Consider the following 57,671-nt stretch of genomic DNA (forward strand, 5'->3'; position numbering starts at 1 on the left):
AGTGTCATTTATTTGTTTACGATAGTCCTGAGCAAGTTCAGGCGAAGGTTTTTTTGCAGGTTCCTCCACTATTGCTTTAAGTTTTTCACGACGTTTTGCAGCATCCTCATGAAGTATTCTCAGCTCATTAGGGGTGAAGAGCGTTGCGGGATCAATCTCTTTACCTGCTCCATCTTTTAGAACAATGCCTTTAAGTGGTTTTTCTTTTCCTTCTTGTCCTGCAAGTGGGGCTGGATCAAAACCACATTCAAGAGCTGCTTCATAGGCTTGTCTGGCTCTTTGTTTTTGAGTTGCAGGATCATCAAAATTAATGGTCATTGTGATTGAGTCAAATCCTGATGCTCTCACTGCCTGAGCCATCGTTAGCATCTCTGTCTTGGGATTTTGCTTATTACTAAAATAGTAAAATGGAGAAAGTATTCGCGCACTCAGTTGAACAGTCCAAACACCTGGTTCGCCATCTTTACCCTTACTGTGCTGTATCTTGGCTCCAGTCGCAGAAACGATAAAATTCAAGTCTTCTGGATTTACAGCAGATATCTGATTTTCGCCAACATTTATCTCCGCACCTGTAAGCTGGTCACCCGGAGCCAGGCCTCTTTTTTTACGATTTTCTTCTCTTGCCCGCTCCAGTTCATCGATCATTTCTTGTTTTTGTCTCGAACTGAGTTGCCCTGCCCAGCCTTCTAGTTGGGCTGTGAAGATGAGGCGTTTTCGTTCAAGTGCGGAAGCCTTATCGAGTATCGTTACGTTTTCTTGAGCAGATTTATTAAATTCTGCAAGTTGGTCTTTATGGTTTTTTTCTAAATCGGCGATTAAATTATTTTTTATTGCAGCGAGATCAGTATTACCTGAAAGAGTTCCAATTTTCTGTGCTAAATCATCAGCCTTAGCTTTTAATGCTTCTAGTTCCGTTTTTTGTTGTGCTAGTAAGGCATCTCTAGCTCTCTTATTAATTACCTCATGCATTCCTCGCAGTGACTCTATGGAGACGTCAGGAACTTCCTTAATTCGTTGTTGGAAGGCTTCTATTGATTCTTTATAAGTTTTTTGAGCAGCAGTATAAAATGCTTGGGGAGTTAATATTCCTTTAAGCTCATCTTTGATTGCTTTTTTATTCGGATCGGGAGTATCCTCTTTGAGTAACTTCTCTAGAGTGTCCTCTTTATTTGAGCCAATTGGCGTTTTAAAACCCGCATGATCTTTAATGCGCTTCTCGGCATGGGTATCAAACGCTTGAGCTCCAAACTTAAGGTCTTGAGTTAACCCAACGGAGTCACGATATTGTTGATACATCGCTTCTTGTTTTTCAGGCTTAAATTGGCCTGTTAATTTTTGAGAAGTGAGTAAATTAAAAAACGCTTGTCTAAATGAAGGCATAGATAAGTACCTCAGGAGCCATCTTTTCTAAAAGTATAACACTTTTTCATTAAGATAGAATTAAAAGCCCTAAATAGCCAGGAATTGTCAATCATTTTATTCCATTATGAGCTTTGCGACCCGGATTAGAATTGTAGCCTGGGTGAAGGTGTAAGCCGTAACCCGGGATCCGCTGCGCTTCACCCAGGCTACAAAACACACACTCTTAAAAGTTTACCAGGCGGGGATAGCTGAATCGCCAAATAAAGTTTTAGCTTTTTCTTTAACTTCTTCAGAGTTTAATGCTTTCACAAATAGTTCTAATTGTGCTTTTTTGGGGGAGTCGCTACGAATCACTATAATGTTAGCATAGGGTGAGGTCTTATCTTCAGTAAATATAGCATCATGTGCAGGACTTAAACCTGCTGGCAAAGCAAAAGTTGTATTGATTATTGCGGCATCCACGTCAGGCAAAACTCTTGGTAGTTGTGCTGCATCCATTTCTTTGAATTGTAGATCATGTGGATTGGTCGCAATATCTTTTAAGCCAGTCGTATCCTGGTCCGTTTTTAATGTAATAAGTTGTGCTTTTTCTAATAATTGCAGGGCACGCATTTCATTGCTTGGATCATTCGGTAGGGCAATGACTGCTTTTTCAGGTAATTGCTTTAATGAGGTATGTTTTTTGGAGTAAATTCCCATAGGATAAACAAATGTTCTGCCTATAGGCTCTAGAGTGTAGCCATGTGCCTTAACTGCTGCGTTAAGATAGGGTAAATGTTGGTAGACATTCGCATCTAAACTCCCATCCTGTAATGCTTCATTAGGTAAGTTATAGTCATTAAACGTTACAATTTTTATGTCTAAATCGTATTTGTCCTTGGCTATTTTTTTTGCTGTCTCAACCAATTCAGTTTCTGGCCCAGCAATGGTTCCTATGACTAAAGTATTGGGTGAGGGTTTGTTGCATGCAACAAGACTCAATAATAAAACACAATAAGCTAAAATCCGCATGAAAACTCCAAATCAGTTATGTAAAAAACGTTTTGCTAAATGATCGCCGAGCATTTGGGTCAGTTGAACCATCACAATCAAAATGATTACCGTTGAAATCATAATTCCAGCATCAAAACGTTGATAACCATAGTTAATTGCTAAAGTACCCAAACCACCAGCACCAACGGTTCCTGCCATAGCAGAATAATTGACTAAAGTAATGGCTGTAACCGTAATAGCATGGATTAAAGCAGGTTTTGCTTCGGGTAATAAAATATGCAAAATAATTTGTCTCGTGTTAGCCCCCATCGCATAACCAGTTTCGATGAGGCCTGACGGTAAACTACGATAGACATTATCTACCAATCGCGCAAAAAAGGGTGTAGCACCTAGAGTAAGCGGTACTATAGCGGCATTCATTCCTATGGAAGTGCCTACTATAAGGCGGGTAAACGGAATAATTGCTACCAATAAAATAATGAATGGTATGGAGCGTGCCATATTAATAAAAGCGGATAATGTTTTGTACACTTTAGGCTTAGGTTTAATTTGGCTTGAAGAATAAAGCCAAGTTCCTAAAGGTAAACCGAGTATCACTGCAAATACAGTACTCGTGACGACCATATACAATGTTTCGCTTGTCGCGAGTAATAAATCATATGCCATCGGGAAGGACATAACCTAAAACCTCCACAGTTAATTTGGCTTGTTCACAACGCTCAATGAATGCCTCGAGCAAAAATTGATGTGCGGTTAATTCAACCACTAATACACCGCAGGTTACTGTATCATAACGGTCTATATTAGCGAGTAAGATGTTAATATCCAGATTTAATTCACGGCTTGTTTGACTGATAAAAGGTACGGTTGCCTCTTCGCCCTGGAAAAACAGGCGGAGTAACGGCTTATCCGTCACGTAGTTTGCAAGCCTGTTAGTAAGGCATTCAGGTAATTGGGGACTCAGTTGAGCATAGAGCATGCTGCGAGCCAAGCTGTCTTTTTTATTAAATACATTAGCTAAGGCAGCTGTTTCAGCCAATTCGCCATCAACCATTACTGCCAATCGGTTACAAATACGCTTTACTACATCCATTTCATGAGTAATAAGGACTATGGTGATTCCATAAAGCGCATTAATTTTTTTGAGTAATGCCAAAATAGAATCTGTTGTTCCTGGATCCAATGCAGAAGTTGCCTCATCGCAAAGCAGAATTTTAGGTGAGCAGCTTAAGGCACGAGCTATCGCTACTCTTTGTTTCTGGCCACCACTGAGTTGTGCGGGATAGGCTAGTTTTTTATCAGTCAGTTCGACTATTGGCAGTAGCTCTTCAATTTTATTACGAATAGATTGCTCATCTATTCCTTGAATTCGCATCGGAAGTGCAATGTTGTCGTATACATTTTTTGAGTTGAGCAAGTTGAATTGTTGAAAAATCATTGCCATTTTATGACGAGCTAAAGCCAAATCTTTTCTTGAAAGAGTTGTTAAATCTTGTCCATCAACCAAAACATCACCTTTATCAGGTCGTTCTAGAAGATTTATGCATCTTAATAGGGTGGACTTTCCTGCGCCACTTTTACCAATAATTCCAAAAATTTCACCTTCTTGGATAAATAAATTAATATCACGCAGGACGGGTTTGCCCGAAAAGGATTTAGATAATCCAGTTAATTCAATCATTATTTATAAGCCTGAGATTATGCGTGCGGGCAGAAGACTTAGAGGAAATGCAATTCATATCCGCTTTAGCCGTATTTTCAAAAAAGAAAGCTTTTTTGAGCGTCCGCAAGCTGAATTTCAAATCGACGCCATTGCAATATTATACACAAATTGTTTACTTAAACAAAGCATAACCATGCTAATTTTGATGGTATTTTGTGAGGAAACATGCAATTTTCTATCAATGGTGGGGCCAAATGATTTTTGTTTTTCCTGAAAGTCACATTGAAATGTTGTTTATGAATTTATTGCATTGTAATATGTTTGTCTTTAATAAACATTTACTTACTGCACCATTATGAGCATTGAGTCATTCGCCATATTTTAGTTAGATTTTTTAGTGGATGCACAATACGATGAAGCAGTGATAGAGAAATACAAGGATGTCTGATGCTTTTTGATAAATCCGGATATAGAGGATTAGCCCTCATACTTTTTTCCTCCATGAGCGCCACTGCTTCTTTTGCAGATGGTCAGCCAGCAAATAATTTCTTTTTTGATTACACTAAAGGCCATTTGCTTCTTGAGTTTGGCGGTTTTTATGCGACTCAAGGAAAAGCTCAAGATATTCAAATAGAATCCTTAATTGGAAATCGATATACGGTTAAAAGTCGTAGCCAAGGGAATGGTCTTGTCGGAGTGGGGTACTTTTTGGATGGACCAGAACGAGATCGGTTTAAATTTTCTTATGGCGCAAATGTGTTTTTCTTTGGTAGAACCTCTGTTAAGGGCTACATTATTGAAGAACACTTAGATACGAATCTTTCTTATACCTATAAAACACGAAATATTCCGCTCATGTTTATGGCAAAAAGTATTGTGCAAACTCCGAGTGATAAAATAAATCTAGCCATTGATGTTGGTATTGGTCCAAATTTTATTGAAGCCAGCCATTATAATGAAATACCACTTACGACATTTACCGTTCCTGATCATGGCTTTTCTGATCATAATACTACGGCATTCGCAGCTACAGTTGGCGCAGGTCTTCGATTTAATAATGTAGCGAATAAAATTCCTCTTGAATGCGGTTATCGCTTTTTTTATTTGGGACAAGGGCAATTTGCAAAAAATAATGATCTCATTATTAATACCCTTAAAACTGGTAATAACTATGCTAACGCCATTCTTTGTGCCGTTACACTTTAATTAAGGAATTTCGGTATGATAAAACAGATGCTCCTTATTGGGATAACGCTATTGTTCTCCTCAGTGCAAGTAGCTTTTACCAAAAGCAATGACTTTCTTCCTGGAGCAGGGCCGCATTTTATTGCTACAATTCCGCTTGCTTCATCAACGCTATCAGTTACAACGACAACCCCAAAAAAAACTTATCCTACGGCTGGAGTAAAAATTCTTACCCCAGGGTATAGTATTGTGGGTAAATCACCAGCTCTTAATGGATTTGTCCTATTTTCCGTGAGTAATACCACGCCTGTACACCTCACTGTAGATGGCCCAAGAGGCTCAATAAATATCAGGCTATGCCTGAATGCTACCGGTAATACGTATTCTTGTGAGGAATATACTGTATCTGTATTAGGTTCTGTTTTCTAACCAACTGCGTCTTGGTAGATATGGTTGGTGAAATCTCTTTAGCTTTCGGAATTGCTCCTGAGGGAATTTTTAGTGCTATCTGAGTAGCATTTTACCAAAATTCCCTCGTTCCCCTAGATAACAGCAACTGCTTCGCTAATCGGTGCTAACAAAATACCAGAGCTATTTTATTTCTGTAACTCGTCACGGTTTTTAAAATGATCCAATGCTTCAGGGTTAGCCAGGGACTGTAAATTATTTACTGGTAAACCATGAACAACTTGCCGAACAGCAATTTCGACTATTTTGCCACTGATCGTGCGCGGAATATCTGCAACTTGTAAAATTTTTGCTGGAATGTGTCTTGGTGAGGCATTCTCACGAATCGTCAGACGTATTTTGTTGATTAATTCTTCTGTGAGTTCCATGTTATTACGTAATTTAACAAACAAAACAATACGCACGTCGTCTTGCCAGTCTTGGCCAATGACAATACTATCAACTACTTCATCAATTTTTTCTACTTGCCGGTATATCTCTGCAGTACCGATACGTACTCCTCCAGGATTTAAAACAGCGTCTGATCGCCCATAAATGATTAATCCATGATGTGCTGTAATTTCTGCAAAATCACCATGCGCCCATACTCCGCTGAAACGCTCGAAATAAGCACGTTGATACGCTATTCGTTCAGGGTCATTCCAAAAACCAACAGGCATAGACGGGAAGGGAGCAGTACAAACTAACTCCCCACGTTCTTTATGCACAGAATGCCCTTGCTCATCAAATACATCAACAGCCATACCAAGACCGAGGCATTGCAATTCGCCTCTATAGATAGGAAGTATTGGATTCCCTAAGGCAAAACAAGAAATAATATCTGTTCCTCCAGAGATAGAGCTAAGCTGCACATCTGCTTTAATTTGCTCATAAACGTAATCATAATTTTTAGGTAAAAGCGGTGAGCCGGTGGAAAGTATGCAGCGTAAATGTGATAAGTCAAACTCATCTTTGGGTTTAACACCCGCTTTTTCTATGGAAGAGATGAACTTAGCACTGGTTCCAAAAACAGTAACGTGTTCTTCTTCAATTATTTTGAATAAACGATTGCTCTCAGGATAGGTAGGAGAGCCTTCATATAAAGTGAGCGTAACGCCTAAAGCTAATGCAGAAACCGTCCAATTCCACATCATCCAACCGCAGGTGGTATAGAAACATAAGTTGTCCTTATCGCATAGATCGGTATGTAATCCTAATTCTTTAAGATGTTGCAGTAGCGTTCCACCGGCCCCATGAACAATACATTTGGGTTTGCCTGTTGTTCCTGACGAGAACATAATGTAAACGGGGTGTTCAAAAGACAATGAAACAAAGTCACAATGTGTTGCTGGTTGAAGAAAATCACTCCAATATTGTGCTTTAGGTAGCGCAGAAATATCTACAAGCTCATTGAGATTAGGGCAAATGACGATTTTTTGGAGTGAGCTAATGGCGTCATTAAGTTGTTTGATTTTTTCGGCACCACTGTGTTTCTTACCTTGATACTGGTGCCCATCACAAATAAATAAGACTTTAGGATCAATTTGCCCCAGTCTATCGATTGCGGCTTGTGCGCCAAAATCAGGAGAGCAAGAAGACCAGATTGCCCCTAAAGAGGTCGTAGCAAGCATGGCAATAATTGTAGTTGCGGTATTTGGCATTAGAGCAGCTACTCTGTCTCCTGTAGTTACGCCAATTGATTTTAGACCTGCGGCGCATTGTGCAACTAATGCATATAATTGTTCATAGCTAATTACTTCTTTGGTATTGTCTTCATTAAGACTAATTAAAGCTGGATGCTTATCTTTACGTGATAAAAGTTTTTCAGCAAAGTTAAATTGAGCTCCAGCGAACCAGCGTGCATTTATCATTTCATTATTATGGCTTAGAATTTGATAAGGCTCGGTATCAAATTGTATATGAAAGAAATCACAAAGTGTGGGCCAAAATGAGTCAGGATGTTTGATGGACCAGGTATGTAAGTCTTGGTAGCTTGCAAAAATTTGGCTGTTCTTTTTTGCAGCGAATTCCATAAATTGCCACATTCTGCTTTCTTTAGGATGTTTGGGCTTCCATACTTTTTCACTCATGTTTCATTCTCTCTTATATATTGAAACGACTGCATACTAGATTTTTGCATTTCCTTTTAGCCAGATTCTATGAAAATGGATGAATCTGAGAAAAATAGGGTACCTTTAGGTAATATATGTTCTAAGCACAGGGGTTTGCTAACATAGCATTTGCAACTTTGGATTGATTTTTACGCCCTAAAATCTTACAGATGATGTCGCCCGCAGTTACAATTTTAAATATATCCACACCGGTGTTTATTCCTAAGCCATGCATTAAATATAGAACGTCTTCAGTGGCTACATTGCCACTTGCTCCACGCGCATAAGGACAGCCTCCTAGCCCAGCAACTGAACTGTCAAAACGATGTACTCCATGTTGTAGTGAAGTATAAATATTCGCTATGGCTTGACCATAAGTATCATGAAAATGCATTGCTAATTGATTTAGTGGTAATAACTTAAGTATTTGTTCGAGTAATAAGTGAGTTTGATGTGGAGTGCCAACGCCTATTGTATCCCCTAATGAGATTTCATCTACATTCAAGTCCAAAAGTTTTTGAGTCACTTCTACAACCTTCTCTGGTGCTACACGTCCCTCATAAGGACAACCAAGGACGCAGGAAATATATCCTCGTACCTTAATGTTTCTTTCTTTTGCTAAAGCAAGGACTGGCTTAAAACGTGAGATACTTTCATCAATTGAACAATTAATATTCCGTTGATTAAATTGTTCACTGGCAGCGGTAAATACTGCAATTTCTTTCACACCGGCTTCTAATGCTTTGAGCATGCCTTGCTCATTAGGAACTAGGGCGGAATAGTGTACGGATGAGGCTTTATCTATAGCACGAAATACTTCATGATGATCTGCCAGTTGTGGAATTGCTTTTGCAGAGACGAAACTAGTTACTTCAATATGTTGTAGACCAGATTCACTTAGCAAATTGATTAGTTCAATCTTGTGCTTGCTGGACACAAAAGAAGACTCATTTTGTAAGCCATCACGTGGGCCTACCTCTATAATGGTTACGTTTTGTGGATAGTCCATAGTTATCTCTTTTAATATTCCCAAGGTAGGTCATACTGATTGGGGAACGACAATAAACTAACCTCAGTTATAGGCCGTTTCCCTACAGATCTAAAAATGACCGGTACCTCTATTTAAGAATCTTCTTCACTTAATGACAGCAATTCCTCTCCTTCATTCACCTGGGCACCTACCTTATAGAATATATCTTGTAAAATGCCATCAGCAGGGGCATGAATGGTATGTTCCATTTTCATTGCTTCGAGTACGATTAAACGTTCACCCGCTTTAACTCGTTCTCCAATATTTTTTAAAATGGCCACCACAGTAGCTGGCATTGGCGCTGTAAGCTGTCCTTTATGTGCTGCGGTTTGTGTACCCAGTGTTCCCCAGTTGAACCGTTCAATAGTAATTTGCCATTGACTTGTATACAAGGCTAGAGATTGATTTTTATTTTCAATGGTTACGTGATAATTTTGTCCATTGATTTCGATGCGAAGTTGATTGTTGGTTAAATGACCATGAATCAAATAGTCTTGGGTTTTTAATCGTACTTTAAATTGATTTTTATTAATTGGCGTTATAAATACCTCGACCATGTCGTCTTGATCTTTATAGCGCCATATCCAATGACTTAAGATTTGAGATTGCCAAGCGAATGCTTCTTGCAATAATGGGTCCTGGATTGTATTGGTATTGTTTAAATAATCAAAACTCGCGGCCATGAGTAAAGCCATTTCTTTATCAGCTGTAGGTAGTTTAATTTCTTCCTGACTTAAAAAATCAGTACTCAAATCAGCTTTTCTGAATTTAGAATGGCGACAAATTGTTTGTAAAAAGGGGATGTTAGTTTTTACTCCACCAATATAATAATGGGATAACGCTTGTTCTAATCGATGTAGTGCTTCATCACGAGTGGCTCCCCATACAATCAGCTTGGCGATCATCGGATCATAGTACATGGTAATTTGTGAGGATACTTGGACCCCGGTATCAATACGTACGCCATCACCGCAAGGTTCTTGCAAAAAATGGATTTGCCCTATTGATGGAATAAAATCATGATGTGGGTCTTCAGCATAGATACGACATTCTATGGCATGACCATGTGCTTTAATCTTCTCTTGCGGCAAGGGGAGGGGTTCATTGGCGGCAATTTTCAATTGCCAAGCGACTAAATCAAGCCCGGTAACCATTTCAGTTACTGGATGTTCTACCTGTAACCGTGTATTCATTTCCATAAAATAGAACTGTTCAGAATTATCAACTAAAAATTCAACAGTGCCTGCACCGCTGTATTTTATAGAGCGCGCTACTTCGCATGCTGCCTCAGCAAGTTTTTGCCGTAGTGATGTTGATAAATTAGGTGCCGGTGCCTCTTCAATAATTTTCTGGTGTCTGCGTTGAATGGAACAATCTCGTTCAAATATATGAACTACATTCCCATGATTGTCTGCCATAATTTGTAATTCAACGTGACGTGGATGCAGAACTAGTTTTTCAATAATTACTGTATCATCAGCAAAGCTTGCCATCGATTCGCGTTTTGCTCCAGCTAAGGCGGCGTTAAATTCTTCTTCATGATGAACTGCGCGCATTCCTTTACCGCCACCACCATTGGCTGCCTTAATTAAGACAGGAAATCCTATTTTTTTAGCTTCGGCGAGTAATACATCTTCTGCCTGCTCTCTGCCATGATAGCCTGGTGTTAAAGGAACCTTCGTTTTTTCAAGCAATTGTTTGGCCAATTGCTTGGAAGCCATTGCTTCCATAGCCTCTACGGAAGGGCCAATAAAAACGATACCTGCTTCTTTACATGCTTGCGCAAACTCAGGATTTTCAGACAAGAAACCATAACCTGGATGAATCGCTTGTGCTCCACTTGCCTTAGCTATATGGATAATACTAGCTATGTTCAGATAGCTTTCTTTAGCAGGCGCATCACCAACTAAATATGCACTGTCCGCGCTGCGTACATGCAGACTGTTTTTATCAACCGAGGAATAAATCGCTACGGTGTGTATTCCCATGGAACGAGCCGTTTTGATGATTCTGCATGCAATTTCACCACGGTTGGCAATAAGAATTTTATTAAACATTAGTGCCTCATTAATTTTTACTTTTATAATTACTTACACATTATTCACTGCGGTTTAAGTTCCTTGCAATTTAGTAGTCTGGGTACAGTGTAACGGAACCTGGGAATGTAGCATTACTATTCTCCAGTTTCGCTATGCTGCACCCCAGACTACTAATCAAAGTCTCTAGTTCCAGTTTGGTGTTTCTTTTTTTAAAAATGCATTTAGTCCTTGTTGCCCTTCTGCTGACACTCTTTTTTGAGCAATCAATGAAGCCGTGTAATAAACGAGTTCTTCATTTATTTTTTTATCTGCTACATAGCGTGCTAACCACTTTGATGCTCGGACTGCTTCAGGTGCATTGTTACTGATTTGCGTCGCATAATTGAGCGTGAAATCCCATAAATTTTCTTCAGGAACGCAGTGTTGCACTAAATTTAATGACAATGCTTTAACTGCATCAAAAACTTCTGCACTTATAAATAAAGCCTTCGCATTGCGTTCACCTATGGCTTGAACAATATAAGGGCTAATGACTGCAGGTATCAGACCCAATTTAACTTCCGAAAAACAAAAGCGTGCTGATTGTGACGCTATAGTAATATCACATGCTGCGGCAAGACCAGCTCCCCCACCAAAAGCGGAGCCATGTACCATCGCAACCGTAGGTTTAGAGCTCATATTTAAAGTGTACATTAGATTACCAAGTACCATGGCATCTTTTTGATTTTCTTCTTCATTATAATGAGCCATGTTTTGCATCCAGGCTAAATCAGCACCTGCAGAAAAATGTTTACCGTTTGCTTTTAGCACTATAACGCGGACATCAGAGTCAGCAATCGCCACATCAAGCTGATGTTGCATTTCACTTAAAAGCAGATTATCAAAAGCATTATGTTTATTCACGCGATTGAGTGTGAGTAAAGCCAAATGTTCATGAATTTCGTACAACAAATCGCTCACGAGGTGCTCCTTACATGCGAAATACGCCAAAACGTGTTGGCCCAATAGGGGCATTTAATGCGGCTGATAGGCCCAGGCCTAATACTTTACGTGTATCCTGTGGGGCGATAACGCCATCATCCCATAAGCGAGCACTGGCATAATAAGGGTGTCCTTGAGTCTCATATTGAGAACGTAATTGGTCTTTAAAACGTTCTTCTTCTTCCATAGGCCAATTGCTTCCTTGCTTTGCTAATTTGTCTCGGTTTACTTGTGCCAAAACATTAGCAGCCTGTTCGCCGCCCATTACGGAAATACGTGAGTTGGGCCAGGTCCATAAAAAATTAGGGCTATAGGCACGTCCACACATGGCATAGTTTCCTGCGCCAAAACTACCGCCAACAATGACGGTAAATTTAGGAACATTGGCATTGGCGACCGCAGTTACCATTTTAGCGCCATGTTTGGCAATGCCGGAGGCTTCGTATTTTGAGCCAACCATAAAGCCAGTGATATTTTGTAGAAATATTAATGGGATTTTACGCTGGCAGCAAAGTTCTATAAAGTGGGTTCCTTTAAGGGCACTTTCACCAAAAAGAATACCGTTATTCGCGATAATTCCTACAGGATAACCGTATAAGTGGGCAAAGCCACAAACTAATGTGGTACCAAATAGCGTTTTAAATTCATCAAATTCTGAGCCATCAACAATACGCGCAATGATTTCGCGAATATCAAAGGGCTTTCTGGGATCAGTCGGTACGATACCATTAAGTTCTTTACTGTCATAAAGGGGTTCAACTGTTTCTATCCGCTTTAATTGCTGCGGTTTTTTGCGGTTTAGATTGCTAATGGTAGTTCGTGCCAGATGAAGTGCATGGGCATCGTGTTCCGCATAATGATCGGCCACACCTGATTGCCTACAATGAACTTCTGCACCACCCAACTCTTCGGCACTAATAACTTCACCTGTTGCTGCTTTGACAAGAGGTGGTCCGCCAAGAAAAATTGTGGCTTGGTTTTTGACCATAATTGATTCATCAGCCATGGCTGGTACATAAGCACCACCAGCAGTACAAGAACCCATCACGACTGCAATTTGTGGGATGTTTTGTGCAGACATTTGCACTTGATTAAAAAAAACCCGTCCGAAATGATCGCGATCAGGAAAAACTTCATCTTGAAGCGGTAAAAAAGCGCCTCCTGAATCGACTAAATAAATGCAGGGTAAATGATTTGTCAGTGCGATTTCTTGTGCTCTTAAATGTTTTTTGACGGTTATTGGATAGTAAGTTCCGCCTTTTACTGTAGCGTCATTGACTACAATCATGCATTCAGTACCTGCGACCCATCCAATTCCTGTGATAATTCCAGCAGCAGGAACAACATCATCATAAACTTGGTAGGCAGCAAGTTGGGAAAGTTCAAGAAAGGGACTCCCAGGATCAAGTAATTGCTGTAATCGTTCCCTTGGTAGTAATTTACCATGTTTTAAATGTCGGGCTCGAGCTTTCTCATCGCCACCTAAAGCAATATGCTGAATTCGATTTTGTAATTCATCTACCAACGTCTGCATGGCAGTTTGATTTGCTTTGAATTCTTGACTGCTTGTATTGATTTGACTGACTAATTTTGTCATGCAGGATTCCTTATCGTACTAAAATGTCACTTAAAACGATGATTGTCCAAATAATCCAGGTAGCCGCAATAAAGTGTGGCATCTCACCACCTTTTATGAGTCTATAAATAAGTGCTGGAATGGCAGTAATAACTACTGGTAATACGACAAGGACAAGAATTTTGCGAACCACAAGTCCCCAACCAGTTTGACTGAATATGGGCGTTAATTTCAAATTAACGTAAGTAAAAAACATATCAACATAGACAATAAGGAGATGAGCGTATTTCGCAAAGAGCACTACTAAAATACTGAGTAACAGGTAGATAAGACTGTGTCGTAGCATGAACATCCTTTTTATATATAAAATCCCCGGTCTTTTTGTGGAGCGGGGATACATTTGTTTTTAAATTAACTCAATTGCCATAGCTGTTGCTTCGCCACCACCAATACATAATGCAGCGATACCACGTTTTTTTCCTTGATGTTTCAAGGCATGTATTAGAGTAACTAAAATACGAGCACCAGATGCACCGATAGGGTGACCTAAGGCACAAGCTCCGCCGTGAATATTAACTTGTTCTGGATTTAATTCAAGCTGTGTCATTGCTGCCATTGTAACTACAGCAAATGCTTCATTAATTTCATAGAGGTCAACATCATTTTGTTTCCAGGACGCTTTATTCATCACTTTGCGAATGGCATCTACCGGTGCTGTAGTAAACCACTCAGGTGCTTGAGAATGGCTAGCATGAGCTACAATACGAGCAATAGGTCTAATGCCACGTTTTTCTGCTTGGCCTGCACTCATTAAAATGAGACTTGCTGCACCATCAGAAATGGAACTTGAATTGGCTGCCGTAACGGTTCCATCTGCTTTAAAAGCAGGTTTTAGCTGAGCAATTTTTGCCAGTTTTGCAGCATCAGGACCTTCATCTACAGATACGGTCATGTCACCTTTGCGTGTGTTGATCGTTACTGGTGCAATTTCTTCTTTAAACGCACCACTCTCTATTGCTTGCAATGCCTTGGTCATGGAGCGAATCGCGAACTCATCTTGCTGATCTCTGCTAAAATTAAAATGACTTGCAGTAGCTTCTGCAAAAACGCCCATTAATTTCCCTTTGTCGTAAGCATCTTCTAATCCGTCAAGGAACATGTGATCTTTTAATTCACCATGCCCAAGTCGATATCCTGAACGTGCTTTACTCAATAAATAAGGCGCATTACTCATGCTTTCTATACCGCCAGCAAGGATAATATTTGCAGTGCCTGCTCGAATTAAGTCGTGAGCCAGCATCACCGCCTTCATTCCTGAACCGCACATTTTATTTACTGTGGTCGCTCCTGAAGAATTAGGTAATCCTGCTTTAATTGCTGCCTGGCGCGCAGGGGCTTGACCAATGCCAGCTGATAAAACGCAACCTGTAATTACTTCATCGATTTCTGCTGGACTAATGCCTGATTGAGATAATGCAGCTATGTGTGCAATTGCTCCTAGCTCTGGGGCTGTAAGAGAAGATAAATTTCCTAACATGCCCCCCATAGGAGTTCTTCTTGCTGCAACGATTACTATATCATTCTGTTCCATTTTCATTTTTCCTTATGCTGTTTCTTTAAAAAGTTCTCGTCCAATAAGCATTCTTCTAATTTCAGAAGTACCGGCCCCTATTTCATAGAGTTTTGCATCACGTAGTAAACGTCCTGTAGGATATTCATTGATATATCCATTACCGCCAAGGATTTGAATGGCTTGTAATGCCATTTGTGTTGCTCGTTCAGCTGTATACAAAATAACACTTGCAGCATCTTTACGACTGACTATACCTTGATCACAAGCTCGGGCAATAGCATATAAGTAGGCTCTTGAAGCACCTAGATCCGTATACATATCTGCTAATTTGCCTTGGATGAATTGAAATTCGCCAATGGCTTGTTCAAATTGCTTGCGCTCATGCACATAAGGTAAAACAACATCCATACAGGCTTGCATAATTCCTACAGGACCTGCAGCCAAAATGGTCCGTTCATAATCAAGACCACTCATTAATACTTTAACACCTCGATTTACTTCACCCAAAACTTGCTCTGCAGAGACTTCACATTGTTCAAACACCAATTCACAGGTATTTGAGCCACGCATCCCTAGTTTGTCGAGTTTTTGAGCTGTTTTGAAGCCAGGCATTCCTTTTTCAATTAGGAACGCAGTGATTCCTTTACTCGCAGCCTGTTTGTCCGTTTTTGCATAAACTACTAACACATCGGCATCAGGTCCATTGGTGATCCACATTTTTGTACCGTTGAGAATATATTTGTTGCCTTCTGGACGAGCATGTAATTGCATACTGACTACATCGGAGCCCGAGTTGGATTCACTCATAGCCAGAGCACCAACATATTCTCCACTAATAAGTTTAGGCAGATATTTTTGTTTTTGCGAATGATTACCATTTAAGTGGATCTGGTTAACGCATAAATTGGAATGAGCGCCGTAGCTTAGGCCGATTGAGGCAGATGCTCGCGAGATTTCCTCCATTGCAATGGCATGAGCAAGATATCCCATATTGGCACCGCCATATTCTTCACTGACAGTAATTCCTAATAATCCCATGTCGCCTAATTTTCGCCATAAATGATTGGGGAAGGTATTGCTTTCGTCAATTTGGGCAGCGAGTGGGGCAATTTCAGCACGAGCAAATTGATGAACACTGTCGCGCAACATGTCGTAAGTTTCACCGAGTCGATAGTTCGGTCCTGTGTACATAGCTGACTTCCTGTTGTTATAACCATTCATCTGATGCACGAGTTTTTTGTGAACGCTCCAATTCAGCGTCTCTTGATAAATGAATAGTCAGTTGATTTTTATAAATGTGTTAAACTATACCCAATCAAGTTGAAGATGCAAATAGAATTTCTCAGATCTTTTTTCTTATTAAACAAGTTGAGGAAATGATTCGGTATTTGCCAGAATTGTTTTTGATTTTATAGACTTTTTAGGGAATGGGATTGCTTAGCTTGAGTAAAAAGAGAGAAATGAAGTAAATGGTTGCTTGTTTCTTTATTGGGTTTGTTAAGGAAGTAGTGTTTTAAAATGTTCCTTTACCTGATTTAAAAAATCGCCTAATCTTAAGCCAAAGGAAACTGCCAGTCCTTGGTTAAGGAATTTAAGCACCTTGTTGACCTCTCTGCACTTGGCTGCAGGCGGTAGGCTAAGGTTAAAAGCAATTCGCTTTGTAGAATTACCTTGGGAAGGTAGTTGCCAAAGTTTCAGCGTTCAGATTTATCTACTTAGGAGAGTCATTCATGCGTAAATTAGTCCTCTGGGGACATAGTGTTGATGAGTATCGTGAAATGTTTGATTTGTCTCAAGAGGACATGGATTCCAGGATTTTAGAATATGGATGTGGCCCGAGTGCAGTAAACGCACAACAATTTCAAGAGGCGCATCAAGCGGTGAGTTGCGATCCCTTGTTTGTTTTGGATAAAGATACTTTGTCTTCTAAGGCGATTATGATTTTTGCACAAATGGCAGACGAAGTGCACAAAGAGCAAGAGCAGTTCGACTTCGGTCGCAGTGGGGGGTTGGAGCAATTGCTTGAGCATCGTCGCAATGGAATGAAAAAGTTTTTTGCTGATTACGAACAAGGTAAGGCTGAAGGGCGATATTATGGAGCAGCGGATTATCATTTACCTTATCCTGACTTCTCTTTTGATATTGCACTAAGTGCAAATTATTTATTTGCTGATTTGGAAGATCAAACGGTTGAGTTTCATTTAAATGTAATTCGTGAACTAGCTAGAGTAGCTAAAGAAGTGCGAATTTTCCCGTTAAATGATATGGACGGAAAAACTTCTGAATTTTTAGGTCCCGTATTGCTGGAACTGCAAAAAGAGGGCTATGGTGTAGAAATTAGACAAGTGGATTATCATTTGCATAAGTCTGAAAACGCAATGTTGCGGGTTTGGGCGCAGAAGTGTGATATTTAATTAAAGTGGCCTGGGTGAAGCGAGGCATAACCCAGGAATTCTTGAGTTAGCACTCCCGGGTTATGCTTCGCTTCACCCAGGCTACAAGGTTCTTGTATGTATTCAATGTTACGTCCTTTGCTTTTTAGCATGGCTCCTGAAAGTGCCCATGCTTTTAGTTTATCTGCATTACATTACGCGCCTGGTTTTTGTTTTAAAAAGACAAAATCAAAACCCATAGAAGCTTTTGGGCTTCAATTTCCCCATGCTGTTGGTTTGGCAGCAGGCTTGGATAAAAATGGCGAGCATCTCGATGCATTAGCCAAGCTGGGATTTTCCTTTATTGAACTAGGGACAGTCACTGCTCGGCCACAAATTGGTAATCCTCAGCCGCGATTATTTCGTTTGCCAGATGCGCATGCAATTATCAATCGCATGGGATTTAATAATCAGGGTGTTGATGCTTTGGTGAGCCACGTGAAAAAAGCACGTTATAAAGGAATCCTAGGAATCAATATTGGTAAAAATAAAGATACTCCACTAGAACATGCTGCCGAGGATTACATTCAATGTTTGGCTAAAGTGTATGAGCATGCGTCATATGTCACCATCAATATATCCTCTCCCAATACTCCAGATTTACGCCAATTACAGCAAAAAGAATATTTTGCCAATTTGTTATCACAAATACACACGGAGCAAATTAAATTATCCGATAAATTTCACCGTCATGTGCCTTTAGTGGTTAAAGTATCACCCGATGAAGATATAGAAACATTAAAACAAATGACCGAAGTGATTTTGAATTACGGTATTGAGGGAATTATTGCGACGAACACAACATGTTCTCGTACGGGAGTGGCTCATTTACCTTATGCTGAGGAAACTGGGGGCTTAAGTGGTAGACCTGTATTTGATTTGTCGACCCAATGCTTACGTTTGCTGAAACAATATGTAGGCGATGCTATAACTTTGATTGGAGTAGGTGGCATTGACAGTTGCGAAACAGCTCGGGCTAAGTTGGATGCAGGTGCTTCATTAATCCAAGTGTACACGGGTCTGATTTATCGTGGTCCTGGCTTAGTCTATGAGCTTGCAAACGGATTACAATAAAGGACCGCGAATTTTAATCGTTCTGTTTGTTTCGATAGGAATAATATTAGATGAAATGTATCACTAAAGATCTAGCAGCACAGATGGAGTCTTGCATCAAACAAACCCATATAGAGGTAACCAAACAGTATCCACAAGGACGGATTTTGGAAATCAATGGGGGGGCTGCTTGTTTTTCAGGATTTGATTCGTATTTATCGCAGGTGGTTGGCTGGGGCTTTGCTACAAAATTGGCACATTTTCAGTCTGAAATTGAACGGATAGAACATTTTTACAGAACCTTGAATCATGAGCGCATCGATATTGAGTTGTGTCCCTTTGTGGGGAGTGAGCTCTCTATATTTTTAAGCCAACGTGGCTACCACATCAGTGAATTAAATAATGTGTCGCTATTGGATTTAAAATCATATCAGCCAGTTGATTATACTGCAGAGTCATTGCACATCAGAGAAATAAAGTCTCATGAAAAGAAGGAGTGGGCCAAAAAAACAGCTTTAGGCTTTGATGCGCCTGAAGCGGAAGATCAGTTTTTTCGTTACGCCCAATCTCAGGGAGTCAGAGCCTATGCTGTGTATGATAATGATGTGATTGTAGCTGGCGCTACAATTGCTATGCATGGAGATTTTTGTGACTTGGGTGTTACCAGTACTTTGCCAGCCTATAGAGGAAAAGGGCTGCAAAAGAAACTATTAAAGGCTCGATTAAATAGTGCAAAGCAACTGGGATTGTCTTGGGCAACGGTTACGACAGAACCCGGAAGCGTTTCAGATTGTAACGTGCAAAAAATAGGATTTCATTGTGCTTATACACGCATCAAAATGACTTTAGAATGACCATGGGGGACGGTCCGGGACGGCCCCCTGCAAAATAATTTAAACAATCTGCATGCCTCCTGATGGGGTCCGTCCCGGACCGTCCCCCTACATAATATTAGCACTTCCATGTAATAACAGTTACAATGGCCCATTTTTCGATTGAACTATTTGAGTCATGAAAAAGAAACTCTCAGTTAAGACCAGCATTTTATACAAACGTTTGTTAACTTATGTGAAACCATTTTGGCCTATCCTGGTATTAGGTATTTTTGCCAACATTTTATATTCCCTGATTGATGCGGGCTTCACATATATGATGCGGCCTTTTTTTGATAAAAGTTTTATTAATGTGGACATGGATTTTATCAAGAAAATTCCTTATATGGTTTTAATAGGGATTACTTTGAGGGGACTTGTCAGTTCACTGGGTAGTTATTGCATGACCTGGGTTGCTCGCTCTGTAGTTAAGGTCTTAAGAGAAAAAGTTTTTAAGCATATTCTTCATTTACCAGCTGATTTTTATGATGAAGCAACTTCAGGACAAATGCTTTCTAAAATTCTTTATGATGTGGAGCAAGTAGCGCAGGTTAGTGCGGATGCATTAACAGATATAGTCCAAAATACCTGTTTAATTATCGGTTTTCTCACTGTAATGATGGTGATCTGTTGGCAGTTGTCACTGATGTTCCTGTTAACTATTCCCTTTGTTGGTTTGATTGTGAACTACACAAACAAACGTGTCAGACGAATCAGCCATAAAGTACAAAAAACTATGGGGGAAGTAACCGAAATTGCGAGTGAAGCAATTGAGGGGTATAAAGTAGTTCGTATTTTCGGGGGCATTACTTATGAGTCTGGAAAGTTTAGTAATGCTGTAGAACTCTCTCGTCAAAATGATATGAAAGTTGCTGCGAGCAAGGCTCTGAACGTCTCTGGAGTGCAAATTGTCATAGCAATAGGCATTGCAGCAATTATTGCGGCAGCAATTCAATTATCTACAGTGGTCATTATTTCTGCTGGTTCTTTTCTAGCAATTATTGCTGCGATGATACAGCTAATCAAACCCATGAAAACCCTCACTACGTTGAATGCGGTAATACAAAAGGGTTTGGCTGGTGCAGAAAGCGTATTTAATCTGTTAGATCTGCCTATAGAGCAAGGACAAGGGACCATTTTATCGCAAAGAGCGCGCGGTGATCTTGAGTTTAAACAGGTATCTTATGCTTACAGAAAAGGAGAGAAGGTATTACATGATGTGAGTTTTACCATCGAAGCCGGTAAAACGGTTGCATTGGTAGGACACTCAGGAAGTGGTAAGACCACTATAGCCAGCTTATTACCTCGTTTTTATGAAGTAAATCAAGGCACTATTACTCTAGATAATACCCCGATTAATCAAATAAGTTTAACCAGCTTGCGTGAGCAAATGGCTTTGGTGAGCCAAAACGTAACGCTTTTTAATGATTCTTTGGCTAATAATATTGCCTATGGTCGTTCAGATGTTAGTCGCCAGCAAATTATACATGCTGCTAAAATGGCTTTTGCTGATGAATTTATCAGTCGTTTCCCAGAAGGTTATGACACGCATGTAGGCGAAAATGGCGTATTACTCTCTGGTGGTCAGCGACAAAGAATTGCGATCGCACGTGCTATATTGAAAGATGCACCTATTTTAATTCTTGATGAAGCAACATCTGCTTTAGATAGTGAGTCTGAGCGATATATACAAATTGCCTTAGAAGCGGTGATGAAAAACCGCACTACTTTAGTCATTGCACATCGCTTATCAACTATTAAACATGCGGATAAAATTATCGTGATGCAACATGGACGCATTGTAGAACAAGGTAGTCATCAGGAATTACTTGATTTACAAGGATACTACGCACAGCTTCAGGGAATACAACACTCAGATACATTTTATAAGGATGCAATAGCCTGATGTCTTTTTCCCTCGAGAACATATGGTATGGTAATCACCCAATACAATGGGTATTGCGGCCGTTGTCTTGGGGATATTCACTTATTGTGTCAGTAAGACGCTATTTTTTGCAACGTTTTCATCAATTTGATTGCCCAGTCCCTCTAATTGTTGTTGGTAATATAACTGTTGGAGGAGTAGGTAAGACCCCATTGGTGATCGAGCTGGCTAAGAGGGTACAACAAAAAGGATTAAGAGTTGGTATAGTCAGTCGGGGGTATGGTGCAAAACTCAAATCATTTCCCTATGAAGTGCATGTTAATGATTCTGCACTAAAAGTCGGTGATGAGCCTTTATTGTTAGCACAAAAAACCGAATGTCCTGTAGTGATTGCGCCCAACCGTACGGAGGCTGTGCGCTATCTTTTAGAAAAACATCAAAGTCAAATTATTATTAGCGACGATGGATTACAACATTACCGTATGGGGCGAGCCATTGAAATCGCTGTGGTTGATGGAACCCGCGGATTAGGTAATGGCCTTTGTTTGCCAGCTGGTCCGTTAAGAGAGCCCTCTAAACGCTTGGGGCAAGTTGATTTTATTGTGGTGAATGAAGGGAAGTGGGATAATGCATATTCTATGGTATTAAAACCTGGGAAAATTAAGAAGTTAAGTACGGATGAAGAAATTGATCCGCATACATTAAATGGAACATGGGAAGCGATTGCTGCAATTGGTAACCCCCAACGTTTTTATTCCACTTTGCTGCAATTAGGGATAGAATTCGACACCTGCTCTTATCCTGATCATTATCAGTTTAAGCCAGATGATTTGAATTATTGCAAATCGCTTATTATTATGACGGAAAAAGATGCCGTGAAATGTCGATCCTTTAGTTCGGACGCAATGCATTATTTGCCCGTGGACGCTGTATTGGATGATGCTTTTTGGGACGCATTGTGGTTACATCAACAGTTAAAAGGTTATTGCTGATTATGTTTGCTTGGATTCGCTGTTTTTTATTTTTAATCATATCCCACATAAGTACTGGAGTACTTGCAACTGAAATAAAACCAGCGGCATTGCAACCGGTACAATCTATCGATCCAACTGTAGGAAGTTGGACTTTTTCTGGTATGGTAGAGAATGAAAGTGGTGATAAGTACGGATATTTTTTTGAAATGCAGCGCCAAGGAGCAGATTTTCATACTAAAGCTGCTTTAATTGATGGTGAAACAAATAAGCTGGTTTTTTTCTACGAAGATAAAGAAAAAATAGGGCAAACAACACCACTTGATTGGCATGTTGGTTATTCGTTTATTCGTTACAATCCCATCAATGACAGTTGGATCTTCGGTGTAAAAGCAGCGGATAAAAAAGGTTTTAACTTTAAAGTAGATATGCTGAAACAAGCAAATAACAATGAAACCTTAGTTTTGCGACCCGGAGTAAAATTCCAAGTGTTACAGACAAGTCAGCTCAATGGACATTTACGCATTGATGATAAAGAGCAGTTTGTTACTGGCAATAAAGCATGGTTTGGCAAATTGGCATTGAATGATGAGCAAAAAGATGACCATGAAATCAACACTACATTTTGTCGTTTAAACGATGATAATGGGTTTTATTCTGCAAATCTTAAAGAAAAAGATGCAACCAGCGCAGCAGTTGCGGGTTGGCTTGATCCTTCAGGCAACAAAGTAAAAATGTCTCAATTTATTTCATTAAAACCTTTAGAGAATGATCAGTGTATGCTGAGGATTGGCTTACCTAAGCTGAATTTAAAATTGATTAACTCTCTGAAAGCGAACGACTCACTATCCCACACAGTTGCAGGGTTCTCTAAAGACAGTCGAGGTGGCTTTTGTTTTGTTACTCAACAATCATTTTTAAAGAATACAACAACCGAATTGGCTATACAGGACGTTAAGAAGTTAAATACTTGAAGAGAGCTTTTAACCTTGAATTGATAGTGTAGCCTGGATTAGCAGAGCGCAATCTGGGGTTATATATAAATTGAAAGTATCCAACGAAGAAAAAATTATTTAACACCCACTCCCGTAAGCGGGAGTGGGGATTTTTGTTGATTGTGTTTTTTTATTCTCCCGAGCCCCATTTTTTATCCTCTCGCCTCTTTGGGGAGATAGTTAGGGTGAGGGGCATATGTGGAAGTCAGCGGATTACACTGTGCGAATCTGGACTAAAAAACGCTCAGGGTCAAAGGCTCTGTTACAGGCTCTTGTTTTTTTAATACAGTGGTTTCTGGCTCCGTAATTCCAGGTTTTTTCTCCAGCTTTTTTAATCGCTCCACTACTACAGGATCCAAAGCTAAATCCGCAGTGATTCTTTTGAACTGCGGTTTCTTACCTACCGGTTCTCCACTTAATGCACCAAGCATCATTTTATGTGAGCTGGTTTCAGCTAAATGTGGATCTAATTCCGCATCTAACTTTTGTGCATCAATTGGATTCAAAATCCACATAGCATCTGCTAAGGCGGGGATGCACATGTTGGGTTTGTCATTTACCCACCACCCTAAGTCGGTCATCGCGTCACGTAAACAATCACCGTCATTACTTTCTTCATTAAGTGCGTAACGTAAGATAGAGATAAGTGCTTTTTCTGGCTCTTTGTAATTAATCCGAAGTTCGCTACAAAAACTCAAGGGACCAAATGTAAGCTCATCTATTTTTTCATGGTACTTTCGATTAAAGATTTTACATAAATATTCTGGACTCTGTTCCGCTGGTGCTGAAATTTTATATTGACTCAGATTGTTTTTGTAATACTCCGACATCAATAAAGCATGCATGGTTTCAGTTGGATGAACATCATCCCAAAACATGTGCTTTTTACCTGGAGCGACGCCGCCAGGGGTTGTTGGGATATTATGTGCTTTTGCGTACTCTAGGTAAGGTTCTTTTAGTGCTTTTGGGTCAAAGTATTGAGCATATTTGGAGTGTTCGCCGTTATCACGTACATCATCATAAATTTTAGTGAAAACAGTTTCGATATCAAAAAGTTCAATTGAGCACTCAGGATTGGCGTCTTTTAAGATTTTCAGTTTTTCTGCTAGTTTTTTATTAAATTCCTTTGATATCTTTTGCGCATTCTTTCGCTCTTCATCTGATTTATGTTGGTAGCGTGGTGTTAATGATAAATCAGGCAAGTTGCATAGAACAAAATTACTGTAGCCTTGTTTAATTAATGATTCGATATTATCTATGTTACTTTGGGCAGCAAGTTCCGCAGCTTCTTCGGTGGGTTCTGAATTAACGGTAATTAAATCATTAGCACCAGAAAATACCGTAATAAGGGTCTTCTTTTTTTGCTCTGTAGAAATTTCTTCTTTCTCATTGTCTTCCAAAAATTGCACTACCTGTTTCGACAAGTTGGATACCATTAAACGAGTAAAGAACAGCTTGATTGACGTAAAAGGGGAAAGGAGCGAAAGAAAAATACTGTTCCAGCTGTAATCATAAGAGGTTGAACCGCCTTGGCTGTAGTTTCTATAGAAATTCCGGCCATTATATTGAGCTATACGACCATCATCGAGTGAATAATATTCTCGAACGTATTTGCTATAGCGAGGATCTGTTATTAGTTGGTCCGCAATATCATCAGAAGATTCGCGTAAAGTGGCTTTTGGGAGCCCCGCTTTTTTAATTGCAGTCACACGGTGCGTTTTTTGGGGCTGGTGACGGGGGAGCGGATCGGTTTTTGGGGTATTTTCTAGTCCAGAAGTGAACAAATGACCTTCTTCTCTAGCCGCTACTCTTTTTTTGCGTCTCACCCTTCTTATTTCTGCTCGTATTTCGTCTTCAGTGTATTGTTTTTCGGATGATCGAGAAAGAATATCATCACCGATATCGGCATTATTTAAATTATGGTTTCGACGCGCAGAATCTTCCTTTATTTTATCTTCATTAAGGAATTTACTGATAAGGGTTGATTTAAGCGAGTCCGCCCAAGTATAACCATTGGTAAATCGTTCTTTAGGTGATTTATCGAGCCCAGTTATTGCTAGCCACAACTTTCTTGCTAACGGTCCGAGAAAGGATGCTTTTTCACCCATGTTTTTGCCATCAGAAAGACTATCGCCAAATACGACAAAGTAGCTTATTTCTTTTTGAGGCTGAGAGGGGGAAATGGGTTTTCGTTCCTTTTTAGAAGTTGTCATATAAAATAACTACACACTGGCTAAATATTGTTATTTTATAGATGTATTATTAAGGTTTTATTAATTTTTTCCTTAGAGAGCACTAAATCTCTTTCTCTGGAAGAAATTGTGATAAAACACTGGCTATAACTAAAGCCGCAGGAATGATTAAAAGGGTTCGTTGATAATCAGCCACAACATGGAGGTGGGTATCGCCTTTGGAATAATCCAACAAATAACCGATTAATGGTTGTAGAAGGGGAGCTGTAGCCATTGCTAAGGTGTTGGTGAAACCTGTACAGGCGGAGAGTGATTCTTCTGGCGCCAATTCATTCGCAATAGTAAATGCGAGCATATAAGCCCCACAACACAGTCCAATTGCGAACAACAAGATGCCTGTTAGGAGCAGATTATGTATAGGTAAGTACAGAACAAGAATGAACAAAATTGCAGTAGAGAAGCATGAAATATGGATTAGTGGTTTGCGTTTAGGCAAATGGATGGACAACCAGCCATATATGGGGCAACTTAATCCAGCGCCCAATAAAATCATGGAGGTGAGAATACTGGCTGTTTCTATAGAACATTCCAATTTTAGCTGGAGAAAAGGAACTGCCCACATTGCAGCAAAAACGGTAATCACCGAAAATTCCAAGCCTACAAACCATCCATTAATCCATACTAATTTATTTTTCAGCATCAGCAACAAATGTTTTTTGTATTGATGATGATTATCAATAATCGGCTTGTTGCTGGGAATGAAATTCGCACATAAAAACGCAATTAAAATACCGATGACACCAGCGCCAGCAAGGAAATAATGCCAGCTAATGTGGCTTATTTGTGAGCCCATGCCAATCATGCTCGCCACTGTCACCGTAAAACCTAGGGTTTCTGTGAGGCCAATCATAAATGCATATTGTTTTAGGGGATAATGTTGGCGCAATACACGAGTCATGCCAACAAAAGCAAATGCGGAGCCACCGCCAATAATTAGGCGGCCAAGAAATAATACAAATAAGTTATATCCAGTAGAAAACAAAAAGCAGCCTAATGCACATATCAGCGCGTTTAAGGACAATAAAGTTCGGGTATTGTATCGATCAAAAAGAAGGCCAACGGGAATTTGCATTGTGGTATAAACATAATAAAAGGCGCTACTTAATAAACCTGCAGTAAATGCAGTTAATTGTTTCTCATGCATGATTGCGCCAATAATAATTCCCGAAGAGAGTTGCAAGAAAAATTGAAATAATAGAAAAAATACACTGACCAACCAGATGATGGTTCTTTTGGGGCTAGATGAAGGTGTCGAGTCTGATAAATTCATTAATTTTGTTTTGAGAAAAAGGCGGAATATATAGCATCATGGCGAAAGTGTAAATTTATTTTAAAAAATGTCTCCCTGAATGCAGTCTGGATTACAGCCTCACTTTTACCCAGGCTATGCATTATAAATACAACCAAGCATTAATCGTATCTAACGGAAAAGAGTGATAGGAGCACCAACGTTGAATCATACTATTATCTAATTCTGATGATATTCCATGGACTTGATAAGATAGCTTTTCTTTTAGAAAAGTTAATGCGACAAGATTATGGATGTAAAATTCTGGATCAATATACTTCATAGGCGTAGGGTCATTAAGTACAAAATTAACCGGCATTTTATGATTTAAGACTTCATCATCACTAAATTGAGGGCCAAATTCATCATAAACCCCTAAATTTGCAAGTATCTTGCCACTAAACCAGGAGTGAGGATAAGCATCCATAATCGCTTTTCCTCCGGTTGCGGTAATAACAACATTGGCTTCGATTAATGCACATTCAAGCTTACTGAAATCTTGCGGCGCAATTGCGGTAATACCTAACTTCTGAGCCAGATTTCGCTGCTTTTCACTTGGATCTACAATTACGACAGGAACTTTATTTTGCGCACAAAAATAGGCGAGTCCACGGCCAATTTTACCAAAACCAAAAATAACCCATGATGTTTCGGTCGGATTAACTCCTGTTAATTGAGTGAGAGCCATTTGGCTGCTTTCAGCACATCCAAAAACTGTTTCCAGTTGTTTGGTCAACGTACGGTCAATACTAATTACTGGAAAATCAAGAACTTGTTGTCGATATAGTTGATCGCCTGATCCGGTTAATTCGATTGCACCAATTTTGGGCTTTCCCAAAAATTGGTAAAGCTGTGCACCACAATCAAAATACAGATCAAAAGTTTCCCCAATAAGGGAGCGCGGATTTTCCACATAACGAATTTTTGCTTCGTTTAAACACGAAATCGCCTGTGGATGAGCATGACAAAAGTCTGACGGATTGGTGACGGTAACATCAGCTCCTGCCTCAAGTAAGCAGGTTATTTTTAATAAAGTATTCGTTACTAAAGGAACATGATGAACAACTCGTAATCCAGATAAAGGGCGTGTGTCACTCCATTGGGCAAGTTGTTCGTGCATAAAAGGAGCTTCAGATTTGGGATATTTTTGAAAGAATTTTTTAAAGGCGTCCTGCATCATGTATGACATATAGTAGAAAATGTTTCATCCTAGCATAATTTATTCATGCAGAATATTATTTATAGCTAGAGGCTTTTGTAATTTGGGCCAGCGAAGTGTAGCCTGGGTTTTGCTGCGCTGCCCCCAGGCTACAATAACTTTATAAAGCCAATTTGTTTTCTTCTGCAGAGGAATTGTCATAGCCAAGCCAGCTTGCAATCCATCGTAAAAATTGGTCAATTGGATCGTGTTGTTTCGGTTGGAAAAAAGAAAGAGGGCTCAACGTGCTTTGATGGTTACGGATTTGTCTGAAATAGCCTAACTCTTCCTTAAATAAGCTTCTTGTAGCGACTTGTTCGTCGGCATTAATTTTTTGATTAATTGAATCAATCAGGTTGTCTAATTGTGTTAAATCGTGTTTCGTAAAGGAATAGGATTTTTGAATTGTTGTTTTGAGGTGTTCTCGAGCAGCATATTCATCTTTGAATTTCAGTTGTGATGCCAGGTCATTCTTTAATTGTGTTCCGTCATCATTTGCCAAAATAGCATATTCTAAAAGATACAATTCTTGTTCAGTTTGAGCCGATTGGATTAAGTTTTTATAATGTTGGGCGCGTATTTTTCCTCGTGAATAATCAAAAAAATAAGAAAAAACACTTAAGTTGTCATCACGATGTTCCAAGTAATAACTTAAGGCGTTAGTACATTGTATTTTCAAGTCTTTTAAATGAGATTGTTTCACAACCGACATAGAAAGTGCCGGTTCTCCGTTCTTTGGTTGTGGACTTGCTATCACCGCCTGTTGCTGAACTTCGCTATTTTGAGATTGTTCCACCTCAGGTTTAGTGGGCTCTTTTCTCCCCTCTAGCAGTTGTGGCAAATCAGACTGGATAGTATGTTCCTGAATGTCACTACCCAAAACCTCTGCTGATTGAGACGGGGCGAAATACTTTAGAATTCCTGGTAAAACAAAATTAGGAGGCAAGTTTGTTTGCGCTAAAGCTTCCTGGAGTGACTGCACTGCCGTATTGAATTCTTTTTGAATCTCAGCACTTTGTTCTAAAAGCGGTTTTTTAAACTGTCTAAGTAAACAATAGAGCTTAAACTCCAATTGGCAAACCTCTTTAAATCGAGGGTTTTCTATTAATTTCTCCAAGAGATCGTAATGATTTTCCTCCAGGTAATGAGGAGCAATATCTTGTCCTGCCATGATGAGTTTTATTCGTGCCAGATGATTCACTAGTTCAGGATTTTCAATGATTTGATCCAGATCAATCTTTCCCTCGTGAATAACTGTCTGACATTCTTCGAAGATTTTGCTAAGCTCCGCAAGCGCTCTCTTAAATGGCAAACTATTAAAGGTATAACGATAAATTTGATTATTTAAATCAAGTTGATTTTGCAGCATATTCAGTTCAATGCCTGCGAGTACTTTTTGAATTTCCTCTCGATACGGAATTGCCAATTGAGCAAGAGCATGTGGATTTGTACTTTCTAGGAGTTTAAATAGCTGGGGGCGAACGTCAGTTTTATCATAATGTGCTTTGAGATTCTCTACATAAGCATTAACGATGACTAGAGCATGCTCTTGTACAGACTTTTGAAACTCTGCGTCCAAATCTTCCAATTTTTTCTTTTCAATAAGATTAGCTAAGGTTGCCCATTCTTTTTGTTTTAGCGCCTCATCCAGTAATTTTTTTAGGCCGTATTTTTTCTCAAATAAGGGGAATATATCTGCAAAAAGGACAGGATCTTTTAAAAAATCTAAAACACTTTTACTAGGCTCTCCTGGAAGATCGCTTTGAGTAAACAATGCATTAAATACAGTTTCGTTTTTTTCTTTTACGGCTCGTTTTAAAGGACTTAAAAACAACGAGCTTGAATACAGTTCTGTATTTTGGAATAAAGGGTCATTCTCTGGAGCTTTAATAGAGCTCATTAAAGGTGTTCTTGGATTTTGTACGTTGGCTCTTACTAACAATTGATAAAGTCTACCGTACCCTTGAGCATAGACTTTTTCAAACTGAGCAGAGGCGGGTTGCTCAGCAAATAATTGTTGGATTGCGTATTGTCGCTCCGTAGCGTTAAGTGTAAATTCTCGGGCAAGTAGTTGGTTGGCAATTTTTTCTTGTTTGTGGGCGCAGCTAAAAAGAAATAGTTCTTTAAAATCCAGCCCGAAATTAAGATCGGGTTCAATGAATGGTTCTAAAACAGAACCATTTCCTTTTTCTATGGCCTCTTGCAGTAATTCTAAAAGAGGTCTTTTTAATGGAGTTTTGGGAGTTATTCTTCCTTGGCTCAAAAATCGTGCAACTAAATTTTTATGGTTATTGGCTAGGGCAGAAGTGAAAATTTGCTCCGTTAACTCTGGATCAAGAACGGTTTCTTTATCCAGTAAAAAATCCAGGGCGATTAATAGGCTATTTTGTGCCAGCAGAGGAATAAGTTTTGGATTTTGCTTTAATGCGGGGTAGAGTTGCAGCAGTAATTTGATCCCGTTTTCATTTTTATCCAGAATTAACTCATTAATGAACTCTTCAAGCTCGGCTTCTTCCCAAGCTACTTTTTTACATAATGTCCTGGCAAGATATGCAAGCTTATTTTTGAAAAAGCCTTTGATTTGTTTTTTTTGTTCCTGTGATGTCAGTGTTTCTAATGTCAGTGTATCGGCTGGAATTTTGGCGCCAACTCGATTCAGTTTAGCCAGTTTGCCAGGGCTTGTGGTTGATGCATTGAGGTAGTCATTAAAGAGTCGGGGGGCTTGTTGAGCACATGCTGTTATGACTGGCACGATATTCCAATTTAAACTGCTTTCTAGTACGAGTTGTTTTATCCTAGGGCTTGCTGTTGTAAAAGATTTTTCGATGATTGAAAAGTCATCGTAATCAGAACACAACTCGAACAATGCGCGTATATCCTGAGTATTATGTACCACATGGTAATTTAACTGATCCAATGTGGATAAAATGGATAAGTCCTCTTCTACCAATCCTCTTTGATAGAGAAACTCCATGGTTTCTGGGTCAAGATGGCTTTTCTTTGCTTTCAGTTTTTCTTGTAAAAACTGGCTCATTTCTTTATTGCCATTCAAGATGGCCAGGGTAAGCGCACTTTTAATTGTTTCCTCAGAAATATTATCTTTCCATGAGTTTTTTACATGCTCATTTTTTCTTAAGAAAATCAGTACATTGAGTAGCGTTGTTGCGCCTAGCGGAGTGTTTAAATCAATTAAACGATATTCATGATCATCAATGTTTTTCCAAAGTGTTGGATTTGTTTGTTCTGCCCATGCACGTGCATACGTTTCAAAAATGGTTATATTATTGCGTTCCATGCACAAGGTGAGTAAATCTGGCTCATCAATGTTTACTGCAAAACCATTTATAAGGAGTTTTTCCAAAGTAATCGCATCAATATTTTGGATGACTTCTTTGGTGAAAATGCAAGGAAATGATTTGGGAGCAATTTTCGCCGTTGTTAAATGAGGAATTAACAGATTTAAAACATGATGTTGGTTGGTAATCGCAGCATATTGAATTTGTTTGATGATTTGTTCTGGGGTTAACTCATTTAAAAACTGATTTATTTGCGCGGATTTTGCTTCCTCTTTAATAAAAGTTAGGAGTTGCAGATGATTATAGGTAGTTTGATTTCTAGGTTCTTGAGAAAGATTTAATTGATCGAATACCTTCATTAAATTACTGTTATCTGCTTCTTTTTTCATTAACAACAGGTGTTCTGCTGCTGGTTGGTCAAGAAACATTTGCAGTTGGTTTTTTAATGCACTTTGTTCTTCAGCTGTAGTATATGTCTTGAGATAATGGTCAAGGAGCTTTTCCGCTTCTTTGTGCTTGCCTGCATATAGGGTGGCATTAATTCCTTTCAAAATAGCATTTTTTAAAATAGGTGATTTAGGCTGTTGCAGTAAAAGATCATTAAACTCGGGACGAAGATATTCTTTTGACAAGTTGTCGTAGTTGATTTTATTGTGTTTAAATAAGTACTTAAGTGTATTCATGTCTCCTGCCAGAGCAGCAAAGAAACTTGAACGTGTATCGGTTTGACTTGCGAAGGCAATTTGATGTAATTCATCGTGAGAAGGGTAGGACACAGGTGTTGCCTTGGGCGGGGCAAATGTACGAATATTGAGTCCAAAAGAGTCTTCTTTATAATCAAAGCACTCCTTAATTTCTTTGACTAACTCATCAACCGTTCCCAACTCCTTTATTCTTTTATTGTAGTTTGAATCATAAACAACATATTTTCCGTTTTCAAAAGATAAATTAATGGCATGGTTATAACTGCAAATTAGATAGGAACGGTTCTCACGGCTAATTTTTTTGAATATTTCTTCCCAGTGCGCTTCATCTGTTGTTAGCCCTAAATTAAATTCATTTTTTAGTGGCTTATTGCCAATTTCCAAGATTTTTTCGATATCAGATTGCAGGATTTCATAATAACTGTATGCCTCAACGCGAAATGTTTTCTCGATTTTGATAATGAAACCATCAATAGCAGGGTTATCACCAATACGATAAGTGCTAGGTAGGGTTGCTAACTGTTCGAGTAAATCAAAAAAAAGCGGTCTTTTATTTTCTAATGTGTATTTAATGCATAAAGCAGAAAGTGCGGCGCAAATCCCTTTTTTATTTAGTACCAAATCGATATTTTTTTTTTGCTTCAGACACGCGTTGACTGCAGTAATAATTTTGCCTTGATTTGGCATGGGTAAGACTCTCGCTATTTTAATTTTTGCGATTATAAGGGGCATTTTTATTTGTTTCAATTCATAATGTATAAAATAAATCCATGTCAAATAAGCTGAAAATTTTCAAGAGAAGAGTAGATAAAAAGCTCAATTATGATTCTAATATAATTTCTTGTGCGGGAGGTCTTAAATTGTAATAAGAGCTCATGCAGTGTCCATAGGCTCCGGTCTGCGCAATTAGAAGGACATCTCCCTCTTGAGTCGTAGGTAATATACGGTCATACCCTAATGTATCGCCCGATTCACAAATCGGACCTACAATGTGTGATACTCCCGATGGTTCTGAATGCAATCGAGTTAAGTTGACAATTTCATGATAAGCGCCATATAAAGAAGGCCTAATTAAGGAGTTCATTCCGGTTTCAATTCCTATAAATTGTACTTCTCCTTTTTCTTTACATTGAGTAACTCGAGCCAAAATGATGCCACTTTCTGCCACAAAAAAGCGTCCAGGCTCCATCCAGAATTGTACATGAGAGAAGTTTGATTTAATTGCCAGTAATGTTGAATCGAGTTGCTTTAGATCTAAATGTTTTTGCCCTGGGTTTTCAACAATACCCAAACCACCACCCAAATTAATAAATTGTGCCCGCGGGAATTGTTTCAGAAGTGATGTGAGCATTAATGCGGTTTGTTCCCAAAGCTCCGGAGTAAGAATTCCGCTACCAGAATGTGAATGGAGACCAATAACATGAATATGATGCTCCTGGGTCAAGGTTTTAAGTTGCTCTATATCATTTTGGGCAATTCCAAATTTTGACTCATTGCCTCCAGTCACGACGTGTTTATGATGGCCAGCACCAACTCCAGGGTCAATACGCACGATGATCTCACGGTTTTTAAATAATTCCGGCCAATTTGTTAACGGATATAAATTGTCTATGGTCACATAACATCCTAAATCCATAGCCGCAGCATATTCTATTTTGGGGGCAAAATTTGGTGTAAATAAAATGCGTTTTTTGTCTATATGAGGAAACAGACTCGATATTTGTTGTAACTCTTGAATGGAAACGCATTCAAAGCCAATACCTTCTTTTTCCAATGTTTTTAAAATGGATGGATGTGGATTGGCTTTGATCGCATAAAATAGGGTATCAATTGATTGCATGCTTAATAATTTTTGCGCTTGGGCTGTTTGTGTGGGACTGTGATATACATAACAGGGCGCATGATCCTCTGCCAGAGCAAGCAAACGAGAGCGTTCAATTTCCCACCATGGGGTAGGTCGGATAAAGGGTTTTTCCTTTTTTTGGGGATGAAAAACCTTTTCCAGTTGAATAATAAAACTATCCAACATTGGATTATCGCCAATAAGGTAATCATTGGGGATAGTGCACAATTGCTCAAATGCCTCAAAAAATTGCTCTGTTTTATTTTCCAGGGCATAGTATTCATATAAGTCGCTAAGCCCAGCATAGGCAGTAGCTTTATTGAATTTAAAATCCTTAGTGGACTTTTGTTTGAGACAGAAAGTGAGCGCCTCAATAATTCGGCTTTTGGGAGACATTATGAGCTCATGATTCCATTTTTGTCATATGAAATTATAATTTACATATTGATTAAATTCAATTCACTGTGTATTTGGTTTCATATTATGCACTATGGCGCAATAAATTTATGCTTGCAATTTTATTGGCACTCAAATAGTCTGTTAAAAATAATTATCATAAGGAATTGATATGTCACAAGCTAAAATCAATATAGATGATGCTGGAAAGACTGGTGCATTAGTCGCAGTTGGAAATACACTTTTAGCGCCGCTGTATTGGCTTGATGCCAAGCTCGGTTTGACTGTAGCAATTGCTGCGACGAGTGCATTTTTATATGGTGCGCATGAGATAGGTAAGAATAGAAGAGTTGTAGAAAATGGTAAAAATAATCTGAATACTTTTTTTGGTGGTGTAACAGGCGACAAAAGTACTGAGGTTCAGAATGCCCTGGCAAATATTGCAGTTGGAGGTGCGGCGATATTTGATGAAATTATGCCAAGCGATAATCACAGTCCTACGCCGAGCGATAATCACAGTCCTACGCCGAGCGATAGTCGCCGACCTAAATAGATTTTCAAATTATGTATCAAGGAAGTGAAGTATGCCTAGAGATCAAGTAAATCCCGAAAAAGCGTTAAAGACTGGTGCATTAATCAGCTTTGGAAATTTATTTATGTCGCCTTTTTATGCCAGGCTAGGTCCATTCACCTCATTAACGCTAACAGCCGCTGCGTTATTTAGCTTGCATGAGATAGGTAGAGCCAAACAAGCAGGAAATGGTTTTTGGGGCTTTTTTTCAAGCAAGCCTAATCCTACGTTTTCCGATGCGAATACTTCGATGAAGCATGTCACGGAGGGTGGGGCAACGGTTTTTGATCGAATTTTTCCACCTGGTAACAAATAAAAATTTGTAGCCTGGGAGCCGCGTAGCGAAATCCGGGTTACGGTTTCGCCTAGGTTACAATTATCATCCTAATTGATGAACTTTAACCAACATGCCAATCTGCGCATTATCTAGATAATAAACAACATCACCCTTAAGACGTTGTTTTTGTGAAATAGTGAATGACGATTGTGGGTTGTTGGGCGGTGATACTTGAAGTTTTGCATCAAAAGAGTAATAACTCGCCTGCGTTATATTTAAAGTTCCTTGCATTTGCCAGCCATTATGCTCCACTACAGGTAAAGAGACACTGCTTTGATTATTGGCTGGCTGTCTCCATGAATAATGTCCCAGTACTTGATAACGAGATTTACGAGTGAGTAGGTAGTACTCATCACGTAAGCTGGAAGAAGATGGGGGTAACAACCGATAAGGCTTTCCTGATTTGTCTGCATCCGCTTTCAAAGATATAGCATTTGTATTCATTGGAATGAGAGGGGCGTCGATAGCTAGTCCTGTGTTTTGATTTGGGTGTGCAAATATAATTAAATCAATTTGATAGGGAGATTTGGCTACAGCCAGACAGGTATACAGAATGCTTATTACAAATATTATTAATCGTTCCATGGCTAATTTATTTTTATTGTTATTATTATTTAGGATCGTAGCCAGGCTACGATGCTCCTATGTTAGTTGAGCAAGTATACCCCCTATGGAAGAACTCACTCAACAACAATTTTTGGAAACTTATCTGCATAATTGATTGGTTTTTTGGCCAGCTCAATCGTGCTCCTCATCGCTGTTTTAATCAATGTATCTGTTAACGCATCACGAGCTTGAGTGGCAGTAGGAGCTCCTTCATCGCAATTTTCTCGTATACGTCCATCCAGGGGTAGTTGTCCGAGTAATGTCGTATGATGCGTGGCACAAAGTGTTTCTGCGCCACCTGCACCAAAAATTGTTTCTTGATGCCCACATTGACTGCAAATATGGGTGGACATATTTTCAATAATGCCGAGTACATCAATTCCTGTTTTAGAAAACATATGTATTGCTTTTTGTGCATCAAGTGTCGCTACGTTTTGTGGGGTAGTTACTACAATGGCTGCAGTCAGTGGAATTTTTTGTACCAAAGTCAATTGAATGTCGCCTGTTCCAGGCGGTAAATCAATGAACAAATAATCGAGATCGTCCCAAAGGGTAATATCCAGCATTTGAATTAGGGATTTTGCAAGCATGGGGCCACGCCAGATTATCGCTTGTTCGCTGTTTGTTAGATAGCCAATGGACATGCTTTCTATACCATGTGCTTTTGCAGGAAGGTAATGTTCGCCACTCACTTGCACCGGTTCGGTTTTACCAAGCATTAATGGCATACTTGGGCCATAAATGTCTGCATCTAAAATACCTACTCGTGCCCCTACTCGAGCTAATGCGGTTGCTAAGTTCACTGTTATGGTAGACTTTCCTACTCCTCCTTTACCAGACGCTACAGCAATAGTATTTTTTACCCCACGTAAGCCCTTGCCTACGAGTTGTGTTCTATGCGGTTTAATCCATTGATTGATGTGTATGACTATTTTTTGATTAGGAAATGCTGATTGTAAAGCCGCAAGTAAGAGAGGTTTATAATTTTCTTCAAGTAAGTTACAAGGAAATCCAGCTGTGAGATTGATGAGCAGCTGATTATCAGTTATTTCAAGGCTACATTGTAGATTCATTTCCTTGCCTGTAAGGCCAAGAAATGGATCTTTCAGAGTATTCATCAAGTGAATTACAGTATTTTCAGTGGTCATGGATTAGCCTTGAATGAAAAAGACGAATGATAACGCAGCGGTCTATTATTTCATAGTGTTAGGAGCTGTTTACTAGCCCACGTCAATACCTAGGCGATAAGCAGTTCAGAGGGCTCATATTGCCAATAGACCCAATGATTGCTGGGGAGGTAATAAATTCCACAATAGATTGGTAGATGGGTTTGCCTTACTAGATAAGAGCCGTATTCATTCAATTGTTGTCGATGCTTCAGCAAGGATGCTTCATCTTCTTTTCCGGTTTTGAAATCAATAATCCAACGTTTGCCTTGCTCTTCAAAAGTGCGATCAATGATCCGCGTAATCGGCCTATTTTGTTGTTCTACCAATAATTCGTATTCGTTCTGTTCCTGATGGTGTTCGCTAATAATCCATAATCCCGTTTGATCTTCAAACATACGCATGATTTGTTCTTGCATACTGAGTAATGCCTCATGCTGCATTATTTCATCGAAACCTAGCTTTCTTAATTCATAACTGGCTAAACTCCAGGGAACCTCAACGAACGCTCTTGGATGATTATCACAAATCCATTGTAGTAATTGATGGGTTACTATACCGGTGAGTCGAGGAATAGTTGTTGATAAAGAGGATGTTGTCTTGATATGAGTACGGGTATCAAGAATTTCAGATGTTTTATTTTGATAGTAATCAAGGGGGAGGCGTCCAAGTTTGGGTAAAGACTGCTTTGTTTCCTCAATAATGGATAATGATTCTTCCTCAATAAATTCTATGCTTTTTAAAAGATGTCGAAATGAAGTTTTGGACGATTTTTCTGAATGGTCCATTAAATACAAGCGTGATTTTGCCCGGGTTATGGCGACATACAATAATCGTTGTGCTTCATAGCGGCTTTTTACTTCATCTAACTGACTTAAGTAATCATACAATGCACAATGATCTTGATGAGCAGCGTGTATAGGTGACATCAGCAACAAATTACCATGTTTTTGAGTCGGTAAATTGAGCCAGCGTAACATTGGATTGTCTCCACGATTAGGTTGGGTGCCTAATCCAGGTAAAAATACGGTATCGAATTCCAGTCCTTTAGATTTATGAATCGTCATCACGTGTAAGCGTGAAGGGTTTGCTTGTTGTGAATAGAGCTTATTGAGTTCTGAGAGAAATTCATTCATATCCGGTAAGCGACCGTCTTGTTCATAACGATCAAGCAAAGTCCAGAATTGTTCTAAGTCATTAAGTTGCTCGGTTTTTAGAATACTATCGACATGCAATTCTTTTAAGGTGCGGATGACCCAGACTGAGAGTTGGTTTTCATACCTTTGACTTAGTGATTGATGCATGACTTGGATCAAATAATCTGCACGAAGTCTGCCTTCGTCACTTATGCCTGGTATTTTGTTTAAATGCAATAAAGCGAAGTAAATCGATTTTTTCTTATTGAATTGAGCTATGGCATGAATATCACTTAATGACAAGCCACAATAAGGACTATGAAGAACTGCGAGCCATGCGAGGCGATTTGCGGGCATCAATAAAGCCTGGGTTAATGACCACACATCGCGTAAGTGGCCTAGATTGGCTAATAAAGTAATATCAGTTCCTTGATAAGGGATCTGATGTTGGCGTAAGAGACGAATGATTTCGCTTAGTTGTGTTCTTGAGCGCACCAGAATGGCCATGGTGTGATCAGGATGAGTTTGCAATTCATATTGGATGGTTTCTATGAGTTTTTTTGCTTCCTGCTCACGGTTTTTAAATTGCATCGCTTGAACAGCACTGCATTCTTTATTCTGAATGACATTGACACTGGGATGAAATGAAACAGCCCCAGACTCTATATCAACTTGTTTGGGAAATATGCTGGTAAACTGCTTATTTACCCAATCAACAATAGTTTGTGTTGAGCGAAAATTACAGCTTAACTCCAAAGGCTGAAGGGTAACAGGCCCTATGCCTTGTTCTTTAGCACGAAAAAATAATCCTACTTCTGCTTGTCTGAAACGATAGATGGATTGCATGGGATCGCCAACGATAAATAGGGTTCGCCCATCGCCTTTCTCCCATCCAAGAGCGAGTTTTGTTAACAGTTCAAATTGAGTAATCGAAGTATCCTGAAACTCATCAACCAGAATATGTTGCAGAGCGTGATCAAGATATAAAGCTAAATCGGTTGGATTTTCTTCGTGGCCTAAGGCATTCAGTGCTTGCTGAGATATGGCGGTAAAATCAATCTCATTGTGCTCGCTAAATAAAACATGCAAATGACCTACAAGAAGAGGGAGCAATAAAAACAGTGCTTGCAAGACTTCCCATTGCTCAGGATCGTATTCTGGCGCAGGTAAATTACTGACTTGGATTAGTGCCTCAAGAAAATCAGGATACTCACTCAATTCATTGAGAAGTTCTTTACTGGCATTTTTGAGCCTTTTGTATTCGTCTGGAGCGCAGGAGCTACTAAGTAAACCGACATGATGATCAAAACTTTTACGGAAATTTGCATCACCTGTAAGTAATAGTTTACTTAAGGCTGTTGCAAGCTCTTGATTGACCTGTTGGAAATCATACCAATCCTTAAGTGGATAGCGTGGTGAACTAGGGTTATTTTCTATATCCGCTAACTCACGCGCACATCGAGTTAACTCAACAGCCACGTGTGTGGGTAGACTTTGTTTGAATCGCTTTAACTCATGTTGTTCTATAAGTTGGAGTGCGCGTTCAAAAGTTGATTTTTCCTGGGCACTTGCTTGAAATAGGGGAGCCAACCACTGATCTCTTTGAGAGAGAAGTGAAGTAAAGAGCTCAAGTAGTCGGTCTTGGCGATTATCAACATGCAGCAAAAGTGTTTTTATTGCATTCTGATATTCAGGTGTTGTTAGAGCAAATTGAATACAACGTCGCCCAGCATTTAAATAATGGCTATTAACTCTTTCAGTAATTTGTGAATAAGCAATTTGTTTTTCCAACAACGGAATTGCTTGATTTATGCTTTGGCATAAAGAATCAATTGTAATGACTCTTAATCGATTCGGCTGTTGCAATAAATTCCATTGAAAATGAGCGTCACGCTGCAGTGCTTCACCAGCAAAGGTAAGTGTCATGTGTTGATGTGGTGTGTCGGCCTTCTTTTTACTTGCTGCTTGCTGCAATGCATGCACAATACGTTCACGCATTTCGCTTGCAGCTTTACGTGTGAATGTTAGCGCAATAATTTGTTCGGGAGCAGTGACTGTGCTTAATAGTCGCAAATAGCGCTGGGTAAGAATTTCGGTTTTACCGGAACCTGCAGGAGCTTGAACGATAAATGATAAGGAAGGATCGGTAGCTTGGCTTCGTTGATCACTGTCGACTAGCATTGTGTTTGTCCCTGTATGTTTTTATTAAATATTTTTTGCCCCACCATATACGTTGGTCCTTGGCCCAACATCACTGAATTATATGGAAGCGGTTTTGTTGGGCCAAGGCCCAACCTACAAAAACGCTTTAATCTACAATGATTTCTTGTGCAGGAGGACGCAAATTGTAATGTGAGCTCATGCAACGGCCGTAGGCGCCTGCGTTGGCAATTAATAACACATCACCTTCTTCAGTCACAGGCAATAACCGATCATAGCCAAGAGTGTCTCCTGACTCACAGATTGGGCCTACTATATGTGAAAATCCTGCTTTTTCTTCATATAACCTGCTTAAGTTCACAATTTCGTGATAAGCACCGTATAAAGAAGGACGGATTAGAGAGTTCATCCCTGTTTCGATACCCACAAATTTGACCTTGCCTTTTTCTTTACATTGAGTCACTTTGGCAAGAATAACTCCACTTTCTGCAACAAAAAATCGCCCTGGTTCAAGCCAAATTTTAATGTGCGGGTAACGTGATTTGACTGCCATTAACAAGGCATCCAAGCTTGCAAAATCTAAGGGTTGTTGCCCTGGTTTTTCGACTATGCCTAATCCACCACCTAAATTAATCGATTGAACATGCGGGAATTGCTCTGTTAATGATGCAAGCATTAAGGCCGTTTGTTGCCACAACTCTGGGGTAAGAATGCCACTTCCAGAATGGGCATGTAAACCCACTACTTGGATATTCTGTTTTTGGGTTAATGTGACAACCTGCTCAAGGTCATTTTGAGTAATACCAAATTTTGACTCATTCCCCCCAGTTGAAACATGTTTGTGATGGCCAGCACCAGTGCCGGGATCAATACGAATAATGACGTCACGATTTTTAAACAACTCAGGCCAATGTTCCAAAGGATATAAGCTGTCTATGGTGACGTAACAACCAATATTTAGAGCGTATTCATATTCTGCTCTTGGTGCAAAATTGGGCGTAAACAGAATGCGTTTTCTATCGATGTTAGGGAATAGTTCTAATACTCTGTCCAGCTCTTGAATAGAAACACATTCAAGACCGATACCTTCTTTTTCCATGGTTTTTAAAATCGATGGATGAGGATTAGCTTTAATCGCATAAAACAATGTATCAATTGATTTTAAGGCAAGTAGTTGCTTGGCTCTGTCAGCTTGGGTTCGGCTGTGATAAACATAGCAAGGTGAATTGAGCGAGGCAATAGTTAATAAACGATCACGTTCTTTTTCCCACCACGGAATACAGCGAGCAGTCGGTGTACCGAACTCTTCATGCCAGCTTTTTGAGTAATAGAAAATTTGCGGATTATTTTCTATCAGTAAATGATGCAGTTTTTGGCATAATTGATTTGCTTGTGATTCATCTACAACGAACGTGAGGTTCAAATCATTGGATGCAAGCGACATTAAATAAACTTGTTTTGCTTCAAACACCTCTAAAGCTGGACCAAGTTGTGGCAATACAGTTCGGATATGATGGCCAACAAGGCTTACTGCACTACAGGGCTCGATGAGTTTTGCACGCCCAAATTGATTTAATTCAGCCAATAAAGCGTTAATTGCTGGTCGGTCATGTATTTTACTGTTGATATCAAGTGATAAAGTGACGTTAAACTCAGAGGAGGAGAGTAAGTCTACCGAGAATCCATGATGTTTAAATGCAGTAAACACATCAGATAAAAATCCAACTTGTTGCCACATATGCAACGTATCTATAGAGATTAATAAGATACTGTTTTTAATCTGAATGGATTTAATAAGTGGTGCTGTTTCATCAATATCTTTAGTAATGAGTGTTCCTGAATGTTCCGGCATTTGTGTAAATTTGACGGACATTGGGATATTGGCACGACGAACAGGAGGTATGCAATTGGGGTGTAATACTTTAGCACCCATTGACGCAATTTCCTGTGCCTCATCATAATTTAATTTCTTTAATAAACGTGCCTGTGGCAGCTGATGCGGATTGGCTGTATAAATTCCGGGAACATCAGTCCAAATTTCACACGATGCGGCCTGGAGTTTGCCTGCGAGCAGGGCAGCGGAAGTATCAGAGCCTCCTCGTCCAAGCAAAACGGTTTCTCCTTGTGGATTGGCGGCAAAAAAACCTTGAGTAATAATCGCTTGCGAACCGCTGGAGATAAATCGTTCGACTAACTCAGGATCATACTCACTCTCACAACGAGCCGATAGATAATTCGCAGGCCCTCCATCAGGGAAAGGGGTGCTGGTTAACAGTTCACGAGCATCATACCAAGTGCAATCAATTCCTTGTTTTTTGAGAAAAGCATGGCCTAGGCGAGTCATCATGAGCTCACCCATGCTTAAAACTTCCGCATGAGTTTTTGCAGGAGCTTGTTTTAATAGGGCAATGCCAGTGAGCCATTGTTCTAATTGAAGTAAATCTTTGGCAATTAATTCAGGATCAACTTCAAGTTGTTCGGCAAGATTGAGATGGCCATTACGAATATCAGTTAAAATGCTCTGATGTTCATTGAGTAAAGCAGCCTCAATAGCCTTTTCAAGCTTATTAGAAATTTGCGTCAGTGCGGAGCAGACAATAACAGGTTGTACCCCTGAATTTATATGTTTTTTAGTAGTGGACGCAATATTATTCCACGTGTTGCGAGTTGAAACGCTGGTACCACCAAATTTAGTTACTATTTGTTGCATGATTCATTTCCGCACAAAAATAATACACATTACCATGGAGGAGAGGAGCAGCACAAGCCTCCAGGACACTAATTGAAAGATTCAGGGATAATTTTATTCATTAATTGCCCATGATGGGCTTAATTATTTCACTATGGATTAATATTCATTACTTGTTGAATATAAATAGAAAAAAGTATTTTGAAGGTGTTTTTAAAGATTTCAAAACAGGGTACACTCGCTGTTTAGCGGACGTATTTATATTCAAATTTTGAAGTATGATATCTAAGGAGTAAAAGGAGTGAAAAATATGCACAAACCTTTAAGAACACTAGTGAATGCTGCTGTTATTAGCGTTTTATTTGCTAGTGGAGCTCATGCAGCTGGATTCTCTTTGTATGGAGAAGGTGCTGGATATGCAGTTGGTAACTACGCCGCAGGTTCTGCAGCAGAAGCAGCCGACGCATCAACAGGTTGGTATAATCCTGCTGGTTTAGCTTTACTTCGTGAGCAGCAACTGGTTTTTGGTGGTATTGGCATATTTCCCACTTTGAAGATGAATGGTTCAAGTAATTTTATTACCACAACTGGTCTTCCTGCACCGTTCCCTGCAGTTGTTGACTATGAACAAAATTTCACTGGAGTAGATGGTAGTTATAATGCGTTTGTGCCTTCATTCCATTATGCTTTGCCTTTAGGTGAGCGCACTACGTTTGGCTTAAGTGTGACTGCTCCATTTGGGTTGGCCACTGATTGGGCTCCTGATTCTCCAGTACGATATTCAGCGACGTACACAGAAATTTTAACCACTAATATTTCGCCAGAATTAGGTACTCGACTTACTGAACATTTTGCATTGGGAGCAGGTCTTGATCTGCAATGGGCTCGTGCTAAATTTAATCAAATGATTGGTGCTCCCACGCTTTTCCTGCTTTTGCAAGAGGATCCTGCTTCAGTTGACTCTTTAAGCTATAACAAAGCGTCTTCATGGGGTGTTGGATTTCATGTTGGGGTGATGGGCATGTTTAATGACAACCACACACGCATCGGTCTTAATTATCAATCTCGCATGCGACATGTTTTTTATGGACATAGCCGCTTATCTGGAATATTGGCTAATAACAATTTTGAGTTGGTTTTCCCAATCTTACCTCCATCGGCATCCCGAACAAATAATGACTTATTTAGCAATCCACAAGAATTCCCCGATGTCCTTACATTAAGTGGTTATCAAGACATCAACGAGCGGTTGGCTTTATTAGGATCAGTTGTTTATACCGGTTGGCACGTATTTAATGATATCCAATTGAATAACGTTGCTGTTCCCAATATCGGGGGCGCGCCATTTTTTAACGTGACTCAAGCAAATATTAATAGTAATGTAGTGCAAGACTATCATGATTCTTGGCGTGTTGCTCTTGGTGCCAATTATCGTGTAAATCCAAAATTAATGTTTCGTGTAGGTGGTGGTTATGATCAGACTCCAACACCTGATGCATTTAGAAATGTTCGTTTACCTGACGTAGATCGCTGGGCAATTGCTGTTGGCGCACATTATCAATGGCGACCCAATGTTGGTATTGACGTTGGATATACTCATTTGTTTGCTGGATCTAACCCGGATGTTGATACAGTCCAAGCTCTTTCACAAACTTCTGAATATAGTGTAGATATTAATGGCGGTAATTTTGCTGCTGATCTAGTCGGTGCACAATTGACATGGATTATTGATAAAATCCCTGAGGCACCAACAAAATAAGTATTTGTACACTGAATCGGTAAAAAGCCACTTAAAGTGGCTTTTTTTATTTCTGGTTAGTGTGTATCACAGAGATACGTTATCTTCGTATACACTAACATCTACAATCATGAGAGTAGGGTGAGCTGTTAAACCCAGCATTTACTGTTAATTTCTTACTCTCCAAAAAGTTCATCATGAACCCATCAATATACTAATTAACAAGTATTATTCATGGTTCTTTTGTTGCTTTGTAAACCTTGGGCTTATCAGCCCAGCCTACGTTCATTGCGCTATTTTTTTCAACAAATTACCTAATATACAAATCCAAACGTAGCGAAGATATCGTTAGTCTATATTCAATTTGATACTTCAATCAGAGGATCTATCGTTGTAAAACGCACAGGATGATGGTGTTGTCGCTTTGACAGATAAATTTGGCTTTGCGCTTTCTAATTTACTGCTTTATTGATATGTGCCTGATAAGCTCTGAGATGGAGGCGAGAATGCGCCTCCTGATATCCATATAAAAAATTATCTTTTCTCAATAGTCGCTTCACCAGCACCATTTACAGTTAGAGTATATCCGTTCTTTGATAAAAATTTTGGAGAGATATCACCCGTATCAAGATTCATTTTGACTTCACCTACTTCTATAGGATTAGAAGTATTAGTAGCCATTTTAATTATTGCAGAGCATTCTTTGCCCGTTGTGTGTCCATAGCAAGCTAATTTTACGAGATTCCAATAAACTTTTTGTGTTGAATTGCCAGCCGTTGGGTATGCAGAAGGGACGCCTGCTATATAGGCATTAGATTCTTCTGGAGTTTTATTATGAGTGATTAAATAGGCTGGACTTGCAAAAGCTGTTACAGCACTTAAACTTAAAGCAATTGCTGAAAAACCTTTAAATATTAAATTCATTATATCTTTTTCTCCGTTTAATTATAAATGATTGGTACAAGTTATCATCCTCAATAAGTCTGAAGAAAACGCACGGTTCTATACCAATCGGCTGTTCTACATCGTTAAAACGCCCCAAGAGTATATCGTAAAATAGCCTAGTGTCTATCAACATTAGTTTTAGACAACAAATGATTGACTCAAATTAAGATGATTTATTCTGGCTTAATAAGCGTGCGATATCTTTGGCAAAGTAAGAGATTATAAAATCTGCACCAGCACGTTTTATCGCTGTTAGACTTTCTATTATGGCGTGTTCTTCATTGATAAGTCTGTTTTGAGCGGCTATTTTGATCATCGAATATTCACCGCTTACCTGATAGGCACAAAGAGGCACTTCAGGGAAATGTTGTTTTAGTTTTGCAATCACATCCAAGTAAAATCCGGCAGGCTTAACCATCATCATATCGGCTCCTTCTTCAAGATCTAATGCTGTTTCTCTAAGGGCTTCGGCACCATTTGCAGGGTCCATTTGATACGCCTTACGATTGCCAAACTTTGGTGCTCCCTGTGCAGCTTCTCTAAAAGGTCCATATAGGCAAGAGCAATATTTTGCACTGTAGCTTAGGATGGGAATATGTTGATATCCTTGGATATCCAATGCGTTACGAATCGCATGGACCATTCCATCAGTCATTCCGCTAGGTGCTACCCAATCAGCGCCAGCTTTTGCATGGCTCACCGCTTGTTTTGCAAGGAAAGCCAAAGTCTTATCGGTATCAATGCATTCACCATTAAGTACACCACAATGTCCATGATCTGTGTATTCACAAAAACAAAGATCAGTAATAATTAAGATGTCTTTATTCACTGCGCGAATTTTTGCTATCGCCTGTTGAATAATTCCTTCATCATTGAATGATTCGCTACCATATGCATCTTTATGTTTAGGAATACCAAACAGAAGGACTGCGGGAATTCCCAAAGAAGTCAGTAATTCAATTTCTCTAGGGATGCAATCGAGGCTCAATTGAAACTGACCAGGCATTGCGCTTATTTCCTGAGGCTCATTAAGTAGTTCACTAATAAATAAAGGAGCGATAAATTGCTGGGGATGCAGGCGTGTTTCTTTAACCAATGCACGCGACATTGCGCTACTTCTTAAACGAGTCAATCTTAAGGGTATGTTGTAATCGGTCATGGAGTTAATCCTGTTATTAATTCATTAGACAAGCAGTCTATTTTTTGTGGCATAAAAATCCGAGATATATTAACACAATTACTGTAGCCTAGGTGCAGCGTAGCGGAACTCGGCTTGTAATTCATGCTCATAATTCTCGCGTTCCGCTATGCTGCACCCAGGCCACAAAACATTCAGATCTAAATTTCAGAGAGTTTGACAAAAAATTCAGCGTTTTCTTTTTTTAATTTTCTTATTCGAGGTATACAGAAAATCAATCGCGCTGCTGGTGTCACTGTTGCTTATTTGAATACTAAAAAATCGATTAAGTAAGTATCTGAGTGTCAACATATTGGTGTCTGTTTGTGAAAGCCCAATGTTATAGCTTAAATAGAAACGTTTCGAAAGGGATTTTCCTACCACAAAAGAAGTGGTGTCACTTGAGGTATTGGTGGCTTGATTATAGTTAGTATTGGTTTGTACATTAAAATCAATACCTGCGGATTGTTTGAGCTGTTCTAAAAGGCGAAGACTGTTTGTGTTGCTTCCCAAGTTCATGGAAGATATCGCTGTGAGAAGTAATTGTCCTCCAGCTTTATTTGCCTGGTTTGCTGGACGCCCAAGAACAAGCATGGAAAGAATGTCTGCTTGTGAAAGAACAGCAGGCTCAGAAAACAATTGAATTTTGGGACGAGCTAATCGACCAGTTACTTCAACTCCTAAAATCATGGTTTCCCCATAATTAATATTTTGCAGATTCGTGCTATTGAAGTCTAAAAGTTGGCTTGAGCTGGCAAAGGTTGTAGGGGTAGTGCTAATTTTTTTTGCTGCACGAACATTAATACCTGGATTAGAAATAGGCCCGCCAGTAAAAATGAGTTGTCCTTGTTGTATCGCTAAATCTTGCCCATAGGCCTTATACGTACCATCTCTAACGGATAATTCTCCATATGCATTGATCGAGTTTTGTTGTGATTGCTTTACATGCAGTGTTCCATTCAAATGGCCTTTTAACCCTTTTACATCGATGGCTACTTCTTTTCCCATTACAAGATCAATATCCATACTGTTAATCGGACTAAAGGATGGTGCTGGTTTTTCCTTACGCTTATAAACTATATCATCTGGCAAAGAGATGCTGTTATGAAATGAGCGAGGTTTGATTTCAGCATAAGGAACCAAAACAGTACCAGAAAGAGTTTGCGTTGTTGGTGTGACATGCAGATTGAGTTTAGGGGAAATATGAATTTTGTATTCGCTGGTTTGAACCAATGGAAAATTATCTCCTTCCAAGGTGAAATCCCCTGTAAATTGAGCGCTTAGATTTCCTTTGCCAGTCAGTGATAAATGATGACCTGCAGATATGGCCGAACCTGTTGCTTCCCAGGATCGCTCTTTGCCGTGGATATTTACCTCGAGAGTATCAAGATTAAGTCCTAGCTTAGGTAAGGAAAGACTTGTTTTGCTGAGCATAAGATGACTTGTGACTTTTCTTTTCTTCATCGTGCCGCTTACTTTGAATGACGCAACCAATTGTCCTTTGAGCTTATTAATTTCTGGACTGATTTTTTGTAAAAAGTCCAATGAGTTTATTTCCAATGATAATTCACTCTTTATGGGCTGGTCATCTTTTAAGCCAGTATCAAGAGCAAATTGAGGAAGTTTAAATTTTAGTTTTAAATTTTTATGTTCATCAATGGTCAAGATTCCAGAACCGTTAAGTTGCTCAGGTGAAAGGGTCACTTTCAGAGAGCCACCTTTAAATTGAACCCGAGATATAGTGTCATTATCAGGTAGCTGATAAAAACCGGGATGTATGGTGAGCAATAAATTTCCCTGATTTTTAGCAGTGATCACACCTTTGGTAGAGAAACTGGTATATAAACGCGTGTGTTGTGCTGATATATTTGGGGGTTGGGTCAGATGCGCATCAAATGTCCAGGTCCATGGCAGTGTTCCCCGAATTGTTGCATCCATCAACCAATGAGCTTCTGGTTCGGTGGTTACTTGTGAGTTTAGATTAATTTGCATGTTGGGGAGGACACCTGTAGCCGTGACTGTTCCTTTTTTACTGCTCATGATTTTATCTTGTGCCGATTTCCACTGCATGCCATGCCATTGAGCAGTGACTAATTGGCTTTCTCTTAACGCATGAGGACGCCATTGAACGTCTAGTTGTTCTATTCTTAATTTAAGCGATTCATTTTGATATTCAACACCACTCAAGACAAAGTGATTGAATAAGCTGCCTTCAATTTGTTGAATTTTAATAGTGCCTGGTAAGTATAAATGACTGAATTGAATAAGAGTGCGTAAACCGGGCTTTGTTTCTAGTAAAAACAAAGCCATCCCACCCAATAAAATAAGAAGTAGGCAACTAAAATAAAGTATTTTAACTAAAACACGGAGAGTTTTTCTTAAAAAACGTCTCATAAGTCTGGTCCCATACTGATGACCAAACGTGGACCATTGCTATCTCGCCGCCATCGACCATTAATTGCTTGTGCTAATCCTACTTTAATTGGACCTATAGGTGAAACCCACATTAAACCACCGCCTGCATCATAATAACTTTTTAAAGGAGTTGGATTGTAAATCGCTCCTGCATCATAAAATGCAATCAAGTACCAATTTTTTTTGGTTTCTTTTTGAATTTCAAAACCAGCATAACTTATTATTCTGCTTGGACCTATTGAATTAAAACTAAATGCTTTTAAATTATCCGTTCCTCCTAAAAGTAATGCAAGTGATACAGGCTGCTGGTTAATATTATTAATTGCTGTAAATCCTTGAATTGCATGCCCGTAAAGACGTAAACGGAGAGGCTCAATTCGCATTGCTACTTTCATATCTAAAGAGGCTTGAGCCAAATTAATGGTAGATAAGAGTGCTTGACTTGCTGCAAGACCATTAAACGTAATGTTATATCCCGAGGGAGAAAAGAGCAGGCCTTGGGTTTTGCTCCACGTGAACGTTGCCTTAGGATAGAGTAGAAACTGTTTTGTATTTTCCTGAAATGCGTAATGAAATCCCTCATAAAGCGTGTTTAAGGACAAAGTGCGTTGGTAATCGGTGATTCGATGTTGTTGTGCCAATGAGATAAGAAACGAGTTACTATATCCTGCACTATAATTTAAATTCGAAAAATTACCTGTAAGCGTGTATTGATCCTGAATAGGATTTTTACCTGGAATAACATACTGGGCTTGTAATGCGTTTTGCACAAAAGAACCTTGTGCCATAAGATTGAATTTATGTCCCTGACGATTGACAGGTACCACATGTAATGCAGCGCGACCACGAACGCCAGTGTCAGTTCCATAACCCGCACCTAAAGTATAAGAGTATTTGGATACAGGTTCCGTGTAGATTTGTACAGGTACTGTTGTGTTTTCTGTAATTTGTGGCTTTACAAGTACGGAACTGAAATAACCGCTATTTGATAGAACATTATTTAATTGCAGTACTTTATCGCCTGAATAGACTTGTCCTGGGTGAAAAGGAACAAAACGATGCAATAACTTAGGATCAATATATGTGGGACTAAACTGTATCTGTCCAAAATAATAAAGAGGGCCTGTGTCAAGAACTAATGTGATTTCTGCTGTGTAACTATCTTCATCAATTAAAATTTCACTTTTTTTAAAGCCTGCGTGCATATATCCTTGGGTTTCAGCCGCTTCGAGCAGTTTTAATTTGGCTTGCTCGTATTGTTCAGTAAAAAGGGGCGTCTTTGGGGTTAATGCCACATTTTTTACTGTATCGCGGAGAATAGGATTACGTGCTCCCTCACCAATTACTTCAATTGTAATTCGAGAAATCATGATTTGCGGGCCGGGATGGATAATAACTGACAGCTCGCGTGTATTAGTTCTTCGCAGTTTGGCTTCTGCCTTAAAATAACCAAAAGGCTGCACAGCTTGAACTACTTGCTCTTGTAATTCTTCCAAGGTGAATTGGTCAAGGGGTTTTAATTTTTGTAATTCACTTAAACGTTTTTCAACATTCGCTTCGACTTTTCCAGAAACCCCATAAATTGTAATGGCTTCGGAGTCATTGCTTTTTGCAAATAGTGCAAAACAGGTAATGAGCAGTATCAGATAGATGAGTTTTTTCATGATAGTCTCAGTAGGTGTTTCACCAAAAATATCCCTGCTTGTATCAGAAAATACCTAAGTATTTGCGCTGCATTATTAGAAATGCTATATCGAGAGTAGGTTGAACGAAAAATAAGTTGGCAAATACTTATCTACTGATGTATGCTGCATTCGCTTAGTTTATTTTTAACTCAACTTGGTCTCAAATATTGCTTTCCACCAGATTTAAGTATACCTCTTGATTGGTTACGAATATACCCTTAATCGAGAGGGTGGACTAAGGTAGCGGTATGAACACGTTAGAAGGCACAGCTTATTCTAACCTGGACTAAGGTTCAAAATAAAGATTCATAAGAGTTTGATAGATCTTCAATCTTTCTTGAGTCTAATACTGTGGATAAATTTTGAAGGAACTAACGTATGGGCTTACCTATTACACAAAGTGAATTTGAAAAAATTTTAGATGATATTTTGCTATACAAAAAAGGGCTACCTCCAGGTGCTAAACTTCCTCTTGCTGCTTATTTAAAGGAAAAAGGCTACGCCTCCATTTTACAGAATCTTAATTTTGCAGTTCCAGGTAAAACAGTCAATACGATGCAGATGCAACGAGCAGATGGTTCTTTGGTGAGTGCAACTAAATTACCTCGTAGAACGGATTTATTGAATAATATTGATTTTACCGGTTGTGAAATAAAAAACTGTCAGTTTGATACATGTGATTTATCAGGATCGATTTGGCGTGAGCAAGAGATCCGTGATTCTTCTTTTAATAATACGGTGATTAATTATGCTTCATTCCATGGTGTTCGCTTTATTAGCAATCAGTTTACACAGACTTCCTTCGATTACAGCACGTTAAATGATTTGCTTTTCTTGGGAAATCATTTTCTACGTACTCGTTTTAATTATTTAAAGCAATTGTGTAAGCTAACGTTTACAGATTGTATTATGCAGCAAGCTTCCATATTGGGTGGCGCTCGAGCTGTAGACGTGATTATAAATAACTCTCCTGGAGCGAGTTTGTCTCATGTAAGTGAGTTGTTAACTGATAAAGAGATTGCAATGCATCAGGTTAAAAAAACAAATACTAAGCCTGCTGTATTGGTGTCTTGGAATAATGTGACCCCATTGCTGACTGCAACATTGGCTGAGAAAATGTTATTGGCGCAAGGGATATATCCAGTGCGCATGGATGTAATGCCAGAAGTAGATGCTGCATTATTAGATAAAGAAATCAATACGCTAAATGCATTAACCCAACACAGGTTGCAACAATTAAAAGATGACGTGCTTGCAAAAGCTAAAAAGCTAGCGACTAAGTCTTCAAAAGAATTAAGCTATGAGGCGCAAAGTAAAAGCGATATAGCCGAGCAATGTTCTGTGAAAGCAAGCGCAGACGATATATCAACTATTTTTACAGCAGAATGGAAAAAACAAGGTATTAGTTTTCCTTTGCTAATGATTCAAATCATGCGTGAAGAAAACACTAAAAAACCATCTGCATTTCCACAAATGTCGACTCTTTATAGCCATGCGAAAGCAATCTTCAATCAGGTGGATGGTGTCCTGTTAACAGGGGGACAAGATATGGATCCGCGTATTTACGGAGAAAAATGTCATCCTAAAACTGGTTTACCAACATATACTGAGCATCCAGAATTGAGTGATCCACGCCGTGATATTCTTGAATTTAGTTTAGTCTATATGCAACAACGTGAGTCAGCACCTAAACCCCTATGCGGTATTTGTCGCGGGTCACAAGTGATTGCTGCGTCATACGGTGCAACAATTTATCAAGAGCTTGATTCACCGGAAAGACGTCAATATTTAGTTGAACCTATTCAACTGAAAAGTATAAAAACAACAGCCCCTTTATATTCGACGGGTAGAACTTTGGCATCTGTAGCAGATAAGGAAGCGCTTAATGTGATATTCATGCATCACCAAGGCTATGATTTAGGGCAAGCTTTTGGTGTGGAAGCTACTGCTTCAACGCAAACCTCGGGGGGTAAGATAATTGATATTGTTGGAGAAAACTTGCAGCAGAATATTACTTTGACCCAAGCACATATTGAATATTACATGGACCAAGAGGAAGGGGGGACGGGTGGATTTGCCCCACATGTTAGTGCGAGTACAGCTGGGAGTATATTGCAGCAATTTCAAATGAGAGTTTTGGCTTACTGTCAAAATCAACGATTATTATCTCATGTAATTCCTAATATGTTTTTCACAAAAAGTGCCTCTGTATTAAAGGAGAGGTCAGAGCATAGCGCTTCAATTTCATTAAGTACTTAAAGTTGAATAAGGACATCTTAGACTTATTAGATATCAAAAGTAGGTTGAGTCTTGGCCCAACTTACTTTTGATTGCATTTTGACTTTACTACATAAAGCTTACAGATCAGCTGTCTCCATGTTTTTGAACCTATAAATTAAGTCAAGTGCTTCTCTTGCTGTTAAACGATCCGGATCAACTTGCGCTAGCTCTCGTAAAATAGGTGAGAGGGGTTTTACTTGAACTATAGACTGCGTTTGAGTTATTGGAGGTGCCTGATTTTGCATATGATTTAAGTGCGTATGCGCAATTTTTAAAACCTCAGGAGGTATCCCTGCAAGCTCGGCTACTTCAAGTCCGTAACTTCGATTCGCATGGCCTGGTTCGACACGATATAAAAAAATGATACGGCCGGTCTCCAATGATGCTTGCAAATGAACATTGCGGATGCAGGACCATTGTTGAGGAAGATTAGTTAACTCAAAGTAGTGCGTAGAAAATAAAGTGTATGCTTTAATGCTCGTAGCCAGATAAGCACAGCTGGCATAGGCCAATGCCATACCATCATAAGTACTGGTACCGCGACCAATTTCATCAATTAAGACCAGGCTCTTATGGGTTGCTTGCCTTAAAATTTGAGCGGTTTCTGTCATTTCCACCATAAAAGTGGAGCGTCCGGAGGCTAAATCATCACTGGCGCCAATACGGGTAAAAATTCTATCGATAGGTCCTAAAGTTGCCGATTTAGCGGGTACAAAACTGCCAATATGTGCTAGAAGTACAATCAAAGCAGTTTGTCTCATGTAGGTTGATTTACCTCCCATGTTGGGCCCGGTAATGAGCAATATATTTTGTGATGGTTTGAGTTGTAAGTCATTAGCAATAAAACGCTCTTGCAGCAAATGTTCAATTACTGGATGACGACCTGCCTCAATGGAGATTTGTGATTCAGGCACCAGATTAGGGCAACACCAATTGAAACTTTGAGCTCGTTCCGCAAGAGTGGCTAACACATCTAATTTGGCCAATGCTTGTGCCAAAAGCGTTAATTCGTTGATGTTGTTTTGGATTTCTAGTAGCAGGTTTTCATACAACCACTTTTCACGTGCCAAAGCCTTAACTTGTGCTGATAATACTTTCTCCTCAAACTGCTTTAATTCCGGCGTAATATAGCGCTCCACGTTTTTTAAGGTTTGTTTTCTGTGGTAATGAGTAGGTGCTTTTTCTGATTGGGCTTTAGAAAGCTCAATGTAATAACCTTGTACATTATTAAAGCCAAACTTCAGAGAAGAGAGGCCAGTCTTTTGCTTTTCTTCTTGCTCCAAATGCAGGAGTTTGTCATTAGCACGTGTACTGAGCATCCTAAGCTCATCAAGCTCTTCGTCAAAACCTGGTGCGATAACCCCGCCATCGCGAATTAACACGGGTGGATTTTCTATAATTGCTGCAGCAAGCAATTGTTGTAGTGTCGGTAATGGTTTAATGTCTTTTTTTAATTGTACTATGAGCTCGCTTGAGTGATGGGCCAGTATGGAATTCAATTCTGGAAGTAACGCTAAAGTATGAGTTAAAGCGACTAAATCACGTGGGCGAGCCGATTTTAAAGCAATGCGTGAGACAATTCGTTCTACATCACATGTTTGTCTTAGTAATTCATAGACAGACATGTTGCATTGAAGACGCATGATTTCCATTATGGCATTCTGGCGTGCCATAATTTGCTCATGTTGTATGAGAGGTCTTCCTAACCAACGCTTGAGCAAACGACTGCCCATGGAGCATGCAGTTTTATCCAACAGCGATAACAGGCTGTTTTCATGACTGCCATTCATATTTTCAAATATTTCGAGATGTTTTTGTGTCGATGCATCCAGTTGCAAGTAATCATTGCTATGTTCAAGTGTCATTGTTGTTAAATGAGGAAGAGCTTGTTTTTGTGTCGCATGCAAATAGGTTAATAATGCCCCTGCTGCAACAAGTGCTGTAGCATTCTCTTCCTCACCAAATACTCTAAGGTCATTTACTGCAAATTGCTCACATAAGAGTTTTTTAGCATTGTCAAAGTGAAACTCCCAACCTGGCCGAAGTTTAATTGGGAAATTCAGACAGTACTCTTCCAAGGGAGATTCTTCTTGTAACAGTAATTCAGCAGGCTGCAAGCGTGTGAGCTCCGCACTGAGTTGATTTGTTTCTGTTAATTGCTGAATGTGAAAACGTCCGCTGCTGAGTTCAACCCAAGCTAAGCCAATTTTTTGTTTTTGGTGGTGAATGGCCAGTAATAAATTATCTTTTTTAGCATCCAAAAGTGCTTCATCGGTTACTGTCCCTGGGGTGATAATGCGAGTTACTTGTCGTTCAACGGGACCTTTACTGGTTGCGGGATCTCCTATTTGTTCACAAATAGCTACTGATTCACCTTTTTTGATCAGTCGTGCGAGATAATTTTCCACAGCATGATAAGGAACACCAGCCATGGGAATTGGCTTGTCCGCAGATTGACCGCGATGAGTTAACGTGAGATCCAATAATTGTGACGCCCGTTTGGCATCATCAAAAAATAACTCATAAAAATCACCCATACGATAGAGCAAGAGCATATCAGGATATTCTGATTTAATGCGTAAATATTGTTGCATCATTGGAGTATGGGAAGTAGTCATGAAGGCTGTTATCTCGAGTTGAAAGTGCGGCGATTTTAGCAAAATCATTAAAGGTAGAGTAGAGGTCATTTATATTCATCAAAATGAGCAGAGATGTGATGATAGAAATCCTTAATGTGGGGCAGATGAAACCGCAATTATTTTTGCATGATTGTCTTTTTAAGTGTCAATAAATAACCCTAGCTTCAAGAATAGAATCTGAGATATTATCATTTAGTTACAATGAACTGGCAAAGGAAAGGCTATGTTAACTGCAAAGGATGTTAAAACTGTTGAGGCCGCAAAACAAATTATTGAGGAGCGTAATCTAAGCCATGTCAAGGTTGGTTTATTTGACGTGGATGGAGTGATGCTTGGAAAGTATATGAGCCGTAATAAATTCTTCTCGGCTTTGGATAATGGTTTTGCTTTCTGTGATGTGATCTTAGGTTGGGACTCCAAAGATAAGCTCTATGATAATGGAAAATATACAGGCTGGCACACAGGTTATCCTGATGCTTTAGTGCGCATTTTGCCAGAAACATGTCGCGATCTTGTTTTTGAAGAGAATCAGCTGTTATTTATGGCTGAATTTGCTGGGGAAGCTGAAAATCTATGTCCACGAGCATTACTACGCCGCATGGTTAATAAAGCAGATGCGATGGGGTTTGATGCTTATGCGGCATTAGAATATGAATTCTTTATGTTTGATGAAACGCCAGACAGTATACGCGCTAAAGGCTTTCGTGATTTAAAACCCATGACCCCCGATTTTTTTGGTTACTCGATGATTCGCAACACGGTTCATGCCGACTTATATCATCAAATCCTCAATATGAGCGAGATCATGGATTTTCCTATTGAAGGTTTGCATGCAGAAACAGGTCCTGGGGTAATTGAAGCAGCTATTGCTGTAGATAACGCCACAGAAGCAGGCGATAAGGCGGCATTATTTAAAACATTTATGAAGGTTTTAGCGCAACGAAACGATAAAATGGCAACCTTTATGGCCAAATGGTCACCGAACTATCCCGGGCAAAGTGGGCACATCCATCTCTCTTTACGACATAAAAATAATCGAGGCAGTGCTTTTTACGATCCTGCGATGCAACATAATATGAGTAAAATTCAAAGACATTTCGTAGCAGGACAACAAAAACTAATGCCTGAGTTTTTAGCAATGGTTGCTCCTACTGTGAACAGTTTTTCTCGACTGATTCCAGGCTTCTGGGCACCAACGGATGCGACATGGGGGGTAGAGAATCGTACAACCGCATTACGCGTTATCCCTGGAAGTGATAAGTCACAACGTGTCGAGTATCGCCTAGGTTCTGCTGATTCAAATCCTTATTTGGCCTTGGCTGCGGCCTTAGGTTCTGGATTGTACGGCATTGAGCATGAACTGGAGCCATACCCAGAAATTAAAGGTAATTCTTATACACAACACCATCAAGCGGAACTCGCTTTGCCAAGAACTTTGTGGGAAGCTGCTTCTCGCCTTAGAGAGTCAAAGGCTGCCAAAACTTTATTTGGCCAACCCTTTGTCGAGCATTTTGCAGCTTCTCGCGAATGGGAGGAACGTGAGTTTCGTCGTCATATTACTGATTGGGAATTAGATCGCTATTTTGAAATTATTTAACTTGGATTTTCGAAATTATGAACGATACATTGAAAACTTATTCGCCTATAGATAATTCGCTTTATGTAGAGCGTGCTTTTGCTAAAGATGATGAAATCCAATTCGCTTTGGACCGCTCATTAAGTGCCAAAAAGCTGTGGGCTAATACCACTTTGAGCGAGCGTGAGCGCTATTGCAGCGCAGCTGTAGATGCCTTAGTTGCTAATAAGGACGAGATTGCCTGGGAAATTTGCTGGCAAATGGGACGCCCAATCCGCTCTGCTGCAGGAGAGATTAATGGTTTTGAGGAGCGTGCACGTTATATGATTGCTGCCGCAAGTGCCGCACTTGCGCCGATTATGCTGCCTGAAAAAACAGGTTTTATTCGTTACATCAAACGAGAACC

39 protein-coding genes and 1 pseudogene (2 of these 40 running past the window's edge) are annotated in these 57,671 nt (G+C 39.5%); 14 read left to right on the forward strand and 26 right to left on the reverse strand.

The features are described 5' to 3' along the window. The 4 genes from Lste_RS17620 to Lste_RS17635 all read right to left on the reverse strand — a co-directional run. Positions 1–1,380, reverse strand: partial view of a hypothetical protein gene (locus tag Lste_RS17620; RefSeq protein ID WP_058512284.1) — the 5' portion only. 93 nt of this gene lie to the left of the window's left edge; the window shows 1,380 of its 1,473 coding nt (coding positions 1–1,380); it begins with the start codon at positions 1,378–1,380; the stop codon falls past the left edge of the window. 213 nt (positions 1,381–1,593) lie between these two features. After that, entirely contained in the window at positions 1,594–2,373 is a 780-nt protein-coding gene (locus Lste_RS17625) for a MetQ/NlpA family ABC transporter substrate-binding protein (RefSeq protein WP_068311011.1), read from the reverse strand. A gap of 12 nt (positions 2,374–2,385) precedes the next feature. Further along, the gene (locus tag Lste_RS17630; protein ID WP_058512285.1) at positions 2,386–3,033 is read right to left on the reverse strand and encodes a methionine ABC transporter permease; all 648 of its coding nucleotides are present in this window, start codon (positions 3,031–3,033) and stop codon (positions 2,386–2,388) included. Beyond that, positions 3,011–4,036 (reverse strand): methionine ABC transporter ATP-binding protein, encoded by a 1,026-nt coding sequence (locus Lste_RS17635; RefSeq protein ID WP_058512286.1) that lies wholly within the window; start codon positions 4,034–4,036, stop codon positions 3,011–3,013. The genes Lste_RS17630 and Lste_RS17635 overlap by 23 nt, the downstream gene beginning before the upstream one ends. 429 nt (positions 4,037–4,465) lie before the next feature. Between Lste_RS17635 and Lste_RS17645 the strand changes: the two genes are divergently transcribed. Both Lste_RS17645 and Lste_RS17650 read left to right on the forward strand, forming a co-directional pair. Further along, entirely contained in the window at positions 4,466–5,224 is a 759-nt protein-coding gene (locus tag Lste_RS17645) for a hypothetical protein (protein ID WP_058512288.1), read from the forward strand. A gap of 15 nt (positions 5,225–5,239) precedes the next feature. Then, positions 5,240–5,632: a hypothetical protein gene (locus tag Lste_RS17650; RefSeq protein WP_058512289.1), complete on the forward strand. Its 393-nt coding sequence runs from the start codon at positions 5,240–5,242 to the stop codon at positions 5,630–5,632. A 167-nt stretch (positions 5,633–5,799) separates the two neighbouring features. Here Lste_RS17650 and Lste_RS17655 read toward each other — a convergent pair whose 3' ends face one another. The 8 genes from Lste_RS17655 to Lste_RS17690 form a co-directional block, all read right to left on the reverse strand. Beyond that, positions 5,800–7,740 (reverse strand): acetoacetate--CoA ligase, encoded by a 1,941-nt coding sequence (locus Lste_RS17655; protein ID WP_058512290.1) that lies wholly within the window; start codon positions 7,738–7,740, stop codon positions 5,800–5,802. Positions 7,741–7,861: 121 nt separating this feature from the next. Continuing rightward, positions 7,862–8,770: a hydroxymethylglutaryl-CoA lyase gene (locus Lste_RS17660; RefSeq protein ID WP_058512291.1), complete on the reverse strand. Its 909-nt coding sequence runs from the start codon at positions 8,768–8,770 to the stop codon at positions 7,862–7,864. Positions 8,771–8,883: 113 nt separating this feature from the next. Next, positions 8,884–10,848 carry an acetyl/propionyl/methylcrotonyl-CoA carboxylase subunit alpha gene (locus Lste_RS17665; RefSeq protein ID WP_058512292.1) on the reverse strand — a complete coding sequence of 655 codons (1,965 nt, stop codon included), beginning with the start codon at positions 10,846–10,848 and terminating at the stop codon, positions 8,884–8,886. A 165-nt stretch (positions 10,849–11,013) separates the two neighbouring features. Continuing rightward, positions 11,014–11,790 (reverse strand): enoyl-CoA hydratase-related protein, encoded by a 777-nt coding sequence (locus Lste_RS17670; RefSeq protein WP_058512293.1) that lies wholly within the window; start codon positions 11,788–11,790, stop codon positions 11,014–11,016. Between the two features lie 10 nt (positions 11,791–11,800). Next, on the reverse strand, positions 11,801–13,408 hold the full coding sequence (locus Lste_RS17675; protein ID WP_058512294.1) for a carboxyl transferase domain-containing protein: 1,608 nt from the start codon (positions 13,406–13,408) through the stop codon (positions 11,801–11,803). A gap of 10 nt (positions 13,409–13,418) precedes the next feature. Further along, positions 13,419–13,733, reverse strand: a complete 315-nt coding sequence (locus Lste_RS17680; protein WP_058512295.1) for a hypothetical protein — start codon at positions 13,731–13,733, stop codon at positions 13,419–13,421. A gap of 60 nt (positions 13,734–13,793) precedes the next feature. Beyond that, positions 13,794–14,978, reverse strand: a complete 1,185-nt coding sequence (locus Lste_RS17685; protein ID WP_058512296.1) for an acetyl-CoA C-acyltransferase — start codon at positions 14,976–14,978, stop codon at positions 13,794–13,796. A 12-nt stretch (positions 14,979–14,990) separates the two neighbouring features. Beyond that, complete coding sequence (locus Lste_RS17690; RefSeq protein WP_058512297.1) at positions 14,991–16,151, reverse strand: isovaleryl-CoA dehydrogenase; 1,161 nt, start codon at positions 16,149–16,151, stop codon at positions 14,991–14,993. 539 nt (positions 16,152–16,690) lie between these two features. Here Lste_RS17690 and Lste_RS17695 point away from each other — a divergent pair. From Lste_RS17695 to Lste_RS17720, 6 genes are all read left to right on the forward strand, one after another. Next, positions 16,691–17,374: a hypothetical protein gene (locus Lste_RS17695; protein ID WP_058512298.1), complete on the forward strand. Its 684-nt coding sequence runs from the start codon at positions 16,691–16,693 to the stop codon at positions 17,372–17,374. A 96-nt stretch (positions 17,375–17,470) separates the two neighbouring features. Continuing rightward, positions 17,471–18,466, forward strand: a complete 996-nt coding sequence (locus tag Lste_RS17700; RefSeq protein ID WP_058512299.1) for a quinone-dependent dihydroorotate dehydrogenase — start codon at positions 17,471–17,473, stop codon at positions 18,464–18,466. Between the two features lie 50 nt (positions 18,467–18,516). Beyond that, complete coding sequence (locus Lste_RS17705; protein ID WP_058512300.1) at positions 18,517–19,299, forward strand: GNAT family N-acetyltransferase; 783 nt, start codon at positions 18,517–18,519, stop codon at positions 19,297–19,299. A gap of 157 nt (positions 19,300–19,456) precedes the next feature. Continuing rightward, the gene (msbA, locus tag Lste_RS17710; protein WP_058512301.1) at positions 19,457–21,223 is read left to right on the forward strand and encodes a lipid A export permease/ATP-binding protein MsbA; all 1,767 of its coding nucleotides are present in this window, start codon (positions 19,457–19,459) and stop codon (positions 21,221–21,223) included. Beyond that, positions 21,223–22,194, forward strand: a complete 972-nt coding sequence (gene lpxK / locus Lste_RS17715) for a tetraacyldisaccharide 4'-kinase (protein ID WP_058512302.1) — start codon at positions 21,223–21,225, stop codon at positions 22,192–22,194. The genes msbA and lpxK overlap by 1 nt, the downstream gene beginning before the upstream one ends. A 2-nt stretch (positions 22,195–22,196) precedes the next feature. Next, on the forward strand, positions 22,197–23,147 hold the full coding sequence (locus Lste_RS17720; protein ID WP_058512303.1) for a hypothetical protein: 951 nt from the start codon (positions 22,197–22,199) through the stop codon (positions 23,145–23,147). 254 nt (positions 23,148–23,401) lie between these two features. On the opposite strand, the gene Lste_RS17725 is transcribed toward Lste_RS17720, so the two are convergent. The 5 genes and pseudogenes from Lste_RS17725 to lysA form a co-directional block, all read right to left on the reverse strand. After that, on the reverse strand, positions 23,402–25,381 hold the full coding sequence (locus tag Lste_RS17725; protein ID WP_058512304.1) for an SGNH/GDSL hydrolase family protein: 1,980 nt from the start codon (positions 25,379–25,381) through the stop codon (positions 23,402–23,404). 82 nt (positions 25,382–25,463) lie between these two features. Then, the gene (locus Lste_RS17730) at positions 25,464–26,690 is read right to left on the reverse strand and encodes an MFS transporter (protein WP_157070792.1); all 1,227 of its coding nucleotides are present in this window, start codon (positions 26,688–26,690) and stop codon (positions 25,464–25,466) included. A 121-nt stretch (positions 26,691–26,811) separates the two neighbouring features. Beyond that, on the reverse strand, positions 26,812–27,885 hold the full coding sequence (locus tag Lste_RS17735) for a Rossmann-fold NAD(P)-binding domain-containing protein (protein ID WP_193393448.1): 1,074 nt from the start codon (positions 27,883–27,885) through the stop codon (positions 26,812–26,814). Between the two features lie 142 nt (positions 27,886–28,027). Continuing rightward, positions 28,028–32,593, reverse strand: a complete 4,566-nt coding sequence (locus tag Lste_RS17740) for a hypothetical protein (RefSeq protein ID WP_058512484.1) — start codon at positions 32,591–32,593, stop codon at positions 28,028–28,030. Between the two features lie 133 nt (positions 32,594–32,726). Then, positions 32,727–33,983: pseudogene (gene lysA / locus Lste_RS17745) on the reverse strand (diaminopimelate decarboxylase); the annotation flags it as partial. Positions 33,984–34,317: 334 nt separating this feature from the next. On the opposite strand from lysA, the gene Lste_RS17750 reads away from it, so the two are divergent. Then, a complete protein-coding gene (locus Lste_RS17750) occupies positions 34,318–34,698 on the forward strand; it encodes a hypothetical protein (RefSeq protein WP_058512307.1) in 381 nt (126 codons plus the stop codon). Positions 34,699–34,729: 31 nt separating this feature from the next. After that, positions 34,730–35,032 carry a hypothetical protein gene (locus Lste_RS17755; protein WP_058512308.1) on the forward strand — a complete coding sequence of 101 codons (303 nt, stop codon included), beginning with the start codon at positions 34,730–34,732 and terminating at the stop codon, positions 35,030–35,032. A gap of 63 nt (positions 35,033–35,095) precedes the next feature. Here the strand turns inward: Lste_RS17755 and Lste_RS17760 are convergent, their stop codons facing one another. From Lste_RS17760 to Lste_RS17775, 4 genes are all read right to left on the reverse strand, one after another. Continuing rightward, a complete protein-coding gene (locus tag Lste_RS17760) occupies positions 35,096–35,638 on the reverse strand; it encodes a CsiV family protein (RefSeq protein WP_058512309.1) in 543 nt (180 codons plus the stop codon). Positions 35,639–35,733: 95 nt separating this feature from the next. Continuing rightward, positions 35,734–36,807, reverse strand: coding sequence for an iron-sulfur cluster carrier protein ApbC (gene apbC, locus Lste_RS17765; protein WP_058512310.1), 1,074 nt, complete (start codon positions 36,805–36,807; stop codon positions 35,734–35,736). 89 nt (positions 36,808–36,896) lie between these two features. After that, positions 36,897–40,142 carry a UvrD-helicase domain-containing protein gene (locus Lste_RS17770; RefSeq protein ID WP_058512311.1) on the reverse strand — a complete coding sequence of 1,082 codons (3,246 nt, stop codon included), beginning with the start codon at positions 40,140–40,142 and terminating at the stop codon, positions 36,897–36,899. 127 nt (positions 40,143–40,269) lie between these two features. Then, a complete protein-coding gene (locus tag Lste_RS17775) occupies positions 40,270–42,831 on the reverse strand; it encodes a bifunctional aspartate kinase/diaminopimelate decarboxylase (protein ID WP_058512312.1) in 2,562 nt (853 codons plus the stop codon). Positions 42,832–43,111: 280 nt separating this feature from the next. Between Lste_RS17775 and Lste_RS17780 the strand changes: the two genes are divergently transcribed. After that, positions 43,112–44,569, forward strand: coding sequence for an OmpP1/FadL family transporter (locus Lste_RS17780; RefSeq protein ID WP_058512313.1), 1,458 nt, complete (start codon positions 43,112–43,114; stop codon positions 44,567–44,569). 513 nt (positions 44,570–45,082) lie between these two features. On the opposite strand, the gene Lste_RS17785 is transcribed toward Lste_RS17780, so the two are convergent. From Lste_RS17785 to Lste_RS17800, 4 genes are all read right to left on the reverse strand, one after another. Continuing rightward, a complete protein-coding gene (locus Lste_RS17785) occupies positions 45,083–45,472 on the reverse strand; it encodes a hypothetical protein (RefSeq protein WP_058512314.1) in 390 nt (129 codons plus the stop codon). Positions 45,473–45,656: 184 nt separating this feature from the next. Continuing rightward, positions 45,657–46,652, reverse strand: a complete 996-nt coding sequence (gene hemB / locus Lste_RS17790; protein WP_058512315.1) for a porphobilinogen synthase — start codon at positions 46,650–46,652, stop codon at positions 45,657–45,659. A 207-nt stretch (positions 46,653–46,859) separates the two neighbouring features. Further along, positions 46,860–49,064, reverse strand: coding sequence for a translocation/assembly module TamB domain-containing protein (locus Lste_RS17795; RefSeq protein ID WP_058512316.1), 2,205 nt, complete (start codon positions 49,062–49,064; stop codon positions 46,860–46,862). Next, entirely contained in the window at positions 49,061–50,749 is a 1,689-nt protein-coding gene (locus Lste_RS17800; RefSeq protein ID WP_058512317.1) for an autotransporter assembly complex protein TamA, read from the reverse strand. Before Lste_RS17800 ends, Lste_RS17795 begins: the two co-directional genes overlap by 4 nt. 399 nt (positions 50,750–51,148) lie before the next feature. Here Lste_RS17800 and Lste_RS17805 point away from each other — a divergent pair, with 399 nt between their 5' ends. Next, the gene (locus Lste_RS17805; RefSeq protein WP_058512318.1) at positions 51,149–53,029 is read left to right on the forward strand and encodes a gamma-glutamyl-gamma-aminobutyrate hydrolase family protein; all 1,881 of its coding nucleotides are present in this window, start codon (positions 51,149–51,151) and stop codon (positions 53,027–53,029) included. Between the two features lie 98 nt (positions 53,030–53,127). Here Lste_RS17805 and mutS read toward each other — a convergent pair whose 3' ends face one another. Continuing rightward, on the reverse strand, positions 53,128–55,668 hold the full coding sequence (gene mutS / locus Lste_RS17810; RefSeq protein WP_058512485.1) for a DNA mismatch repair protein MutS: 2,541 nt from the start codon (positions 55,666–55,668) through the stop codon (positions 53,128–53,130). Between the two features lie 244 nt (positions 55,669–55,912). On the opposite strand from mutS, the gene Lste_RS17815 reads away from it, so the two are divergent. Together Lste_RS17815 and Lste_RS17820 are read left to right on the forward strand one after the other, a co-directional pair. After that, positions 55,913–57,286, forward strand: a complete 1,374-nt coding sequence (locus Lste_RS17815) for a glutamine synthetase family protein (RefSeq protein WP_058512319.1) — start codon at positions 55,913–55,915, stop codon at positions 57,284–57,286. Positions 57,287–57,303: 17 nt separating this feature from the next. Continuing rightward, a protein-coding gene (locus Lste_RS17820; protein ID WP_058512320.1) for an aldehyde dehydrogenase family protein crosses the window boundary here: on the forward strand, positions 57,304–57,671 show its start. 1,024 nt of this gene lie beyond the right edge of the window; 368 of the gene's 1,392 nt are visible here — the first part of the coding sequence; its start codon is at positions 57,304–57,306; the stop codon falls past the right edge of the window.

The organism is Legionella steelei (assembly GCF_001468005.1).
Classification (GTDB): domain Bacteria; phylum Pseudomonadota; class Gammaproteobacteria; order Legionellales; family Legionellaceae; genus Legionella; species Legionella steelei.

Excerpts from the sequence above, each read along its gene's own strand:
- Lste_RS17625 (WP_068311011.1), bottom strand. The coding sequence starts at position 2,373 with ATGCGGATTTTAGCTTATTGTGTTTTATTATTGAGTCTTGTTGCATGC.
- Lste_RS17630 (WP_058512285.1), bottom strand. The coding sequence starts at position 3,033 with ATGTCCTTCCCGATGGCATATGATTTATTACTCGCGACAAGCGAAACA.
- Lste_RS17635 (WP_058512286.1), bottom strand. The coding sequence starts at position 4,036 with ATGATTGAATTAACTGGATTATCTAAATCCTTTTCGGGCAAACCCGTC.
- Lste_RS17645 (WP_058512288.1), top strand. The coding sequence starts at position 4,466 with ATGCTTTTTGATAAATCCGGATATAGAGGATTAGCCCTCATACTTTTT.
- Lste_RS17650 (WP_058512289.1), top strand. The coding sequence starts at position 5,240 with ATGATAAAACAGATGCTCCTTATTGGGATAACGCTATTGTTCTCCTCA.
- Lste_RS17655 (WP_058512290.1), bottom strand. The coding sequence starts at position 7,740 with ATGAGTGAAAAAGTATGGAAGCCCAAACATCCTAAAGAAAGCAGAATG.
- Lste_RS17660 (WP_058512291.1), bottom strand. The coding sequence starts at position 8,770 with ATGGACTATCCACAAAACGTAACCATTATAGAGGTAGGCCCACGTGAT.
- Lste_RS17665 (WP_058512292.1), bottom strand. The coding sequence starts at position 10,848 with ATGTTTAATAAAATTCTTATTGCCAACCGTGGTGAAATTGCATGCAGA.
- Lste_RS17675 (WP_058512294.1), bottom strand. The coding sequence starts at position 13,408 with ATGACAAAATTAGTCAGTCAAATCAATACAAGCAGTCAAGAATTCAAA.
- Lste_RS17680 (WP_058512295.1), bottom strand. The coding sequence starts at position 13,733 with ATGCTACGACACAGTCTTATCTACCTGTTACTCAGTATTTTAGTAGTG.
- Lste_RS17685 (WP_058512296.1), bottom strand. The coding sequence starts at position 14,978 with ATGGAACAGAATGATATAGTAATCGTTGCAGCAAGAAGAACTCCTATG.
- Lste_RS17690 (WP_058512297.1), bottom strand. The coding sequence starts at position 16,151 with ATGTACACAGGACCGAACTATCGACTCGGTGAAACTTACGACATGTTG.
- Lste_RS17695 (WP_058512298.1), top strand. The coding sequence starts at position 16,691 with ATGCGTAAATTAGTCCTCTGGGGACATAGTGTTGATGAGTATCGTGAA.
- Lste_RS17700 (WP_058512299.1), top strand. The coding sequence starts at position 17,471 with ATGTATTCAATGTTACGTCCTTTGCTTTTTAGCATGGCTCCTGAAAGT.
- Lste_RS17705 (WP_058512300.1), top strand. The coding sequence starts at position 18,517 with ATGAAATGTATCACTAAAGATCTAGCAGCACAGATGGAGTCTTGCATC.
- msbA (WP_058512301.1), top strand. The coding sequence starts at position 19,457 with ATGAAAAAGAAACTCTCAGTTAAGACCAGCATTTTATACAAACGTTTG.
- lpxK (WP_058512302.1), top strand. The coding sequence starts at position 21,223 with ATGTCTTTTTCCCTCGAGAACATATGGTATGGTAATCACCCAATACAA.
- Lste_RS17720 (WP_058512303.1), top strand. The coding sequence starts at position 22,197 with ATGTTTGCTTGGATTCGCTGTTTTTTATTTTTAATCATATCCCACATA.
- Lste_RS17725 (WP_058512304.1), bottom strand. The coding sequence starts at position 25,381 with ATGACAACTTCTAAAAAGGAACGAAAACCCATTTCCCCCTCTCAGCCT.
- Lste_RS17730 (WP_157070792.1), bottom strand. The coding sequence starts at position 26,690 with ATGAATTTATCAGACTCGACACCTTCATCTAGCCCCAAAAGAACCATC.
- Lste_RS17735 (WP_193393448.1), bottom strand. The coding sequence starts at position 27,885 with ATGCAGGACGCCTTTAAAAAATTCTTTCAAAAATATCCCAAATCTGAA.
- Lste_RS17740 (WP_058512484.1), bottom strand. The coding sequence starts at position 32,593 with ATGCCAAATCAAGGCAAAATTATTACTGCAGTCAACGCGTGTCTGAAG.
- Lste_RS17750 (WP_058512307.1), top strand. The coding sequence starts at position 34,318 with ATGTCACAAGCTAAAATCAATATAGATGATGCTGGAAAGACTGGTGCA.
- Lste_RS17755 (WP_058512308.1), top strand. The coding sequence starts at position 34,730 with ATGCCTAGAGATCAAGTAAATCCCGAAAAAGCGTTAAAGACTGGTGCA.
- Lste_RS17760 (WP_058512309.1), bottom strand. The coding sequence starts at position 35,638 with ATGGAACGATTAATAATATTTGTAATAAGCATTCTGTATACCTGTCTG.
- apbC (WP_058512310.1), bottom strand. The coding sequence starts at position 36,807 with ATGACCACTGAAAATACTGTAATTCACTTGATGAATACTCTGAAAGAT.
- Lste_RS17770 (WP_058512311.1), bottom strand. The coding sequence starts at position 40,142 with ATGCTAGTCGACAGTGATCAACGAAGCCAAGCTACCGATCCTTCCTTA.
- Lste_RS17775 (WP_058512312.1), bottom strand. The coding sequence starts at position 42,831 with ATGCAACAAATAGTAACTAAATTTGGTGGTACCAGCGTTTCAACTCGC.
- Lste_RS17785 (WP_058512314.1), bottom strand. The coding sequence starts at position 45,472 with ATGAATTTAATATTTAAAGGTTTTTCAGCAATTGCTTTAAGTTTAAGT.
- hemB (WP_058512315.1), bottom strand. The coding sequence starts at position 46,652 with ATGACCGATTACAACATACCCTTAAGATTGACTCGTTTAAGAAGTAGC.
- Lste_RS17795 (WP_058512316.1), bottom strand. The coding sequence starts at position 49,064 with ATGAGACGTTTTTTAAGAAAAACTCTCCGTGTTTTAGTTAAAATACTT.
- Lste_RS17800 (WP_058512317.1), bottom strand. The coding sequence starts at position 50,749 with ATGAAAAAACTCATCTATCTGATACTGCTCATTACCTGTTTTGCACTA.
- Lste_RS17805 (WP_058512318.1), top strand. The coding sequence starts at position 51,149 with ATGGGCTTACCTATTACACAAAGTGAATTTGAAAAAATTTTAGATGAT.
- mutS (WP_058512485.1), bottom strand. The coding sequence starts at position 55,668 with ATGACTACTTCCCATACTCCAATGATGCAACAATATTTACGCATTAAA.
- Lste_RS17815 (WP_058512319.1), top strand. The coding sequence starts at position 55,913 with ATGTTAACTGCAAAGGATGTTAAAACTGTTGAGGCCGCAAAACAAATT.